Origin of the sequence: Aeromonas sp. Lyrl_2 (genome assembly GCF_051948815.1) — a bacterium.
In the GTDB taxonomy this organism is placed as follows: domain Bacteria; phylum Pseudomonadota; class Gammaproteobacteria; order Enterobacterales; family Aeromonadaceae; genus Aeromonas; species Aeromonas veronii.
Genome location: NZ_JAYJLJ010000011.1, coordinates 115,344 through 163,939, shown reverse-complemented (window position 1 = coordinate 163,939; position 48,596 = coordinate 115,344). Strand labels below are relative to the sequence as shown.

61 protein-coding genes (1 of these 61 only partly in view) are annotated in these 48,596 nt (G+C 59.0%); 14 read left to right on the top strand and 47 right to left on the bottom strand.

The genetic code is table 11. The features are described 5' to 3' along the window. Nucleotides 1-113: 113 nt before the first annotated feature. The 28 genes from rplQ to rpsJ all read right to left on the bottom strand — a co-directional run bounded on the left by rplQ (nt 114) and on the right by rpsJ (nt 13,737). Entirely contained in the window at nt 114-497 is a 384-nt protein-coding gene (rplQ, locus tag VF684_RS11990; RefSeq protein WP_005307999.1) for a 50S ribosomal protein L17, read from the bottom strand. A 43-nt stretch (nt 498-540) separates the two neighbouring features. Further along, nucleotides 541-1,530: a DNA-directed RNA polymerase subunit alpha gene (locus tag VF684_RS11985; RefSeq protein ID WP_005307997.1), complete on the bottom strand. Its 990-nt coding sequence runs from the start codon at nt 1,528-1,530 to the stop codon at nt 541-543. Nucleotides 1,531-1,555: 25 nt separating this feature from the next. After that, nucleotides 1,556-2,176, bottom strand: coding sequence for a 30S ribosomal protein S4 (gene rpsD, locus VF684_RS11980; RefSeq protein WP_005340600.1), 621 nt, complete (start codon nt 2,174-2,176; stop codon nt 1,556-1,558). Between the two features lie 39 nt (nt 2,177-2,215). Beyond that, complete coding sequence (gene rpsK, locus VF684_RS11975) at nt 2,216-2,605, bottom strand: 30S ribosomal protein S11 (RefSeq protein ID WP_005307993.1); 390 nt, start codon at nt 2,603-2,605, stop codon at nt 2,216-2,218. A 14-nt stretch (nt 2,606-2,619) separates the two neighbouring features. After that, entirely contained in the window at nt 2,620-2,976 is a 357-nt protein-coding gene (gene rpsM / locus VF684_RS11970; protein ID WP_005307991.1) for a 30S ribosomal protein S13, read from the bottom strand. 139 nt (nt 2,977-3,115) lie between these two features. Next, entirely contained in the window at nt 3,116-3,229 is a 114-nt protein-coding gene (rpmJ, locus tag VF684_RS11965; protein WP_005319705.1) for a 50S ribosomal protein L36, read from the bottom strand. Between the two features lie 27 nt (nt 3,230-3,256). Next, nucleotides 3,257-4,585 carry a preprotein translocase subunit SecY gene (secY, locus tag VF684_RS11960; RefSeq protein ID WP_005340602.1) on the bottom strand — a complete coding sequence of 443 codons (1,329 nt, stop codon included), beginning with the start codon at nt 4,583-4,585 and terminating at the stop codon, nt 3,257-3,259. 8 nt (nt 4,586-4,593) lie between these two features. Continuing rightward, entirely contained in the window at nt 4,594-5,031 is a 438-nt protein-coding gene (rplO, locus tag VF684_RS11955; protein WP_005340604.1) for a 50S ribosomal protein L15, read from the bottom strand. A gap of 2 nt (nt 5,032-5,033) precedes the next feature. Then, nucleotides 5,034-5,213 (bottom strand): 50S ribosomal protein L30, encoded by a 180-nt coding sequence (gene rpmD, locus VF684_RS11950; protein ID WP_005307985.1) that lies wholly within the window; start codon nt 5,211-5,213, stop codon nt 5,034-5,036. Between the two features lie 6 nt (nt 5,214-5,219). Beyond that, on the bottom strand, nt 5,220-5,720 hold the full coding sequence (gene rpsE, locus VF684_RS11945; protein ID WP_005340605.1) for a 30S ribosomal protein S5: 501 nt from the start codon (nt 5,718-5,720) through the stop codon (nt 5,220-5,222). A gap of 14 nt (nt 5,721-5,734) precedes the next feature. Beyond that, entirely contained in the window at nt 5,735-6,088 is a 354-nt protein-coding gene (rplR, locus tag VF684_RS11940) for a 50S ribosomal protein L18 (RefSeq protein WP_005340606.1), read from the bottom strand. Nucleotides 6,089-6,097: 9 nt separating this feature from the next. Then, on the bottom strand, nt 6,098-6,631 hold the full coding sequence (gene rplF / locus VF684_RS11935) for a 50S ribosomal protein L6 (RefSeq protein WP_005340607.1): 534 nt from the start codon (nt 6,629-6,631) through the stop codon (nt 6,098-6,100). Between the two features lie 13 nt (nt 6,632-6,644). Continuing rightward, nucleotides 6,645-7,037, bottom strand: a complete 393-nt coding sequence (rpsH, locus tag VF684_RS11930; protein ID WP_005307980.1) for a 30S ribosomal protein S8 — start codon at nt 7,035-7,037, stop codon at nt 6,645-6,647. Nucleotides 7,038-7,058: 21 nt separating this feature from the next. After that, nucleotides 7,059-7,364, bottom strand: coding sequence for a 30S ribosomal protein S14 (rpsN, locus tag VF684_RS11925; RefSeq protein WP_005340609.1), 306 nt, complete (start codon nt 7,362-7,364; stop codon nt 7,059-7,061). A gap of 10 nt (nt 7,365-7,374) precedes the next feature. Continuing rightward, nucleotides 7,375-7,914 (bottom strand): 50S ribosomal protein L5, encoded by a 540-nt coding sequence (gene rplE / locus VF684_RS11920; RefSeq protein WP_005331162.1) that lies wholly within the window; start codon nt 7,912-7,914, stop codon nt 7,375-7,377. Between the two features lie 13 nt (nt 7,915-7,927). Beyond that, nucleotides 7,928-8,245, bottom strand: coding sequence for a 50S ribosomal protein L24 (gene rplX, locus VF684_RS11915; RefSeq protein ID WP_005307977.1), 318 nt, complete (start codon nt 8,243-8,245; stop codon nt 7,928-7,930). Nucleotides 8,246-8,256: 11 nt separating this feature from the next. Next, nucleotides 8,257-8,625: a 50S ribosomal protein L14 gene (gene rplN, locus VF684_RS11910; RefSeq protein ID WP_005307975.1), complete on the bottom strand. Its 369-nt coding sequence runs from the start codon at nt 8,623-8,625 to the stop codon at nt 8,257-8,259. A 147-nt stretch (nt 8,626-8,772) separates the two neighbouring features. Continuing rightward, nucleotides 8,773-9,021: a 30S ribosomal protein S17 gene (gene rpsQ, locus VF684_RS11905; RefSeq protein WP_005307966.1), complete on the bottom strand. Its 249-nt coding sequence runs from the start codon at nt 9,019-9,021 to the stop codon at nt 8,773-8,775. Further along, complete coding sequence (gene rpmC / locus VF684_RS11900; protein WP_005307965.1) at nt 9,021-9,212, bottom strand: 50S ribosomal protein L29; 192 nt, start codon at nt 9,210-9,212, stop codon at nt 9,021-9,023. Before rpmC ends, rpsQ begins: the two co-directional genes overlap by 1 nt. Next, nucleotides 9,212-9,625: a 50S ribosomal protein L16 gene (rplP, locus tag VF684_RS11895; RefSeq protein ID WP_005340612.1), complete on the bottom strand. Its 414-nt coding sequence runs from the start codon at nt 9,623-9,625 to the stop codon at nt 9,212-9,214. The genes rpmC and rplP overlap by 1 nt, the downstream gene beginning before the upstream one ends. 13 nt (nt 9,626-9,638) lie before the next feature. Continuing rightward, nucleotides 9,639-10,352, bottom strand: a complete 714-nt coding sequence (gene rpsC, locus VF684_RS11890) for a 30S ribosomal protein S3 (RefSeq protein WP_005307962.1) — start codon at nt 10,350-10,352, stop codon at nt 9,639-9,641. A 3-nt stretch (nt 10,353-10,355) separates the two neighbouring features. Continuing rightward, nucleotides 10,356-10,700: a 50S ribosomal protein L22 gene (gene rplV, locus VF684_RS11885; protein WP_005319741.1), complete on the bottom strand. Its 345-nt coding sequence runs from the start codon at nt 10,698-10,700 to the stop codon at nt 10,356-10,358. A gap of 10 nt (nt 10,701-10,710) precedes the next feature. Continuing rightward, nucleotides 10,711-10,989, bottom strand: a complete 279-nt coding sequence (gene rpsS, locus VF684_RS11880; protein ID WP_005307960.1) for a 30S ribosomal protein S19 — start codon at nt 10,987-10,989, stop codon at nt 10,711-10,713. Nucleotides 10,990-11,011: 22 nt separating this feature from the next. Then, on the bottom strand, nt 11,012-11,833 hold the full coding sequence (gene rplB / locus VF684_RS11875; protein WP_005340614.1) for a 50S ribosomal protein L2: 822 nt from the start codon (nt 11,831-11,833) through the stop codon (nt 11,012-11,014). 15 nt (nt 11,834-11,848) lie between these two features. Then, entirely contained in the window at nt 11,849-12,151 is a 303-nt protein-coding gene (rplW, locus tag VF684_RS11870) for a 50S ribosomal protein L23 (RefSeq protein ID WP_005307955.1), read from the bottom strand. After that, nucleotides 12,148-12,753 (bottom strand): 50S ribosomal protein L4, encoded by a 606-nt coding sequence (gene rplD, locus VF684_RS11865; protein WP_005340616.1) that lies wholly within the window; start codon nt 12,751-12,753, stop codon nt 12,148-12,150. The genes rplW and rplD overlap by 4 nt, the downstream gene beginning before the upstream one ends. Before the next feature lie 17 nt (nt 12,754-12,770). Then, entirely contained in the window at nt 12,771-13,403 is a 633-nt protein-coding gene (rplC, locus tag VF684_RS11860; protein ID WP_005340620.1) for a 50S ribosomal protein L3, read from the bottom strand. Between the two features lie 22 nt (nt 13,404-13,425). Continuing rightward, nucleotides 13,426-13,737, bottom strand: coding sequence for a 30S ribosomal protein S10 (rpsJ, locus tag VF684_RS11855; RefSeq protein ID WP_005307944.1), 312 nt, complete (start codon nt 13,735-13,737; stop codon nt 13,426-13,428). Between the two features lie 356 nt (nt 13,738-14,093). Here rpsJ and VF684_RS11850 point away from each other — a divergent pair, with 356 nt between their 5' ends. Continuing rightward, on the top strand, nt 14,094-15,008 hold the full coding sequence (locus VF684_RS11850; protein ID WP_139440676.1) for a DMT family transporter: 915 nt from the start codon (nt 14,094-14,096) through the stop codon (nt 15,006-15,008). A gap of 37 nt (nt 15,009-15,045) precedes the next feature. Here VF684_RS11850 and envZ read toward each other — a convergent pair whose 3' ends face one another. Then, nucleotides 15,046-16,356: a two-component system sensor histidine kinase EnvZ gene (gene envZ / locus VF684_RS11845; RefSeq protein ID WP_139440675.1), complete on the bottom strand. Its 1,311-nt coding sequence runs from the start codon at nt 16,354-16,356 to the stop codon at nt 15,046-15,048. Beyond that, entirely contained in the window at nt 16,353-17,075 is a 723-nt protein-coding gene (gene ompR, locus VF684_RS11840) for an osmolarity response regulator transcription factor OmpR (protein ID WP_005340625.1), read from the bottom strand. Before ompR ends, envZ begins: the two co-directional genes overlap by 4 nt. A gap of 249 nt (nt 17,076-17,324) precedes the next feature. Between ompR and greB the strand changes: the two genes are divergently transcribed. Continuing rightward, nucleotides 17,325-17,798, top strand: coding sequence for a transcription elongation factor GreB (gene greB / locus VF684_RS11835; protein WP_139440674.1), 474 nt, complete (start codon nt 17,325-17,327; stop codon nt 17,796-17,798). A 191-nt stretch (nt 17,799-17,989) separates the two neighbouring features. Next, nucleotides 17,990-20,299 carry a Tex family protein gene (locus tag VF684_RS11830; protein ID WP_139440673.1) on the top strand — a complete coding sequence of 770 codons (2,310 nt, stop codon included), beginning with the start codon at nt 17,990-17,992 and terminating at the stop codon, nt 20,297-20,299. Between the two features lie 70 nt (nt 20,300-20,369). Here the strand turns inward: VF684_RS11830 and VF684_RS11825 are convergent, their stop codons facing one another. From VF684_RS11825 to bioH, 4 genes are all read right to left on the bottom strand, one after another. Further along, complete coding sequence (locus VF684_RS11825; protein ID WP_005355353.1) at nt 20,370-20,648, bottom strand: hypothetical protein; 279 nt, start codon at nt 20,646-20,648, stop codon at nt 20,370-20,372. Between the two features lie 86 nt (nt 20,649-20,734). Continuing rightward, the gene (locus tag VF684_RS11820; protein WP_139440672.1) at nt 20,735-21,502 is read right to left on the bottom strand and encodes a putative metalloprotease CJM1_0395 family protein; all 768 of its coding nucleotides are present in this window, start codon (nt 21,500-21,502) and stop codon (nt 20,735-20,737) included. A 1-nt stretch (nt 21,503) separates the two neighbouring features. Next, nucleotides 21,504-21,737 carry a flagellar basal body rod C-terminal domain-containing protein gene (locus VF684_RS11815; protein WP_005340632.1) on the bottom strand — a complete coding sequence of 78 codons (234 nt, stop codon included), beginning with the start codon at nt 21,735-21,737 and terminating at the stop codon, nt 21,504-21,506. 71 nt (nt 21,738-21,808) lie between these two features. Next, nucleotides 21,809-22,573, bottom strand: a complete 765-nt coding sequence (bioH, locus tag VF684_RS11810) for a pimeloyl-ACP methyl ester esterase BioH (RefSeq protein WP_201998621.1) — start codon at nt 22,571-22,573, stop codon at nt 21,809-21,811. Nucleotides 22,574-22,611: 38 nt separating this feature from the next. On the opposite strand from bioH, the gene VF684_RS11805 reads away from it, so the two are divergent. Continuing rightward, nucleotides 22,612-23,340 (top strand): ComF family protein, encoded by a 729-nt coding sequence (locus VF684_RS11805; protein WP_139440670.1) that lies wholly within the window; start codon nt 22,612-22,614, stop codon nt 23,338-23,340. A gap of 80 nt (nt 23,341-23,420) precedes the next feature. Then, on the top strand, nt 23,421-23,999 hold the full coding sequence (gene nfuA, locus VF684_RS11800; protein ID WP_005340636.1) for a Fe-S biogenesis protein NfuA: 579 nt from the start codon (nt 23,421-23,423) through the stop codon (nt 23,997-23,999). 69 nt (nt 24,000-24,068) lie between these two features. On the opposite strand, the gene gpsA is transcribed toward nfuA, so the two are convergent. Genes gpsA through VF684_RS11785 form a run of 3 tightly spaced genes read right to left on the bottom strand, consistent with a single transcriptional unit; the run spans nt 24,069 to nt 26,028 of the window. Further along, a complete protein-coding gene (gene gpsA / locus VF684_RS11795) occupies nt 24,069-25,073 on the bottom strand; it encodes an NAD(P)H-dependent glycerol-3-phosphate dehydrogenase (protein WP_005356865.1) in 1,005 nt (334 codons plus the stop codon). A gap of 2 nt (nt 25,074-25,075) precedes the next feature. Next, complete coding sequence (gene secB, locus VF684_RS11790; protein WP_005340639.1) at nt 25,076-25,546, bottom strand: protein-export chaperone SecB; 471 nt, start codon at nt 25,544-25,546, stop codon at nt 25,076-25,078. 50 nt (nt 25,547-25,596) lie between these two features. Then, a complete protein-coding gene (locus tag VF684_RS11785) occupies nt 25,597-26,028 on the bottom strand; it encodes a rhodanese-like domain-containing protein (RefSeq protein WP_005340640.1) in 432 nt (143 codons plus the stop codon). Between the two features lie 246 nt (nt 26,029-26,274). Here VF684_RS11785 and gpmM point away from each other — a divergent pair, with 246 nt between their 5' ends. Both gpmM and envC read left to right on the top strand, forming a co-directional pair. Then, entirely contained in the window at nt 26,275-27,804 is a 1,530-nt protein-coding gene (gene gpmM / locus VF684_RS11780) for a 2,3-bisphosphoglycerate-independent phosphoglycerate mutase (RefSeq protein WP_005356867.1), read from the top strand. Between the two features lie 9 nt (nt 27,805-27,813). Further along, on the top strand, nt 27,814-29,166 hold the full coding sequence (gene envC / locus VF684_RS11775; protein ID WP_440174254.1) for a murein hydrolase activator EnvC: 1,353 nt from the start codon (nt 27,814-27,816) through the stop codon (nt 29,164-29,166). A gap of 133 nt (nt 29,167-29,299) precedes the next feature. Here the strand turns inward: envC and VF684_RS11770 are convergent, their stop codons facing one another. Beyond that, the gene (locus VF684_RS11770; RefSeq protein WP_128834461.1) at nt 29,300-29,950 is read right to left on the bottom strand and encodes a Qnr family pentapeptide repeat protein; all 651 of its coding nucleotides are present in this window, start codon (nt 29,948-29,950) and stop codon (nt 29,300-29,302) included. 89 nt (nt 29,951-30,039) lie between these two features. Between VF684_RS11770 and VF684_RS11765 the strand changes: the two genes are divergently transcribed. Together VF684_RS11765 and VF684_RS11760 are read left to right on the top strand one after the other, a co-directional pair. Then, on the top strand, nt 30,040-31,047 hold the full coding sequence (locus tag VF684_RS11765) for a substrate-binding domain-containing protein (RefSeq protein ID WP_043821541.1): 1,008 nt from the start codon (nt 30,040-30,042) through the stop codon (nt 31,045-31,047). A gap of 114 nt (nt 31,048-31,161) precedes the next feature. After that, nucleotides 31,162-31,551 (top strand): nuclear transport factor 2 family protein, encoded by a 390-nt coding sequence (locus VF684_RS11760; protein WP_139440667.1) that lies wholly within the window; start codon nt 31,162-31,164, stop codon nt 31,549-31,551. Here the strand turns inward: VF684_RS11760 and VF684_RS11755 are convergent. The 4 genes from VF684_RS11755 to VF684_RS11740 form a co-directional block, all read right to left on the bottom strand. Then, the gene (locus tag VF684_RS11755) at nt 31,540-32,232 is read right to left on the bottom strand and encodes a helix-turn-helix domain-containing protein (RefSeq protein ID WP_139440666.1); all 693 of its coding nucleotides are present in this window, start codon (nt 32,230-32,232) and stop codon (nt 31,540-31,542) included. The two genes, VF684_RS11760 and VF684_RS11755, sit on opposite strands and share 12 nt — an antisense overlap. Nucleotides 32,233-32,371: 139 nt before the next feature. After that, the gene (locus tag VF684_RS11750) at nt 32,372-33,013 is read right to left on the bottom strand and encodes a bifunctional 4-hydroxy-2-oxoglutarate aldolase/2-dehydro-3-deoxy-phosphogluconate aldolase (protein WP_033115605.1); all 642 of its coding nucleotides are present in this window, start codon (nt 33,011-33,013) and stop codon (nt 32,372-32,374) included. Nucleotides 33,014-33,022: 9 nt separating this feature from the next. Then, a complete protein-coding gene (edd, locus tag VF684_RS11745; protein ID WP_139440665.1) occupies nt 33,023-34,819 on the bottom strand; it encodes a phosphogluconate dehydratase in 1,797 nt (598 codons plus the stop codon). After that, the gene (locus VF684_RS11740; RefSeq protein WP_005340649.1) at nt 34,816-35,325 is read right to left on the bottom strand and encodes a gluconokinase; all 510 of its coding nucleotides are present in this window, start codon (nt 35,323-35,325) and stop codon (nt 34,816-34,818) included. The genes edd and VF684_RS11740 overlap by 4 nt, the downstream gene beginning before the upstream one ends. A 245-nt stretch (nt 35,326-35,570) precedes the next feature. Between VF684_RS11740 and gntU the strand changes: the two genes are divergently transcribed. The 4 genes from gntU (at nt 35,571) to VF684_RS11720 (ending at nt 42,926) form a co-directional block, all read left to right on the top strand. Beyond that, entirely contained in the window at nt 35,571-36,911 is a 1,341-nt protein-coding gene (gntU, locus tag VF684_RS11735; protein ID WP_069527617.1) for a gluconate transporter, read from the top strand. Nucleotides 36,912-37,061: 150 nt separating this feature from the next. After that, nucleotides 37,062-38,411, top strand: a complete 1,350-nt coding sequence (gene pssA, locus VF684_RS11730; RefSeq protein WP_162516057.1) for a CDP-diacylglycerol--serine O-phosphatidyltransferase — start codon at nt 37,062-37,064, stop codon at nt 38,409-38,411. 190 nt (nt 38,412-38,601) lie between these two features. After that, complete coding sequence (gene recG, locus VF684_RS11725) at nt 38,602-40,671, top strand: ATP-dependent DNA helicase RecG (protein WP_162516056.1); 2,070 nt, start codon at nt 38,602-38,604, stop codon at nt 40,669-40,671. A gap of 143 nt (nt 40,672-40,814) precedes the next feature. Then, nucleotides 40,815-42,926: an AsmA family protein gene (locus VF684_RS11720; protein WP_201998611.1), complete on the top strand. Its 2,112-nt coding sequence runs from the start codon at nt 40,815-40,817 to the stop codon at nt 42,924-42,926. A 54-nt stretch (nt 42,927-42,980) separates the two neighbouring features. Here VF684_RS11720 and VF684_RS11715 read toward each other — a convergent pair whose 3' ends face one another. Further along, nucleotides 42,981-43,889, bottom strand: a complete 909-nt coding sequence (locus VF684_RS11715; RefSeq protein WP_139440662.1) for a bifunctional GNAT family N-acetyltransferase/hotdog fold thioesterase — start codon at nt 43,887-43,889, stop codon at nt 42,981-42,983. A 169-nt stretch (nt 43,890-44,058) separates the two neighbouring features. On the opposite strand from VF684_RS11715, the gene VF684_RS11710 reads away from it, so the two are divergent. After that, nucleotides 44,059-44,739: a spermidine synthase gene (locus VF684_RS11710; protein ID WP_162516058.1), complete on the top strand. Its 681-nt coding sequence runs from the start codon at nt 44,059-44,061 to the stop codon at nt 44,737-44,739. Here VF684_RS11710 and dtd read toward each other — a convergent pair. The 4 genes from dtd to VF684_RS11690 all read right to left on the bottom strand — a co-directional run. Next, entirely contained in the window at nt 44,728-45,165 is a 438-nt protein-coding gene (gene dtd, locus VF684_RS11705; RefSeq protein ID WP_139440660.1) for a D-aminoacyl-tRNA deacylase, read from the bottom strand. The two genes, VF684_RS11710 and dtd, sit on opposite strands and share 12 nt — an antisense overlap. Before the next feature lie 86 nt (nt 45,166-45,251). Beyond that, on the bottom strand, nt 45,252-46,124 hold the full coding sequence (locus VF684_RS11700; protein WP_139440659.1) for a virulence factor BrkB family protein: 873 nt from the start codon (nt 46,122-46,124) through the stop codon (nt 45,252-45,254). 177 nt (nt 46,125-46,301) lie between these two features. Further along, nucleotides 46,302-47,543, bottom strand: coding sequence for a malic enzyme-like NAD(P)-binding protein (locus VF684_RS11695; RefSeq protein ID WP_139440658.1), 1,242 nt, complete (start codon nt 47,541-47,543; stop codon nt 46,302-46,304). Nucleotides 47,544-47,798: 255 nt separating this feature from the next. Further along, on the bottom strand, nt 47,799-48,596 hold the 3' portion of the coding sequence (locus VF684_RS11690) for an aromatic amino acid transporter (protein WP_100652317.1). It continues 429 nt past the right edge of the window; 798 of the gene's 1,227 nt are visible here — the last part of the coding sequence; the start codon falls outside the window, past its right edge; its stop codon occupies nt 47,799-47,801.

Sequence of the window (48,596 nt, the reverse complement as noted above, 5' to 3'; positions counted from 1 at the left end):
TTGAGGCAGTTGAGGCAGTTGAGGCAGTTGAGGCAGTTGAGGCAGTTGAGGCAGTTGAGGCAGTATCAGAATTCATTAAAAGAAAAGCCGGGACAAGCCCGGCTTTTTCTTTATCACTCAGCAGCTGCTTCAGCAGCGGCCGGGCGGTCTACCAGCTCAATATAAGCCATAGGGGCGTTGTCGCCAGCACGGAAACCGCATTTAAGAATGCGAGTATAACCGCCGGCGCGCTCCAGGTAGCGCGGGCCCAGTTCATTGAACAGCTTAGCCACGATCGCGTTATCGCGAGTACGGGCAAATGCCAGGCGACGATTAGCAACGCTATCAGTCTTGGCAAGGGTGATCAGCGGTTCAACTACACGACGCAGCTCTTTTGCCTTAGGCAGAGTCGTCTTGATGATCTCATGACGAACCAGGGAGCTGGCCATGTTGCGGAACATTGCCTGACGATGGCTGCTGTTCCGGTTCAGTTGACGACCACTCAAACGATGGCGCATGACCTTATCCTTCTAACTAAATCTGTGAAACCCGTAATCTGGATTACTCGTCAGCGATGCTGGCGGGCGGCCAGTTCTCAAGGCGCATGCCAAGAGACAGACCACGGGAGGCCAACACGTCCTTGATCTCAGTCAGGGACTTCTTACCGAGGTTAGGAGTCTTAAGCAACTCAACTTCGGTACGCTGTACCAGATCACCAATATAGTGGATAGCTTCTGCCTTCAGACAGTTCGCAGAACGAACTGTCAGCTCCAAATCATCGACAGGACGTAGCAGAATCGGATCAAACTCGGGTTTCTCTTCTTTCTTCTCGGGCACGCTGACATCGCGCAGATCCACGAAGGCTTCCAGTTGCTCGGCCAAGATAGTGGCAGAACGACGGATGGCTTCTTCAGGATCCAGGGTACCATTGGTCTCCATGTCGATGACCAGCTTGTCCAAGTCGGTACGCTGTTCCACACGTGCTGCCTCAACATTGTAGGCAATACGAACGATGGGGCTGAACGCGGAGTCCAGCAGCAGGCGACCAATAGGACGCTCTTCGTCATCGTTGTGAACACGAGCAGAAGCAGGCACATAACCACGACCGCGCTGAACTTTCAGGCGCATGCTGATTTCAGCATTGGCACCAGTCAGATGGCAGATTACGTGCTCCGGGTTTACGATCTCGACTTCATCACCGTGAGTGATATCACCAGCGGTAACGGGGCCTGTTCCAGACTTGGTCAGGGACAGAGTTACCTCGTCCTTGCCTTCCAGCTTCACAGCGATACCTTTCAGGTTGAGCAGGATTTCAAGAATGTCTTCCTGTACACCTTCTTTGCTGCTGTACTCATGCAGTACCCCGTCAATTTCGACTTCAGTAACTGCACAACCGGGCATAGATGACAGCAAAATACGACGCAGGGCGTTGCCCAGCGTGTGACCAAAGCCACGCTCGAGTGGCTCAAGAGTCACTTTCGCATGAGTCGGGCTAACTTGCTCGATGTCAACTAGCCGCGGTTTAAGAAAATCTGTTACAGAACCCAGCATTGTGTCCTCTCTTTAGAAGCTAGCTTTACTTGGAGTAAAGCTCGACGATCAGCTGTTCGTTAATGTCGGCAGACAGGTCGGAACGCTCTGGCAGACGCTTGAAAGCACCTTCCATTTTAGCGGCGTCAACCTCTACCCAAGTCGGCTTCTCACGCTGACCAGCAACTTCCAGGGAAGCTTTGATACGCGCTTGCTTCTTAGCCTTCTCACGAACGCAGATCACGTCCTCAGGGGAAACCTGGAAAGAAGGAATGTTCACAACGCGACCGTTTACCATGATGGCCTTGTGGCTCACCAGCTGACGAGATTCAGCACGGGTAGCGCCGAAGCCCATACGGTAAACAACGTTGTCCAAACGACCTTCCAGCAGCTGCAACAGGTTTTCACCGGTGTTACCCTTTTGACGGGCAGCGTCGCGGTAGTAGTTGCGGAACTGTTTTTCCAATACGCCGTAGATACGACGAACTTTTTGTTTCTCGCGCAGCTGAACACCGTAGTCGGACAGACGCGCTTTACGCGCACCGTGCTGACCAGGGGCGGTGTCAATCTTGCACTTAGAATCAATCGCACGAACACCTGACTTCAGGAAGAGGTCGGTGCCCTCACGACGGCTAAGCTTAAGCTTAGGACCGATATATCTTGCCATCTTCTTTCTCCAACAATCCTAGACCAAGTAGCTACAGCGTTATACGCGGCGCTTCTTGGGAGGACGACAACCGTTGTGCGGGATCGGAGTCACATCAGTAATGTTAGTGATGCGGAAACCAGCCGCGTTCAGGGCGCGGATGGAAGACTCACGACCGGGACCCGGACCTTTGACCATGACTTCCAGGTTCTTGACGCCATATTCTTTGGCCATCTCACCAGCGCGCTCGGCAGCTACCTGAGCAGCGAACGGGGTGGACTTACGAGAACCACGGAAACCGGAACCACCAGAAGTAGCCCAAGACAGAGCATTGCCCTGACGGTCAGTAATGGTCACGATTGTGTTGTTGAAAGATGCATGAACGTGCGCAATACCGTCGCTCACTTGCTTTTTAACGCGCTTGCGAGCACGAGTCGGAGTTTTAGCCATTTTCTACCTTCCCGTTACTTCTTGATAGCCTTGCGCGGACCCTTACGGGTACGAGCGTTGGTCTTGGTACGTTGACCACGAACAGGCAGGCTACGACGGTGACGCAAACCACGGTAGCAACCCAGATCCATCAATCGCTTGATGTTCATGGAAATCTGACGACGCAGGTCACCTTCAACGGTGAATTTACCTACTTGTTCACGCAGACTCTCGATCTGAGCTTCGTCCAGGTCTTTAATTTTCACATTCTCAGCGATACCGGCTGCGGCACAGATGGCCTTGGAGCGGGTACGACCGACGCCATAAATCGCAGTCAAAGCGATGACTGCATGCTTATGGTCAGGAATGTTAATGCCAGCGATACGGGCCACTATTCACTCCTACATATAGTAGATTACGACCACCACAAAGCCCGTGAGCGGATACGTGGCGGTCAACCAATACACAACAAAAGTTGGCTGGCTATATTAGCCAGCACAACTATTTGTTGCAAGTACTAACCGTAAAAAATTAGCCTTGGCGCTGTTTATGCTTTGGCTCGCTGCAAATCACACGCACCACACCGTGACGCTTGATGATTTTGCAGTTACGGCAGATTGCCTTAACGGAAGCACGAACTTTCATTGCTTAACTCCGTAACTACGCCGACCTTTAGCGGCCGTAGCCCTTCAGGTTGGCCTTCCTCAGGACGTCGCCATATTGATGAGACATCATATGGGTTTGTACCTGAGCCATGAAGTCCATGATAACTACCACGATAATCAGCAGCGAAGTGCCACCGAAGTAGAACTGTACGTTCCAGGCAGTCATCAAGAACTGGGGTACCAGACAGATAAAGGTTATATAGAGCGCACCTGCCAATGTCAGGCGAGTCATAACCTTATCGATGTAACGTGCTGTCTGCTCGCCCGGGCGAATCCCCGGGATAAAGGCTCCACTCTTCTTCAGATTATCTGCTGTCTCGCGGGGGTTGAACACCAGCGCGGTATAGAAGAAGCAGAAGAAGATAATGGCTGCTGCATACAGCATCTCGTAAAGCGGTTGACCCGGCTGCAGGACCATAGAGACCTGTTGCAGGATATCAGCTACTTTACCCTCACCCTGACCAAACCAAGAGGTAATGGTCCCCGGGAAGAGGATGATACTGGATGCGAAAATCGCAGGAATCACACCAGCCATATTCACTTTCAACGGCAGGTGTGTGCTTTGCGCGGCAAATACCTGGCGGCCCTGTTGACGCTTGGCATAGTTAACGACGATACGACGCTGACCACGCTCCACGAACACCACAAAGTAAGTCACTGCGAAAACAATCAAGCCCAGCAACAACAACAGCAGGATGTGCAATTCCCCTTGACGTGCCTGTTCGGCCGTAGCGCCAATGGCATGCGGCAGACCAGCAACGATACCGGTGAAAATAATCAACGAGATACCATTACCAATCCCACGCTCGGTAATCTGCTCACCCAACCACATCAAAAACATGGTACCGGTGACCAGACTCACAACCGCTGTGAAATAGAAGCCCAGACCCGGATTAGTCACGAGTCCATGCATCATATTCGGCAGACCGGTTGCAATACCAATGGCCTGGAAAGTTCCCAAAACCAGCGTGCCCCAACGGGTATATTGGCTAATCTTGCGACGGCCGGATTCACCTTCTTTCTTGAGTTCAGCAAGAGCGGGGTGAACCACTGTCAGCAGCTGGATAATGATCGATGCCGAAATGTACGGCATGATCCCCAACGCAAGAATAGAAGCACGCGAGAGTGCACCACCACTGAACATGTTGAACATCTCAATGATGGTGCCCTTCTGTTGCTGGAACAACTCGGCCAGTACGGCGGCGTCAATACCAGGAATCGGCACATAAGAGCCTGCACGGAAAACGATAATCGCCCCGAGAACGAAGAGCAGACGGCTCTTCAGTTCACTCAGACCACCCTGTGCTTTAACATCCAATCCTGGTTTCTTAGCCATTGTACTGATTATTCCTCGATTTTACCGCCAGCTGCCTCGATGGCTGCGCGTGCACCTTTGGTGACGGACAGACCACGAACGGTCACAGCACGGTCAATGTTGCCTGACAGAACAACTTTAGCGAACACGATGTTCTTAGTAACAACACCGGCTTGCTTCAGAGTGCTCAGGTCGACCACATCACCTTCTACCAGGGCGATTTCGTTCAGACGCACTTCGGCAGAAACCAAAGATTTGCGAGAGAAGAAACCGAACTTCGGCAGACGGATTTTCAAAGGCATCTGGCCACCTTCGAAACCGTTGCGAACTTTGCCGCCACCGGAACGAGAGGTTTGGCCTTTAACACCACGACCACCAGTCTTGCCCAGGCCGGAGCCGATACCACGACCACGACGTTGTTTTTCAGGCTTGGAACCAGCGGCCGGAGACAGAGTGTTCAGACGCATGCTTAGCCCTCCACCTTAACCATGTAATAAACCTGGTTGATCATGCCGCGTACGCAAGGAGTATCTTCCAGCTCAACGGTGTGACCAATGCGACGCAGACCCAGACCACGCAGAGTCGCCTTGTGCTTTGGCAGACGGCCGATAGAGCTGCGAGTTTGAGTTACTTTTACAGTGTTAGCCATGTCGCATTACCCCAGAATTTCTTCAACGCGCAGACCACGCTTGGCAGCGATCTGTTCCGGTGATTGACCGTGAACCAGAGCGTCTACAGTAGCGCGAACAACGTTGATTGGGTTGGTGGAACCGTAGGTCTTGGCCAGCACGTTGTGGATACCGGCAACTTCCAGAACAGCACGCATAGCGCCGCCTGCAATGATACCAGTACCTTGGGAGGCCGGCTTCATGAACACGGTGGAGCCAGAGTGAACACCACGCACCGGGTGGTGCAGAGTGCCGTTGTTCAGCTCAACCTTGTTCAGGTTACGCTTAGCCTGTTCCATTGCTTTTTGAATAGCAGCCGGAACTTCACGGGCTTTACCATAACCGTAACCTACACGGCCGTTACCATCACCCACCACGGTCAACGCGGTGAAGGACATGATACGACCACCTTTAACAGTTTTCGAAACACGGTTTACTGCAATGAGCTTTTCTTGCAGTTCGCCGGCTTGAGATTCGACTTTAGCCATCTTCGACTCCTAGCTTAGAACTGAAGACCAGCGTCACGTGCGGCAGCTGCCAGGGCAGCGATGCGACCGTGATACTTGAAACCGGAACGATCGAAAGATACGTTCTGAACGCCTTTGGCAATAGCACGCTCAGCGATAGCCTTACCTACAGCGGTAGCAGCATCTGCGTTACCGGTGTATTTCAGAGCTTCACTGATGGCTTTCTCTACTGTGGAAGCAGAGGCCAGAACTTCGGAACCGTTGGCTGCAATAACCTGCGCATAGATATGACGCGGGGTACGGTGAACAACCAGACGGGTAGCTCCCAGTTCCTGCATCTTTTTCCGAGCACGAGTAGCACGACGGAGACGAGCTGCTTTCTTGTCCATAGTGTTACCTTACTTCTTCTTAGCTTCTTTAGTACGCACTTGCTCGTTGGCATAGCGTACACCCTTGCCCTTGTAGGGCTCCGGAGCGCGGTAAGCACGGATATCGGCGGCGACTTGGCCAACCAGCTGCTTGTCGACGCCACGCAGAACGATTTCTGTAGCAGTCGGGCACTCAGCGGTCACACCAGCCGGCAGCGCATGCTCTACCGGGTGAGAGAAGCCCAGAGCCAGCGCAACAGCATTGCCCTTGATGGAGGCTTTATAACCTACACCAACCAGCTGCAGCTTGCGCTCGAAGCCTTGGGTAACACCGATTACCATGTTGTTGACCAATGCACGGGCAGTACCGGCCTGAGCGTCAGCACCAGCGATGCTGCCGCGCGGGGCGAACTTCAGTACATTGTCTTCTTTGGTCACTTCTACACCGGCGTGAATAGAGCGAACCAGAGAACCTTTACCACCTTTGATGGTCAGTTCCTGGCCGTTCAGAGTCACCTCTACGCCAGCAGGAATAGTGACGGGTGCCTTAGCAACACGAGACATTTCCTACCTCCTATTAAGCGACGTAGCAGATGATCTCACCGCCCATGCTTGCTTTGCGAGCAGCACGGTCAGTCATCACACCTTTAGACGTGGACACGATAGCAACACCGAGACCGCCCATAACTTTCGGCAGATCAGTAGTGCGCTTGTAAATACGCAGGCCTGGACGGCTTACGCGTTGGATCAGTTCTACAACTGGCTTGCCCTGGAAATATTTCAGTTCAATTTCCAGTTCCGGCTTCACGTCACCAGCTACGGAGTAGCCAGCGATGTAACCTTCTTCTTTCAGCACTTTGGCGATAGCCACTTTCAGCTTGGAAGAAGGCATGGAAACCGCAACTTTGCTCGCCGCCTGACCGTTACGGATGCGGGTCAGCATATCCGCGATCGGATCTTGCATGCTCATAAGTCTAACTCCCGAGATTCGTTACCAAGAAGCCTTCTTCAGGCCCGGAATTTCGCCCTTCATGGCATGCTCACGCACCTTGATGCGAGACAGGCCAAACTTGCGCAGGAAACCGTGCGGACGACCAGTAATATTGCAACGGTTACGCTGGCGGGACGGACTGGAATCACGGGGCAGCTGTTGCAGTTGCAGTACAGCATCCCAACGCGCTTCTTCAGAAGCGTTCATGTCAACGATGATAGCTTTCAGCTCGGCACGCTTGGTCGCGTACTTGGCTACCAGCTTGGCACGCTTTGCTTCGCGCGCTTTCATGGATGTTTTAGCCATAACCCTAACCTTACTTGCGGAATGGGAAGTTAAAGGCAGCCAGCAGAGCACGGCCTTCTTCATCGGTATTCGCGGAAGTGGTGATGGTGATATCCAGACCACGGACGCGATCGACTTTGTCATAGTCGATTTCCGGGAAGATGATCTGCTCACGCACGCCCATGGAGTAGTTACCACGACCATCGAACGCTTTAGCGTTCAGGCCACGGAAGTCACGGATACGCGGTACGGAGATGCAGATCAGCCGTTCCAGGAACTCCCACATACGCTCGCCACGCAGGGTTACTTTACAACCTATCGGGTAGCCTTCACGAATCTTGAAGCCCGCAACAGATTTGCGAGCTTTGGTGATCAGCGGCTTCTGACCGGAAATGGCAGCCATATCGGCAGCAGCATTTTCCAGCAATTTCTTGTCAGAGATCGCTTCACCAACACCCATGTTCAGGGTGATTTTCTCGATCCGAGGGACTTGCATGATAGTCTTGTAACCGAACTGCTTGGACAGTTCATTTACTACATCGGATTTGTAGTAATCATGCAGTTTCGCCATCGTTAAACTCCAATTACTTCACAAGTTCGCCGGTGGATTTGAAGAAACGGACTTTTTTGCCGTCTTCAATCCGGAAACCAACGCGGTCAGCTTTGCCAGTGGCAGAGTTGAACAGCGCTACGTTTGATACATCGATGGGGGCTTCTTTGGTGACGATACCGCCAGCCTGACCCAGTGCGGGTACCGGCTTCTGGTGTTTCTTCACCTGGTTGATGCCTTCCACGATTACCTTACCTTTTGCAATCAGGACTTGAGTGACTTTGCCACGCTTGCCCTTGTCTTTGCCGGTAAGAACAATCACTTCGTCTTCGCGACGGATTTTAGCTGCCATCGTTCGACTCCTTACAGTACTTCGGGTGCCAGGGACACAATCTTCATGAACTTCTCATTACGCAGTTCACGGGTCACCGGGCCAAAAATACGAGTACCGATTGGCTGTTGGTTGTTGTTAAGCAACACAGCCGCATTGTTGTCGAAACGGATGACAGAGCCGTCCGGACGACGAACGCCTTTACGGGTGCGTACGACCACCGCGTTATACACATCACCTTTCTTCACTTTACCGCGAGGAATGGCTTCCTTGATGGAAACCTTGATGATGTCGCCGATGCCGGCGTAACGGCGGTGCGAGCCACCCAGAACCTTAATACACATTACACTGCGAGCGCCGGAGTTGTCGGCAACACCCAGCATACTTTGCATCTGGATCATCTTAGTGCTCCGCTTTGTTTACTTCTTATCCCTAATGGGATCTGGCTGCCTTCAAAAGGCGCGAAACTATAACACAGGATTTTCAGAAAAGGTAGCCTAAAAAACAAACGGCCCCTGAAAGGGGCCGCTTGGACTACAAAGTACCGATTAGGCCTTTTCTACAACGGCAACCAGGGTCCAGGACTTGGTCTTGGACAGCGGGCGGCATTCGCGGATTTCCACGAGGTCGCCAGCTTTGCACTCGTTGTTTTCGTCATGTACGTGCAGCTTGGTAGTGCGCTTGATGATCTTACCGTAGATCGGGTGCTTTACCTTGCGCTCGATAGCAACAGTGATGGACTTGTCCATCTTGTCGCTGATTACACGACCTTGCAGAGTACGGATCTTGTCAGTCATTACGCACCTGCCTTCTCAGTCAGTACAGTCTTGATACGTGCGACGTCACGACGCACTTGTTTCAGAGTGTGAGTCTGAGCCAGCTGGCCGGTGGACGCTTGCATGCGCATGTTGAATTGCTCACGCAGCAGGCCCAGCAGCTCCTGGTTCAGTTCTTCGACGCTCTTTTGACGCAGATCTTGGGCTTTCATCACATCACCGTCTTAATTACGAAAGTGGTCTGAACAGACAGCTTAGCTGCGGCCAGGGCAAACGCTTCACGCGCCAGAGCCTCAGGTACACCGTCCATCTCGTACAGAACCTTGCCAGGCTGGATCGGGCAAACCCAGTATTCCACGTTACCCTTACCTTTACCCATACGAACTTCGAGGGGCTTTTCGGTGATGGGCTTGTCCGGGAACACACGGATCCAGATCTTACCTTGACGCTTAACGTGACGGGTCATGGCACGACGGGCTGCTTCGATTTGACGAGCAGTCAGTTGACCACGGGATGTCGCCTTCAGGCCAAAGGTACCGAAGGATACTTCGTTACCAGAGGTGGCCAGACCGCGGTTACGACCCTTGTGGGTCTTGCGGAATTTAGTACGCTTAGGTTGCAACATTTACCGAATCTCCTTACTTAGCAGCGCGGCGCTTGTTGTCACGCTTGGGCTTTGCAGGAGCTTGCTCTTGAGCAGCGGCAGCGTTAACAGCAGCCAGACCGCCCAGAACTTCGCCCTTGAAGATCCAAACTTTAACGCCGATCACACCGTAAGTGGTGTGGGCTTCAGAAGTTGCGTAGTCGATGTCGGCACGCAGGGTGTGCAACGGCACACGACCTTCACGGTACCATTCGGTACGCGCGATTTCAGCGCCGCCCAGACGACCGGAAACTTCCACTTTGATGCCCTTGGCACCCAGGCGCATTGCGTTCTGTACGGCGCGCTTCATAGCACGACGGAACATTACACGACGCTCCAGCTGGGAAGTGATGCTGTCGGCAACGAGTTTGCCATCCAGCTCCGGCTTGCGGACTTCGGAAATGTTGATCTGAGCAGGCACGCCAGCAATAGTGGCTACAGCTTTGCGCAGCTTCTCAACGTCTTCGCCTTTCTTACCGATGACAACACCCGGACGAGCGGTGTGAATGGTCACACGGATGCTCTTGGCCGGACGCTCAATGGTGATCTTGGACAAGGACGCGTTTTTCAGTTCCTTGGTCAGGAACTGGCGTACTTGAAAATCGCTGTACAGGTTGTCAGCGAAGTCTTTGGTGTTCGCGAACCAGGTAGAATTCCAAGGCTTGGTAATACCCAGGCGAATGCCATTAGGATGTACTTTCTGACCCATTGCTTATCTCCCAGCCTTAGCGTCGGATACCACTACAGTGATGTGAGCGGTACGCTTGAGGATACGATCCGCACGACCTTTGGCACGCGGACGGATGCGCTTCATGGAGGGACCTTCGTCGACCATGATAGTAGCAACACGCAGCGCGTCGATATCGGCGCCTTCGTTGTGCTCAGCGTTTGCAATGGCAGATTCCAGCACTTTCTTAACCAGCACTGCAGCCTTTTTCGGGCTGAAGGTCAGGATATTCAGAGCCTTGTCTACGGACAGACCACGTACTTGATCGGCTACCAGACGAGCTTTCTGGGCAGAAGTACGGGCATAACGGTGTTTAGCGATAGCTTCCATCATTTATCCCTTAGCGCTTCTTAGCCTTCTTATCAGCAGCATGGCCGCGATAAGTACGAGTCGGTGCGAATTCACCCAGTTTGTGACCGATCATTTCTTCGGTAACGAAAACCGGAACGTGCTGACGACCATTATGGACAGCGATGGTCAAACCGATCATGTTCGGGATGATCATTGAACGACGGGACCAGGTTTTAACCGGCTTTTTATCCCCGCTTTCCACCGCTTTCTCTACCTTCTTCAGCAAGTGCAGGTCAATAAATGGACCCTTCTTGAGAGAACGTGGCATGGTGATTCCTCTATGTTAACAATTACTTGTTACGACGACGTACGATGTACTTGTCGGTACGCTTGTTCTTACGGGTCTTGAAGCCTTTAGCCTTCTGGCCCCATGGGGACACAGGCTGCATGCCCTTGTTACGACCCTCACCACCACCGTGCGGGTGGTCAACCGGGTTCATCGCCATACCGCGCACGGTCGGACGAATACCACGCCAGCGGTTTGCACCGGCTTTACCCAGTTGACGCAACATGTGCTCGGAGTTACCGACTTCACCGATGGTAGCGCGGCACTCGGCCAGAACTTTACGTACTTCGCCGGAACGCAGACGCAGAGTTACATAGTTACCTTCACGAGCCAGGATCTGGATGAAAGTACCAGCGGAACGAGCCAGCTGGGCACCTTTACCAGGCTTCATCTCTACAGCGTGAACGGTAGAACCAACCGGGATGTTGCGCATCGGCAGGGCGTTACCTACCTTGATGGCTGCATCAGCACCAGAAGCGATCGCGTCACCAGCTTTCAGGCCTTTCGGAGCCAGGATGTAACGACGCTCACCGTCTGCATACAACACCAGAGCGATGTTAGCGGTACGGTTCGGATCGTATTCCAGGCGCTCTACTTTAGCCGGGATACCGTCTTTGTCGCGCTTGAAGTCGACGATACGGTAGTGCTGCTTGTGACCACCACCGATATGACGGGTAGTGATACGGCCGTTGTTGTTACGACCACCGGACTTGCTTTTGCTGTCCAGCAGAGCGGCGAAGGGCTTGCCCTTGTACAGCTCTTGATTGACGATCTTGACGACGTGGCGGCGGCCCGGAGAAGTAGGCTTGCACTTAACGATTGCCATTTTTGAGAACTCCTCTTACTCGGCTGCGCCCATGAAGTCGATGTCCTGACCAGCTTTCAGGGTCACATAAGCCTTTTTCCAATCGGAACGACGGCCTACGCGTGCACCTGCGCGCTTGGTCTTACCCTTCATGTTCAGGGTACGGACGGTCTCAACTTCGACCTCGAACAGTTTCGCAACTGCAGCTTTGACTTCCGCCTTGGTAGCATCAACAGCAACTTTGAACACGATAGTGTTCTGCTTTTCTGCAACCATGGTGCTCTTTTCAGAGATGTGCGGAGCCTTCAGAACTTTCAGCAGACGCTCTTCACGGATCATGCCAGCATCTCCTCGATTTGCTTAACTGCGTCAGCAGTCATCAGAACCTTGTCGAAAGCGATCAGGCTGACCGGGTCGATACCGGCAACGTCACGCACGTCAACTTTGTACAGGTTGCGAGCAGCCAGGAACAGGTTCTCATCGACTTCAGCAGTCACGATCAGAACGTCAGTCAGTTCCATTTCTTTCAGCTTGGCGATCAGTTCTTTGGTCTTCGGAGCTTCGATGCCGAACTTCTCAACAACGATCAGGCGCTCTTGACGTACCAGCTCGGACAGAATGCTACGGATAGCGCCGCGGTACATCTTCTTGTTTACTTTCTGGCTGTGATCTTGCGGCTTAGCAGCAAAAGTCACACCACCGGAACGCCAGATGGGCGAACGGATGGAGCCAGCACGGGCACGACCAGTACCCTTCTGACGCCACGGCTTTTTGCCGCCACCAGACACTTCAGAGCGAGTCAGCTGCGCACGAGTACCCTGACGGGCACCAGCGGCATATGCAACGACGACCTGGTGAACCAGAGCTTCGTTGAATTCGCGCCCGAAGGTAGTCTCGGAAACTTCAAGAGCGCTCTTGGCGTCTTTCATTACCAATTCCATTACTATCTCCTCAGACGTTACGCTTTGACGGCAGGTTTGACGATCACGTTGCCGTTGGTTGCACCCGGTACTGCACCTTTGATGAGCAGCAGGTTGCGTTCAGCGTCAACACGAACCAGTTCCAGGTTCTGAGTCGTTACACGCTCAGCACCCATGTGACCAGCCATCTTTTTGCCCTTGAATACACGACCCGGAGTCTGGTTCTGACCGATAGAACCCGGAACGCGGTGAGACAAGGAGTTACCGTGGGTCATATCCTGGGTGCGGAAGTTGTGGCGCTTAACAGTACCAGCAAAGCCCTTACCTTTGGATGTGCCGGTAACGTCTACCAGCTTAACGTCAGCGAGAAGATCTACTTTCAGCTCGCTACCAACAGTGAAAGTTTCACCGTTGTTCAGGCGGAATTCCCACAGACCGCGACCGGCTTCTACACCAGCTTTGGCGAAGTGGCCAGCTTCCGGCTTGGTCACACGGCTGGCTTTTTTGGCGCCAGTGGTAACCTGAATAGCGTTGTAGCCGTCGGTTTCTACAGATTTGACCTGAGTTACACGGTTAGCTTCAACTTCGATAACAGTCACCGGGATAGAAACGCCATCTTCAGTGAAGATGCGAGTCATACCCACTTTGCGACCTACAAGACCGATTGTCATTGTTATCAACCTCTTTCCGTAATTAACCCAGGCTGATCTGGACGTCTACACCAGCTGCCAGATCCAGACGCATCAGGGCGTCTACGGTCTTGTCAGTCGGCTCAACGATGTCTACCAGACGCTTGTGAGTGCGGATCTCGTACTGATCACGCGCATCTTTGTTGACGTGCGGGGAGATCAGGACGGTGAAGCGCTCTTTGCGAGTCGGCAGCGGAATAGGACCGCGAACCTGCGCGCCAGTGCGCTTAGCAGTTTCAACGATTTCCGCAGTGGATTGATCAATCAGGCGATGATCAAAAGCCTTCAGGCGGATACGGATTCTTTGGTTCTGCATTGACAGAGCTCCAATAGATAAAAGAACATAAATCAACACCGCCCGACCGAGATTTCTCCCGCCAGAGGTGTGATTTTTCACGTTTCCCCCCATATCGGGAGGACTGTATGGCTGGCTCCTGTAAACAGGAAACTCAGCAGCAGACATATCATCTGGCTCACCTCATGGGTAAGCGGAGGGGATTATACGGATTTTTCAAATTTGCGCAAGGGAGAGCGAACAGATTATGCGCAGTTTTATGTGACAGATGGATCTCGCCTGCGGCAATGCACTCTGCTGCCAACACCAAAGTAACGACAATGTTACAAGCAGACTGGTAGACTGTGTGCTTGCCTCTGTCAGTGGAACGACATCCCATGCTCAAAGATCAAAAGAAAGCCTATCAGTATGGCCTTTGCGCCGTTGCCCTCTGGTCGACGGTCGCCACAGCCTTCAAGATCTCCCTCGCCTATTTCGAACCTGTGCAACTGTTGCTTGTGGCCGCCTTCATCTCGACTCTCACGCTGACAGCCGTCGTCGCCAAACAGGGCAAACTGCCGCTGCTGGGAAGCTACATCAAGGCCCGCCCTTTCTACTACCTGACTCTGGGCGTGCTGAACCCCTTTCTCTATTACCTGTTGCTATTCAAGGCCTATGACCTGTTGCCTGCCCAGCAGGCACAGACCCTCAACTACACCTGGGCCATTACTCTCAGTCTGCTGGCCGTCCCCTTCCTCGGCCAGAAGCTGCGTCGGCGTGATGGCGTCGCTATCGTGCTGGGGTATTTTGGCGCGCTGGTGATCGCCACCAGAGGGGATGTATTCGGCCTCCAGTTCGACAGCCCCCTCGGCGTGACGCTGGCGCTGGTCTCGACCCTCATCTGGGCCAGCTACTGGATCCTCAACACCCGCAATCAGGGCGATCCCATTGTCAGCCTGTTGCTCGGCTTTATGATCAGCCTGCCTTTTATTGTCGTGGCGACTTGGTTGCTCTCCGATTTTGCCATGACCGCCTGGCAGGGATGGGCTGGTGCCATCTATGTGGGACTGTTCGAAATGGGCTTCGGTTTCGTGCTCTGGCTGATGGCGCTGCGCCATGCCACCAACACGGCCCCCATCAGCAACCTCATCTTTATCTCGCCGTTTGCCTCACTGGTGCTGCTCAATCTGTTGATCGGCGAAACCATCCATCCGGCCACCCCCATCGGGTTAGCGCTCATCATTGCCGCCCTGTTGATCCAGCAGCTCAAGTACGGCAAACGCTATCGAGCATCAGTCGAAACCAAGAGCTGACCATACAGAAGGGCGTATCCACAGATACGCCCTTCTCTCAATCCATCCACTCCTGTGGCTGATGTTTCGGCAGCCGCATCTCGACCAACAAGCCGCCGAGATCCGAGCTTCCCAACCGGATAGTGCCGTGGTGCTGGGCGACTATCTTGGCCACGATGGCCAACCCCAGCCCACTACCTCCAACAGTCCGCGCCACATTACCCTGAGTAAACGGCTTGAGCACCCGGGAGTAGTCCTGCTCCGGAATCCCGGGGCCATCATCGGAGAGGCGCAAGCGCACCCAGTGCCCATCGTCCTTGAGCTCGGCATGCAAGCGGCTCGCCCCGTAACGCTGCGAGTTGCTTGAGAGGTTGTTCAACACTCGCCGGATACTGACCGGATTGCAGGCCACCCGCACCGCCTCTTGCGGCAGCGCCAGATCGACCTCCAGCCCCTGCTCCGAGTAGATCAGCAAGGTATCGTGCACCAGCTGGGTCAGGTCGATCGGCTCCAGATCCTGGCCTTCATCCGGGCGGATGTAATCGATGAACTGATCGATGATGGCATTGGACTCATCGATGTCGGCGTTGATGCTCTCCTTGAGGTACTCGTCACCGGAGGACATCATCTCGGTGGCCAGCCGGATGCGGGTCAGCGGGGTACGCAGATCGTGGGAGACCCCCGCCATCATCAGGTTACGCTCTTCGATCAGGCTCTTGATGGAGTGAGACATGTGGTTGAAGGTGCGGGTCAGTCGCCGCACTTCCCGTGATCCCAGCTCCCCCAGCGCCTCGGGGAAATGGCCCCTGGAAACAGCAACGGCACCAGCCTCGAGATCCTCGAGCGGGCGCACCAGCTGCCGGGCAAAGCGCCAGGCCGCAAACAGAGTGATCACCAGCAGCACGCTCAGATAGATGATGAGGGGTTCGATATCGTCATCTTCAATCTCGGTCAGCGGGATCCGCACCCAGATTTTGCTGGCCTGCGGCGGCTGGATCCAGATGATGTAGTGATCCTGGATCTCGACCCGCACCTTGGCCGGGCCACCCAGTTCGCGGCTGATGTTCTCCTCCAGATAGGGGTACGGCTTGGCATCGTTGAAGCCATGCTGCACCGCCTCGCTCTGGGTATAGATGTCGGTACCGGTTGTCACATAGACCAGCGCCTCGGCATCTTCACTCAGCGCCAGTTGTTCTGTGTTGACCGGAAAGATCAGCTTGACCTGATTGGCCAGCAAGTGACTGATCTGCTTGACGGTTGGCGCCAGCAGATAGTTGTAGAAGGTGACGTAGGAGACTGCTTGATAGACCACCAGAACGGCAGCCAGAAACCAGAGCATGCGCGAGAACATGCTGCCGACCTTTTTCATGCACCGTCACCATCTGGCACGAACACATACCCCAGACCCCAGACGGTCTGCAGGTAGCGGGGCTGGGCCGGGTCCTGCTCCAGCAGACGGCGCAGGCGAGAGACCTGCACGTCGATGCTGCGCTCGGTGGCGGTGTATTCGCGGCCACGGGCCAGATTCATCAGCTTGTCGCGGGAGAGCGGCTCGCGCGGATGGCTGACCAGCACTTTGAGCACCGCAAATTCACCGCTGGTGAGCGCCATCGGCTCACCATCCCGGCTCAGCTCGCGGGTCGCCAGATTGAGCTGGAAGGCACCGAAGTTGACCACCTTCTCTGCAGCCGAGGGAGCCCCCGGCAGCTCGACGGTATGGCGGCGCAGCACGGCACGGATCCGCGCCAGCAGTTCGCGGGGATTAAACGGCTTGGGCAGATAGTCATCAGCCCCCATCTCGAGCCCGACGATGCGATCCACTTCATCCCCCTTGGCAGTGAGCATCAGCACCGGGATCTGATTGCCCGCTTCCCGCAGACGGCGGCAGATGGAGAGTCCATCTTCCCCCGGCAACATCAGGTCGAGCACCATCAGACTGAAGTTTTCACGAGTCAGCAAGCGATCGGCCTGCTCGCCATTGGCCACGCCGCGTACTACGAATCCCTGCTCGGTGAGATAGCGTTCCAACAGGGAACGTAATTTCAGGTCATCGTCCACGACCAGGACCTTGTATTGCTGCTGACTCATTGCTTTGCCTCTTCATTCTTTAGCTGCCCCCAATACTAGGGGGGGATATAGCGGGAGCAAAGCACAAATATGTTACCGGTTATTACCCGTCCCGAGAGCGTGACGGCCATCAAGTCACTGAGCTGGCCAGCTACTCCCTGAATGGCGCCAGCTGAGCCATCACGATTTCCCTCGACAGCAAGAGGACAAAAGCTAATATTCCCGAGCAGTTAGCGATGAATCCCCCTCTTTGACCAGGTCCGCATCACCATGAAGACAAAGCTGATCACCCGCGAAGGCTACAACAAGCTGAAAGAAGAGCTCGATTTCCTCTGGCGTCAGGAGCGCCCCGAGGTAACCAGAAAGGTGGCATGGGCCGCCAGTCTGGGGGATCGCAGCGAAAATGCCGACTACCAGTACAACAAGAAGCGGTTGCGGGAGATCGATCGGCGGGTGCGTTACCTGCGCAAGTGCCTCGAAGAGCTGGGGATCGTCGACTATGCCCCCGCGCAGGAGGGCAAGGTCTTCTTCGGCGCCTGGGTCGAGGTGGAAAACGATCAGGGCGAGACCAAGCGCTTTCGCATCGTCGGCTATGACGAGATCTTCGAGCGCAAGGATTACATCTCCATCGACTCCCCCATGGCCCGTGCCCTGCTCAAGAAAGAGGTCGGCGATGAGGCCATCGTCCGTACGCCAGTTGGTGACGTCTGCTGGTATATCAACGAGATCAGCTACCCCAAATAGCCGGACTGCTTGCCACAGGCACATCCTGAGTCACAGGTGCAATGGCAAGATAAACGCCCTCCCCTGCGACTTTATCAGTCTGACGGGTGCAGACCCCGGCGCAGGGTGGCATCCCGCAACACGACCCCATATAGTGCTCACACTTGGCGCCTGATGGCGCGGACTCGACCACAGAGGCCCTCAACAACATCATGATGCAAACCATAGAGAGACAGATTGCCGGTGAGCTCAATGCTCGCCCCGAGCAGGTACAGGCCGCAGTGCGCCTGCTGGATGAAGGCTCGACCGTGCCCTTTATCGCCCGTTACCGTAAAGAGGTGACCGGCGGTCTGGACGATAGCCAGCTACGTACTCTGGAGAGCCGCCTCGGCTATCTGCGTGAACTGGAAGATCGCCGTCAGGTGATCATTCGCTCCATCGAAGAGCAGGGCAAACTGACCCCCGAGCTGATGCGCGAATTGAATGGCGCCGACAGCAAGACCCGGCTGGAAGATCTCTACCTCCCCTACAAGCCCAAACGCCGTACCAAGGGGCAGATGGCGATCGAAGCCGGGTTGGAGCCGCTGGCCAATCTGCTACTCAGCGACCCGATGCAGGATCCCGAGCAAGCGGCCGCCACCTTCCTCAATCCCGAACAGGGCATTGCCGACAGCAAGGCTGTCCTCGACGGCGCCCGCTATATCCTGATGGAGCGCTTTGCCGAGCAGGCCGACTTGCTGGAGAAGCTGCGTGACTACCTGTGGCAAAATGCCACCCTGCGCGCCCGCGTGGTGGCAGGCAAGGAGCAGGAAGGGGCCAAGTTCAAGGACTATTTCGAACACGACGAACCCCTGCACAAGGCCCCCTCCCACCGGGTGCTGGCCATGCTGCGTGGCCGCAATGAAGGGATCCTCAATCTGGCGCTGGTAACCGGTGACGATGAGAGTGCCAGCCCCTGCGAAGGGATCATTGCCCACCACCTCAAGCTCAATCTGCAGAACCGCCCGGCCGACAAATGGCTGCAAGGGGTGGTGAGCTGGACCTGGAAGATCAAGTTGTCGCTTCAGATGGAGACCGAGCTGATCGGCCGTATCCGCGAATCGGCAGAGGAGGAGGCGATCAAGGTGTTCGCCATGAACCTCAAGGATCTGCTGATGGCGGCCCCGGCGGGCATGCGCTGCACCATGGGGCTGGATCCGGGCATCCGCACCGGGGTCAAGGTTGCCGTGGTGGATGCCACCGGCAAACTGGTCGATCACGCCACCATCTATCCGTTCGAACCAAAACGCCAGATTGATCAAAGCCTCAAGACCCTGAGCGAGTTGTGCCAGAAGCACAAGGTCGAGCTCATCAGCATCGGCAACGGCACCGCCTCGCGGGAGACCGACCGGCTGGTCAGCGACCTGTTCGAGCGCTACCCCGCCGCCAAGGCGCAGAAGATAGTCGTGAGCGAAGCGGGAGCCTCTGTCTACTCCGCCTCCGAGCTTGCCTCTCAGGAGTTCCCGGATCTCGACGTCTCGATCCGTGGCGCCGTCTCCATCGCCCGCCGCCTGCAAGACCCGCTGGCCGAACTGGTCAAAATCGATCCCAAGAGTATCGGGGTCGGCCAGTATCAGCACGACGTCGGCCAGAGCCAGCTGGCCCGCCGGCTGGATGCCGTGGTTGAGGATTGCGTGAACGCGGTCGGGGTCGATGTGAACACCGCCTCGGTCGCCCTGCTCAACCGAGTTTCCGGCCTCTCCCAGACGTTGGCCCAGAACATCGTCGCCTACCGGGATGAGCACGGCGCATTCAAGAGCCGTCAGCAATTGCTGAAAGTAAGCCGACTCGGCCCCAAAGCCTTCGAACAGTGCGCCGGCTTCCTGCGCATTCGCGGCGGCAGCAATCCCCTCGACAGCTCAGCGGTGCACCCAGAGTCTTATCCGGTTGTGGAGCGGATCCTCGCCAAGCTGGAGCAGACAGTGGAGAGCCTGCTCGGCAACAGCAGCCTGCTGCGCAGCCTGAAACCGGCCGATTACACCGATGAGCAATTCGGCGTACCTACCGTCACCGACATCATCGGCGAGCTGGACAAGCCGGGCCGCGACCCGCGCCCCGAGTTCAAAACCGCGACCTTCAAGGAAGGTGTGGAGCAGATCAGCGACCTGGTGCCAGAGATGGTACTGGAAGGGGTGGTCACCAACGTCACCAACTTCGGCGCCTTCGTCGATATCGGTGTTCATCAGGACGGTCTGGTGCACATCTCCTCCCTGACCGACCGTTTCGTCAAGGATCCCCGTGAGGTGGTCAAGGCGGGCGACATTGTGCGGGTCAAGGTGCTGGAAGTGGACGCCCCGCGCAAGCGGATCAGTCTGACCATGCGTCTCGACGAAAAGGCAGGGCAACCCGCCCGCAAGCCGGCTGAAGCGCGCAACAGCAGTGCTGGCAACACCAAACCAAGAAATGAGCCGCGCCAAAGCCCCCCTATTGGTGGTGCCATGGGCAACGCTTTCGCGGCAGCGCTCTCCAAAGCGAAAAAGTAGCGACACCTTCCAGAACACCTCTGAATGCAAAAAGCCCCACAAGGGGCTTTTTTACACGCGAAGCTCAGGATCACTGCGTCAGGGCAGCAAGTATGCTCTCGGGCTCTCCATGCTGGGCCAGCACCTCCCGCAGTCGATTGAATGCCTTGCAGGCCTCTTGCGGATACTTGCCGTAAGAGACGACGCCGGTGTGGCTCCAGCCGGCCGCCAGCATCACTTTCTTCTTGAAACTGGTTCCTTCAGTTCCCCCTCCTCCAAGCTGCATCAGAAACTGCTCCATCTGCAGGTGGGGGGGCGGTACACGGGAGAAGGTGGTGAAATCTTCCGCTTTGACTTCATCGAAATGCATGACAGCTCCTGTGAAATTGGAATGGGCCTGATCTTCAGGTTAGTTGCAAAACAGGCAAAGGAGCTGAAAGTTTGGTGAGGGGGGATTCAGATATGCAGACTGAGGGACTGGGTCGAGGCCGGGCTGACAGCCTGTTGATAGTGGCCCGCGATAACGCGGTTGCGCTTGTCCATATAGGCACTCAGCACACCGCCCGATTTCGCGCTCTGCTCGGCCATCAGCTCTTTGCGTGCCTTGGCTTCACTGGCGGCAGCGCTGCGTGCAACGGCCAAGTCCTGCGCGGAAGGCTCGGCAGGCGCCAGCGCAGCAGCGCGGATCTGCTGCATCTTGGCGATGGTAGCGGCAGGGTCACCGGGTACGACACTGGTATCGATCTGGACTTCGCCACCCGTAGCATAACGCTTGCCATCCGGCCCTTGCGTAAACTGATAGGTGGGCGAGCTGGCGTACTCTCCACCCGCAGACTGGTGCGCCTGCTCGTGAGTGCGCACCTCCTTGTCACGCTCGACAAGATCCTGAACCTGCTGCTCTTGCCGCTGTTGCTGCTCCTGCTGTTTGGGATCTTGCTGCTTGCGCTGCCCATCCTCACCGGTTGCCTCGACAAAGCGATTGTCTGGCAGTGTCGTCGGCACTAATTGCCCGGTTTCACGGCTGTTCTGGGAGGTCTGATTGCTGGAGGCCTGAGCGGCTTTGGATTTCTCTTTTTGGGAGCCGACTTCGGATTCGGCAACGGAGGCTTGACCCGCTCGGGCCTGCGGGATCAGTTCTGCCCGGCGATTATCCGTCCTTGCCGCTTCCACCTGGGGTTGCAGCTGTGTCGGGATAAGGGGAGGCAGACTGACATTGATGTTCATCTCACACCCGGATGTCGATCAGGGTTCCCATCATATCGCTGGCAGTCTGCACTACCTTGGCGGAAGCGCCAGCCTGTTGCTCGGCCACCTTGAGATTGACAAGCTCATCGGTCACTTGCACCTGATCCCCGCTGGGGGTGTTGAGGCGGGCGATCTGATTGGATGCCTTGTCGGCAATCTGCTCGGCTCGCTGAAATCCCTGAACCCCGCTGTTGAAAGCAGAATCAATACGCATGGTGTTACTCCTCTGGTCACAGCTTAATTATCCGCCAGACCAGAGGATTAATGAAGCTTGCAGGCTGTTTTTTAGCCAACAAAATCTCGAACGATTTCAATGAATTCGTCAGGGTGGGAGATAAAAGGTGCGTGTGAGGCCTTATTGAGGGTCACGCTGCGGCTGGCATGGTAGAGATCATCCAGCAGGGGAATGGCCGCCTTGGGCACCAATGAATCCAGTCGGCCATAGATCCGCAACCAGGGCAGATCCAGCTCCCGCAGCGGTTCGCGCAGATCAATCTCGGCCAACAGCGTCAGTCCGGCCTCGAGTGCGGCAAACTCGGGCGCCGGCCGCTCGGCCAGCCAGTGGCGCAACTGACGGATATCGTCCCGGGCATGTTCGCTGCCCATGGCCTGGATCGCCAGAAAGCGCTCTATGGTCTGGCGAAAATCCCCCGCCAGCATCTGGTTGAAGCTGGTCAGTACCTTGGGGGCGATCCCCGGCCACTCATCACGGGCCATGAAACAGGGGGAGCTGGCCACCGTGATCAGGGAGTGCAGCCGATCGGGATACGTCAGCGCCAACTGGCTTGCCACCAGACCGCCGAGCGACCAGCCAAGCAGATGGCACTTCTGCGGCAAGATGGCGGCCACCTGCTCGGCAAGCCAGGGCAGGCTGTAATCCACCTCGTCTGCCAGCGGGCTGTTGCCAAAGCCGGGCAAATCCACCAGATGAACCCGATAGTGGGACGACAACTGTTGGGCAACACCATGCCAAACCGCACCGTTCATCCCCCACCCGTGCAACAGCACCAGATCGGGCCCCTGGCCAAACTGCTCTACCGATATGCTCATCTAGACTCAAGATCCCTGTTCATGCTCTTGGGGTCAGCATGTTAAAGCGACTGCTCGCTAAAGCAAGCCCGCTGCTCGGCAGCCACGGTGACTGGCAAGGGAGTTGCCTGCTCTGCCATCAGCCTTGCGACAACGCTCCCCTGCTCTGCAGCTGGTGTCGGCAGGCGCTGCACCAGTCACAGCCAAGATGCCGCCTCTGCGCCGCACCGCTGGCTGACTATATAGAAGAGAGCATACCGGTCTGTGGTCGCTGCCAGCGCAGACCTCCCCCCTGGGAGCGGTTGCAGGTGATCGGCGACTACCAGGCTCCCTACCCCATGCTGATCCCCCGGCTTAAATATTCCGGCCAGATCCTGCTGGCGCCGCTACTGGCACGCCTCTTGGCCGATCATCTGGATGGCCGCGAGCCGCCGGAGGCGATCATTCCAGTTCCCCTGCACTGGTGGCGGCAGTGGCGGCGCGGGTTCAATCAGGCGGAGGAGATCGCGCAAGCCCTTGGCGAGTTCACCGACATTCCCTGCGACAACACTCTGTTGCAGCGCATCAAGGCGACCCCACAACAAACAACCCTGAGCGCCGGGCAGCGGCGGCGCAATCTGCGCGGGGCATTCCGGATCCGCTCCCACCAATACCATCATGTCGCCCTGCTCGATGACGTCGTGACCACAGGCGCCACCGCCGGTCAGCTCAGCCGTTTGCTCCATGAGAGCGGCATCACAAAGGTAGAAGTGTGGGCAATCTGTCGTACCCTGCGGCACAGCAAGTAGCCATCGGCATGCTACCCAAGTATTAATAACCGCGTTATCATGAATACCCTAGTCGTACACTCAGGTTTATGAGGATAGTGATGATCAGCATTTCCGACGCCGCCCAGGCCCATTTCCGTAAACTGCTGGAAAAACAGCCTGATGGCACCAATATCCGGGTGTTTGTGGTCAATCCGGGAACCCAGAATGCCGAGTGTGGCGTATCGTATTGCCCGCCCGATGCCGTGGACCCGGAAGATCAACACCTGCCCTTCAGCGGCTTTGACTGCATGGTCGATCCCCTGAGCGCCCCCTTCCTGGTGGATGCCACCATCGACTTCGTGACCGATCAGATGGGCTCCCAGCTCACCCTGAAAGCACCGAACGCCAAGATGCGTAAAGTGGCCGACGACGCGCCGCTGATCGAGCGCATCGAGTACGTGTTGATGTCCGAAGTGAACCCCATGCTGGCCGGTCACGGTGGCAAGGTCACCCTGGTCGAGCTGACTGAAGACAAACTGGCCATCCTGCAGTTTGGCGGTGGTTGCAACGGTTGCTCCATGGTCGATTACACCCTGAAAGAGGGGATCGAGAAGCAGCTGCTGGAGAAGTTCCCGGGTGAGCTCAACGGTGTGAAAGATGCCACCGAGCACCAGCGCGGCGACCACTCTTACTACTGATTTGCAGCCCTTGCAGCAAAGAAAAGGCCCCGCCATCTGGCGGGGCCTTTTGCATGGGCAATCGGCAGATTACTCGTCCTTCTTGTCTCGCGACAGCAGGGCGATGGCCGCCTCTTTCGGGTTCTTACCCTCGTAGAGCACCTTGAAGATCTGCTCGCAGATGGGCATCTCGACGCCACAGCGGGCCGCCAGCAGATGCACCTCTTTGGTGTTGCGATACCCCTCCACCACCTGACCGATCTCGGTCATGGCGGTGTTCACATCCTTGCCAGCCCCGAGGGCCAGCCCGAAGCGACGGTTGCGCGACTGGTTGTCGGTACATGTGAGCACCAGATCCCCGAGCCCCGCCATCCCCATAAAGGTTTTGGCATCGGCACCCAGCGCCGCACCCAGACGCTGCATCTCCACCAGACCCCGGGTGATGAGCGCGGTTCTGGCATTGGCGCCAAACCCGAGCCCGTCGGAGAGGCCGGCACCGATGGCGATGACGTTCTTCACCGCCCCACCCAGCTGCAGACCGACGAAATCCGGATTGGTATAGACCCGGAACGAGCGGCCACAGTGCAGCAGGTGGGAGAGATCGTCGGCGAACTCGTCGTGAGTCGAGGCGACCGAGATGGCGGTCGGCAGACCGGCAGCCAGCTCCTTGGCGAAGGTGGGGCCGGAGATGACCGCCAGCGGTATCTCGTCACCCAGCACTTCGCGGGCCACATCCTGCAGCAGACGGCCACTGTCCGGCTCCAGACCCTTGGTGGCCCAGGCGATACGGGTATCGGGGCGCAGGAAGGGTTTGATCCGGGTCAGCACATCGCCAAATACATGGCTCGGCACGACCAGCAGCAGCACGGGGGCAGCTTGTACCGCACGTTGCAGATCCGCAGTCAGCTGCAGATCGGCAGGAAAAGGAACATCAGGCAAAAATGCCTTGTTGCAGCGGTCTTGTTCCAGCTCGGCGACATGAGCGGGGTCGTGACCCCACAGCAGGGTCGGATGACCGTTGCGCGCCAGAGAAATGGCAAGGGCGGAGCCATAAGACCCCGCCCCCAAGACCGAGATAGCGATCTGGTCAGCCATTATCAGGCTTCCGCAGTCGCCTGCTGGGCCTGTGCTTGCGCCATGTGCTGGGCAAACAGGGCATCGAAGTTGACCGGTGCCAGGTTCAACTGCGGGAAGGAACCCTTGCTCACCATGTTGGCCACGGCTTCGCGGGCATACGGGAACAGGATGTTCGGGCAGAAGGCAGCCAGGCAGTGAGCCAGTTGCGGCTCCGGCAGGTTACCGATGGTGAAGATACCGGCTTGCTGTACTTCGCACAGGAAGGCGGTTTCGGTTTCCAGTTTGCAAGTTACGGTCAGGGTCAGGACAACCTCGTACACGTTCTCAGCCAGGATGTTGGTCTTGGTATCCATATCCAGCTTGACGTCCGGCTGCCACTCTTTCTGGAAGATGTGCGGGGTGTTCGGCGCTTCGAAAGAGACATCCTTGGTGTAAACACGCTGGATGTGGAATTCCGGTTGTACTTCCTGGTTGTTGATCTCGTCAGCCATTTCGTTTGATTCCTTGTTATATGGATAAGTGGGCTCAGGCCCTGCTTAAATCAGCGTTTCTTGGTTACCGGCAGATTTTCTGCACGCCATTGGGCCATGCCACCGCCGAGCACATAAACCTGCTTGAAGCCAGCTTTGCTCAGCTGACGGCCCGCGCCGCCCGCAGTCATTCCCGACTCGCACACCACTATGATGGGGGCATCTTTATGCTTTTCAACCGGGCCCAGATTATTGCTCTGGATCTGGGTCAGCGGCAGGTGCTGGGCACCGGCCAGATGGCCCTTGGCGTACTCTTCCTGACTGCGAATATCCACCACGGTGGCATTCTCGCGGTTGATCAGCAGGGTCGCGGTGTGATTGTTGACGGTTTTTACCGGAGACAAACGGGCACGCACAGTGGTGTAAACCAGGGTGCCAGCCAGACCCAACCAGGCTGCGGTCAGCAGCGGGTTGCGGGCCGCAAAATCCAAATACTCTTGCATCTTCTACTATCCAGGGACCAAGACAAGGGCCCGAGTATACATGGGGGTATTGATAAGATCAGCCATCTTGGCGGCAAAGCGCGAGCAGGCTCCCATCATCATTGGGCTGCGAGCATGGCAGGAAGGGCATGGCTTGCGGGGCCGCGGGAGCGCCCCTTGGCTATCAGGTGACTATTTCGGCAGATGTAGTAATATTACGCTAGTTTCATTTCCCGCATTTTTTCCAATCCGAGAGGACATAGTCTTATGTCAACAGCTAAGAAACCTTTGGTTCTGGTCATCATGGACGGTTGGGGCTACAGCACCAAGCAAGAGCACAACGCCGTCGCTGCCGCCAAGACTCCCAACCTCGATCGTCTGGCCCGTGACTACACCAGCACCCTGATCTCCGGCTCCGGTCTGGATGTCGGTCTGCCGGATGGCCAGATGGGCAACTCTGAAGTAGGCCACGTCAACATCGGTGCCGGTCGCATCGTCTATCAGGAGCTGACCCGCATCTCCAAAGACATCCAGGATGGCGAATTCTTCCAGAACGTCGAGCTGGCCAAGGCTGTTGACGCTGCCGTGACCAACGGCAAAGCAGTTCACATCATGGGCCTGATGTCTCCGGGTGGCGTACACAGCCACGAAGAGCACATCATGGGCATGATCGAAATGGCTGCCAAGCGTGGCGCAGAGAAGATCTACCTGCACGCCTTCCTGGATGGCCGCGACGTTCCGCCGCGCTCCGCCCAGTCCTCCATCGAGCTGTTCGATGCCCTGTTCGCCAAGCTGGGCAAGGGTCGTTTCGCCTCCATGATCGGCCGTTACTTCGCCATGGACCGTGACAACCGCTGGGATCGCGTGCAGCAAGCCTATGACCTGATGACCCAGGGCAAGGGCGAGTTCACCGCCGAGAGCGCCACCGAAGCACTGGCTGCCGCTTATGCTCGCGACGAGAACGACGAGTTCGTCAAAGCCACCCGCATCGGCGAAGCTGCCCCGATGGAAGATGGCGATGCGCTGATTTTCATGAACTTCCGTGCCGACCGTGCCCGTGAAATCACCCGCGCCTTCGTTGACACCGACTTCACCGGCTTCGCCCGTGCAGTCGAGCCGAAGCTGAACTTCGTGATGCTGACCGAATACGCGGCCGACATCAAAACCGCCTGTGCCTACCCGCCGACCGCTCTGGTCAACACCCTGGGTGAGTGGCTGGCCAAGCAGGGCAAGACCCAGCTGCGCATCTCCGAAACCGAGAAGTATGCTCACGTCACCTTCTTCTTCAACGGTGGCGAAGAGTCCTGCTTCACCGGCGAAGATCGCGAGATCGTGGCCAGCCCGAAAGTTGCAACTTATGACCTGCAGCCGGAGATGAGCTCCGAAGAGCTGACCGACAAGCTGGTTGCGGCCATCAAGAGCGGCAAGTACGACGTCATCATCTGTAACTACCCGAATGGCGACATGGTTGGTCACACCGGTGTGTTCGATGCCGCCGTCAAAGCGTGTGAAGCCGTTGACCACTGCATCGGTCGCGTCACCGACGCCCTGGCCGAAGTGGGTGGCGAGTGCCTGATCACTGCCGACCACGGCAACGCCGAGAAGATGCTGGACGAAGAGACTGGTCAGGCCCACACCGCCCACACCAATCTGCCGGTTCCGCTCATCTATTTCGGTCGCAAAGCCGAGGTAGTTGAAGGTGGCAAACTGTCCGATCTGGCCCCCACCATGCTGACCCTGATGGGTCTGCCGGTGCCGCCGGAAATGACTGGCAAGCCCCTGATGATTCTGAAATAATCCTTCCCCATGCGGGGATGCGAAGTTATTTCACAGAAAACCAGTCGCGTCGGCCTGTTGGCCGGCGCGCTGTTTTTTTGCCTGTCGTTTGGCGCCAGCAAACCGGCTTTGGCCGCCAATCAGCAGCTGGGCACCATGCAGTCCCAGATCAAAGAGCAACAGAAGACCATCAAGCTCAGCAAGCAGGAGCTTGCCAAGCTCAATACCCAGCTCAAGGCTGACGAGCAGGCCATCTCGGCCGCCGCCGCCAAACTCAACCAGACCAGGCAGCAGTTGAAGCAGAACCAGCAGACGCTGGCGACCCTGCAAAAAGACAAGCTGGCGCTGGAAGTTCAAGCCAAACATCAGAAGCAGTTGCTGGCCAAACAGGCGGAGAGCGCCTTTCAAGCGGGCAACCACGACTACCTCAAACTGCTGCTCAATCAGCAGGATCCGGCCAAACTGAGCCGCTCACTCGACTACTACGACTACCTCAACAAGGCCCGCACCGAGGCCATCGACGCCCTGCGCGCCACCCGCGACAAGCTGGCGAAAAACCAGCAGGCAACCAAAGAGACCGAAACCAGACTGCAGACCCTGCTTGCCGAACAGCAGGAGCATCACCAGACCCTGCTGGCCAGCCAGCAGAGCCGGGCCAAGGTGCGCAACCAGTTGCAGCAGTCGGTACAGGATGACGAGCAGAAGCTCACCAAGCTGGTCAAGGCGGAGAAAGCGCTGAAAGCCCGGCTGGAAGAGCTGCGTCGCAAGCGGGAAGAGCAGGAGCGCCGTGAACGGGCCGAGCGCGAACGGCTGGCCAAGCTGAAAGCGGAGCAGGAGCGTCAGCGCAAGCTGGCCGAACAGCGCCGCGCCGAGCAACAACGACTCGCCGCCCAGCAGAATAAAACCGTCAAACCGGCAGAACCTGCCGAAGAGGTGGCCAGCAGCAAACCGGAGCGCGGCTCGGGCATCAGCAGTGCCGGTCACTATAGCGGCCTCAAGACCAATGGCAGCCTGCGCTGGCCGGTGCAGGGACCGATCCTCATCTCTTATGGCTCGCCCCGTACCGCCCAGCTCAAGTGGAAAGGCACCCTGATCGGCGCCAGCGAAGGAACCCAGGTCAAGGCGGTTGCACCGGGACAAGTGGTCTACGCCGACTGGCTCGACGGCTTCGGTATGCTGCTGGTGATCGACCACGGTAAAGGCTATATGAGCCTCTACGGTCATAATCAGTCGCTGCTGCGTCAGGTTGGCCAGAACGTGGAACAGGGTGAACCGGTGGCGCTGGTCGGTGACAGTGGCGGTCAGGACAGACCGGGCCTCTACTTCGAAATTCGCTATCAGGGCGAGGCGATCAACCCGACCAAATGGCTGGCCAAGGGTTGAGTCAACCCGGCCGACAAACGCATCACACGCTCACTAGCAAAAGCCTGCATCACGCAGGCTTTTGTCATTTCAGAAGCATCGCCCCTCAATGTCGCACCCATTTGATGAAAAATTACCTAATTTTTCGCTCGGCTCAGGGGAAGACAACCAGACCGATCTGCTCCAGCAATACCTGCTGCTGATCCTCGTTAATTTGCACCCCTTGCAGATCGACCCGCCGCAGATCCAGCCCCGGCAGATCGCACTGGCGCAGATCGCAGCCCTGCAGCTTGAAGCTGGTCCAGTCGATCTGGCCAAACTCGGAGCCGCTGAGATCGGAACCCGCCAGCGAGGCACCAAACAGGTTGGCTCCCAGCCAGCGGTTGCCGGTCAGCTCGCACTTCTCCAGCAGACAACCCTCGAAGCTGGCATAGCTGAAGTTGTTGCCGGTCAGATGGGCCTCGCAGAAGTAGCTTTTGACGGTGATCTGGTTGGCGAAGCTGGCATGGCCGAAGTTGATACCGACCGCCTGACAGTCGCGCAGCTCCAACCCCAGACACTGGCTGCGGCTGCAATCGGCCATGGTGAGATCACAGCGCAGGAAGCTGGCCTCGCGCAGATCGCAACCCTGCAACAGGCAGCCCCGTTCACTCTCCCGATCGTAGAAGCTGCAGTCGATGAAGCGGCTATCGCTCAAATCCAGCCAGGAGAAGTTGCAGCCGATAAAGCGGCACTCCGAGAACTGCTCCCCCTCCACATCCTGTTGCTCGAACCGGACATCCACGAACTGCTTGCCTCTGATCATCGGAAAACTCCTGCAAAAACGGCTTCATATGCTGACTTTATCCGCCAAAAACGGTAATGTTACATGTAACATCCACGCTGGACACCCCTATGAGCCCCACCCGCAAGCGCCGCCCCACCCTGCAAGATATCGCCGACCAGACCGGCGTGACCAAAATGACTGTCAGCCGCTATCTGCGCGACCCGCAGACCGTAGCGGAGGGGACCCGCGAGCGGATCGCAGCTGTAGTGGAAGAGCTGGGTTATATCCCCAATCGGGCGCCGGATATTCTCTCCAACGCGACCAGCAAGGCGATCGGCATCCTGATCCCCTCCCTCTCCAACCAGGTATTCTCGGCGGTGATCCACGGCATCGAGTCGGTGACCCGACCGGCCGGTTACCAGACCCTGCTGGCCCACTACGGCTATAGTCCGGAGCGGGAGGAGGAGCAGGTCGCGTCCCTGCTCTCCTATCACGTGGATGGGCTGATCCTCTCCGACAGCCAGCACACCGAACGCACCCGCAAAATGATCGCCACCGCCGGCATTCCGGTGGTGGAGACCATGGACCTGCCGCAAACCCCCATCGACATGGTGGTCGGCATGGATCATAGAGCCGCGGCCCGGGCCATGGTAACAGAGATGCTGCGCCGGGGCCGACGCAAGGTGGTCTATCTGGGGGCGCGGCTCGACGTGCGCACCCAGCTGCGGATGGAGGGTTACTATCAGGCGATGACCGACTTCGGCCTCACCGGCCAGCATCTGCTGACCGAACAATCCTCCAGCTTCACTCTGGGGGGCGAGCTGCTGGATCAGGCGCTGGTACGCTATCCCGACCTCGACGGCCTGTTCTGCACCAACGATGACCTGGCGGTGGGCGCCCTGTTGCAGTGTCAGGCCAAGTGGATCCCGGTGCCCCAGCAGATCGCCATCGCCGGTTGCAACGCTCTCGATATCGGCCACGCCATGACCCCCAAGCTGGCCAGTATCGCCACCCCGCGGGAAGCGATCGGTCGGGAGGCGGCCACCATGCTGCTGGCTCGTCTCAGCGGCCAATCCCAACCCGACACCCGCAAGGATATCGGCTTCTCCCTCTATGTCGGGGAGAGTCTGGGCTAACCCCCCAGCCATCATGGCGTGTTTACCCGCAATGATGGCGCATACTGCAACCTCTTATCACCATCCTCTGCTCTATGCTGGCCCGGCATTACAGCCACATTTCAGGAGCAGAAAATGAACAACACCGAACGATTGCGAGCCTGCCTGCAGCGCGTTGTCTGCGATCCTCGTTTTACCCTGGCCGAGCTCGACCAGTGGTTCACCCCGGACTACTGCCAGCAGGTGAATGGCGAGCAGCTCGACTACATTGCCTTTTGCCAGCACATTGTGGCGCTGAGAGCTCATCTGGCCGAAGCCACTATCGAGTTCGTCGCCACAATCGCGCAAGGGGACAGGGTGCACTCGACCCATGTGGTGCGATCTACCCGCCACGATGGCGCCCCGCTGGTCTGCAAGGTGAGCGGTCTCTTCACCTTTCGCGACGGCAAGATCTGCCAGACCGACGAGGTGACCTGCCTGCTGAGCGGCAGCAAGCAGGATGCCGACATAGGTTCACGACGCTGAGCCACGCCGGGCGAAGCGCTGGAGCGCGCGGGAGAAGGCGGCGGGATCTTCGTAACCGAGCAGGTCGGCAATCTGCACCGATGTGAACCCCTGATACTGCAACTGACGGGCCCGCCCCATCACCACCTGCTCGCGCCACTGGCGGAAGGTACAACCCAGCTGCTGGAGGAAAAGCCGGTTGAGGGTGCGCAACGAAGCGCCGCAATCCATGGCCAGCTCGGCAAGCGTGGTGTTGATGGAGGGTGCCTGACAGAAACGCTCCAGCACCCGCAGCAGGCGCGGGTCGAGGTTGGCCGCCAGCGCAGGCTGGGCCGCTTGCGGGGCAGCTCGCGCCAACTCGTGGCCAATCACCGTTAGATAGGCCTCCCGCTCGGCCCCCTCCTCCAAATCGATCAGGCGGGCAAAAAGCCCTGCCAGCAGCGGCGTTACCTGCCGCAGACCAAAAGGGGCTGATGCGGACGAATCGGTATAGATAAGCGACAGGCGAGAGTGGCGCAGCACGCGAAACTCGTGCTCCCAGCCCGCCGGAAAAAAGCAGAGCTGGCCGGCAACCAGCAGCTCGCTGGCAGCACCGCCGGTGATAACGCCGCCACCTTCTTGCATGTAGCAATACTGGGCCTGCGGATGGCAGTGCAGCGGAGTGAAGTGCCCTTGCGGGCAGGAGCGATGGAGAAAGGACATATCGGCCAGCCGGATAAGAAACCGACCACGACCATAAGGGAGCAGACGGCACCCTGTAAATGGCTTTTCCGCCGTCAGAATGGCCAAAAGAAGCAGGCCACCCGAGGGTGGCCTGTTTGGTTTTCTGCACAACTGATGCTTAGCGTTTAACCAGTTCAACCGCTTCGCGGGAGAGGCGGGTTACCTCTTCCCAGTTGCCGCTCTTGACCGCATCGGCCGGCAGCATCCAGGAGCCGCCGACGGTGGCCACGCACTTGAGTGCCAGATAGTCGGCCACGTTTTTCGGGCCGATACCGCCGGTCGGGCAGAACTTCACCTGGGGCAGCGGCGCGGCAATGGCGGAGAGCGCCTTGGTGCCGCCGTTCGCTTCGGCCGGGAAGAACTTCAGGTGGTCATAGCCCGCTTCCAGCGCCTGCATCACTTCAGACGGAGTTGCCACACCCGGGATCAGCGGCGCGGTGCTCTTGGCCGCGTGGGCCAGCAGGGCCGGGGTCATCCCCGGGGAGATGACGAAGCGGGCACCGGCGGCAACGGCTGCGTCAAACTGCGCGCAGTTGAGCACGGTACCGGCACCGACCATGGCATCCGGCATCGCCTTGGCGATGAGGGCGATGGCATCAAGCGCCACCGGGGTGCGCAGGGTGATTTCGAAGACAGAGATGCCGCCGTCGAGCAGCGCCTTGGCCATCGGCAGGGCCTGATCCAGCTCGTTGATAACCATCACGGGTACCAGCGGGGAGGCGGCAAACACCTCGGCCGGGGTCACTTTCCAGTTCTGCATAGCTCTTCCTTAGTCAAAGATGGTAGCGCCACACTCGGCGCTCGATACCGCGCGACGCATCACGCTGAACAGTTCACGGCCCCACCCCTCTTGTTCCAGAGTGAGGTCAATCTCGGCCTGGGTACGGCCACTCAAATCGGTCAGGCAGTCGAGGCTGCCGTTTACCGCATCAACCCGCAGCAGGTCGCCGTCAGCAAGCAGGCCGATGGCCCCGCCGTGCAGCGCTTCCGGGGTGACGTGGATGGCGGCCGGGATCTTGCCGGAGGCACCGGAGAGGCGGCCATCGGTGACCAGCGCCACCTTGTAACCCGCCTTCTGCAGGTTGCCGAGCACCGGCATCAGCTTGTGCAGCTCCGGCATGCCGTTGGCGGCCGGGCCATTGTGGCGCACCACGATCACGGCGTCCTGATTGAGATCACCCGCCTTGTAGGCCGCTTCCACCGCATGCTGGGAGGAGAAGACCCGCGCTGGCGCTTCAATCACCCGATACTCGGGAGCCACGGCAGAGACCTTGACCACGGCACGGCCCAGATTGCCCGCCAGCAGCTTGGTGCCGCCGGTGGCCTGGAATACGCTGCCGGAAGGTGAAAGCACGCTCGCATCGCCGCTCTCGCCCACCGGCTGCCACACCAGCTGGCCATCGACCAATGCCGGACGGCTGAGGTAATCCTGCATCTCGCCAAAGACCGGAGTGGCATCCATGTGGATCAGCCCCTCTTGCGCCAGACGGCGCATCAGGCCGGGCACGCCGCCTGCCTGCTCGAAGGCGTTTACATCGGCCGGGCCGTTCGGGTACATGCGAACCAAGAGCGGCACCACGTCGGAGAGATCGCTGATGTCATCCCAGGTCAGTACCAGACCGGCGGCGCGGGCCAGCGCCACCATGTGGATGCTGTGGTTGGTACTGCCGCCGGAGGCGAGCAGGGCCACCAGTCCGTTGACCAGCGAGCGCTCGTCCAGCACCTCGCTCAGCGGGCGATAGGCCGGGGAACCCGGGATCATGGCGCTGATGCGGCGGGCCGCTTCGGCGGTCAGGGCGCGGCGCAGCTCGCTATGCGGATGCACAAAGGCTGAGCCCGGCAGCATCAGGCCCATGGCCTCGAACACCAGCTGGTTGGTGTTGGCGGTGCCGTAGAAGGTGCAGGTACCTGCCGCGTGGTAGGCGCCGCACTCCATCTCCAGCAGGGCATCACGGCCCACTTCACCGGCGGCGTACTTCTGACGCACCTTCACCTTCTCGTCATTGCTGATGCCGCTCGCCATCGGGCCGGCAGGAACAAATGCCGTCGGCAGGTGAGCGTGGGAGAGGGCCCCCATGATCTGACCCGGAGCGATCTTGTCGCAGATGCCGAGCAGCAGGGTGGCATCGAAGGTGTTGTGAGAGAGCGACAGCGCGGTCGCCTGGGCGATCAGGTCGCGGGAGAAGAGGGACATGTCCATTCCCGGCTGACCCTGAGTCACGCCGTCGCACATGGCGGGCACGCCGCCAGCGACCTGGGCACTGTGGCCCAGCTCGGCCAGCACCGCCTTGATCTGATCCGGATAGCCCTGATAGGGCTGATGGGCGCTCAACATATCGTTGTAGGCGGTGACGATGCCGACGTTGGCGCGGGTCATATCGAGAATGCGACCCTTCTCGTCACTGCTGCAGGCGGCCACGGCGTGGGCCAGGTTGCCGCAGGCCAGCGCGGCGCGGGTCTTGCCCTGCTCTGCCTGACGCTGGATGCGGGCCAGAAATGCCTGACGACGGACGACACTGCGCTCGCGGATGCGGGCGGTGACGTCGGAAATTACCTGATGAATCATTGGGCTTGCTCCAATGCAGTGACGGCGCGGTCAACCACCTGTTCGAAGGTGCCGTCTATATCAATGTGGAATACACCGGCTTCGCCATCCGGGCGCTCCAGAGTATCGAACTGACTTTGTACCATGCTTTCACGCATGAAGTGGCCCTTGCGGGCACGCATCCGCTCGAGGATCAGCGGCTGGCTGCCATCGAGGAAAATGAAGCTGACCGACTCGTTGCCTTCGCGGATCTGGTCGCGGTACTTCTTTTTGAGGGCGGAACAGACAATGATGCCGGTCTCGTTCTTCTGCTCGAGACTGTAGGCGGCGTCGCGGATCCGCTCCAGCCAGGGGGCACGATCCTCATCGTTGAGGGGGTTGCCGCCAGCCATCTTCTGGATGTTGGCCTTGGGGTGCAGGTCATCACCATCGATGAACTTGGCGCCCAGCGCTTCGGCCACTTTCAGACCCACGCTGGATTTGCCGCTACCACACACACCCATCACGATAATGCACTTACCCGCCATAATTTGACCTCTGTCCCACTTTTCAAAAAACCAGCTGTTGATGGGTTCTAATCTAACACGTTACCGGTAACATGTTACCGGTAACGATTAAAAATGTGAAGTCTGCCACAGACTGAGCAAACCCATAGTCACCTGGGCATATGATGTTGAGCCCTTGCCATAAATCTAAATAAATCATAAAGATATGGTTTGCCGACGGATCGGCAAGGTGTCACGACTGAACTTGGAAAAAGGAACGCATAACAATGTCTGACCTCTCCCTGATCATGACAGCCGCCGGCTCGATTGTGCTGCTGCTCTTCCTGGTGATGAAGGCCCGGCTCCACGCCGTGGTAGCCCTGATCCTGGTCTCCATGGTGGCGGGTCTCGCCGCTGGCATGAACCCGGCCGATATTGCTGCCACCATCCAGAAAGGGATGGGTGGCACCCTCGGTTTCGTCGCCGTGGTGGTGGCGCTGGGCGCCATGTTCGGCAAGGTGATGGAAGTGACCGGTGCCCTCGACCGGGTGGCTCACACTCTACTCGGCAAGTTCGGCGTCAAGCGCGCCAACTGGGCCATGGCCCTGACCGGCTTTGTCTGCGCCCTGCCGCTCTTCTTTGACGTGGCCGTGGTGCTGCTGATCGGTGTCGCCTTCGCCATCGTCCGTCGTGGCGGCGGCAGCGTGGTGAAGATCGGTATCGCTCTGCTGGCGGGTATCGCCACTTGCCAGGCCTTCCTTATCCCGGCGCCGGGCCCGATCCTGGTGGCATCCCAGCTGGGTGCCGACTTCGGCTACATGATCCTGTTCGGCCTGATCGCCGCCGTACCGGCACTGATCCTGGCGGGCCCGCTGTTCGGTGACTTCATCAGCAAGATCGTCGATGTACCGCTGCCTGCCGATGCCCAGAACAGCGTTCACGATGACAGCAAATCCCTGCCCTCCTTCGGGCTGGCCATGGGCCTCATCGGTTTGCCGCTGCTGCTGATCGGCCTCAAGACCATCGTCGGTCGCTTCGTCGAGGCGGGCTCCACCCTGCACAACTGGCTGGAGTTCATCGGCCACCCCTTCACCGCCATCATGGTCGCCTGTCTGGCCGCCTTCTATCTGCTGGGTATTCGCCGCGGCATGTCCCGTGACGAGGTGATGAGCGTCTGCAACAGCGCCATCCAGCCCGCCGGTGTCATCATCCTGGTGACCGGTGCCGGTGGCGTGTTCAAACAGGTACTGGTTGATTCCGGCGTAGGCGCCGCGCTGGGCAACATGCTGGCCGACTCCGGTCTGCCCATCGTCGCGCTGGCCTTCATTCTGGCCGCTGCGGTACGGGTGATTCAGGGCTCTGCCACCGTCGCCATGCTGACCGCCTGCGGTCTGGTGCTGCCGATGCTGGAGCCGCTCGGCCTGAACGGTGCCCAGCTGGCTGCCGTCACCATCGCCATCGGCGGCGGTGCCATCGTGCTCTCCCACGTCAACGACTCCGGTTTCTGGCTGGCCAACCGCTACCTCGGCCTGACCGAGAAGCAAACCCTGCAGACCTGGACCGTGATGGAAACCATCATCGGCACCACCGGCGGCGTGATGGCGATGATCATCTATAGCTTCCTCTGACAAGGGCGAAATGCTGACAAAAAGGCCTCACTCGTGAGGCCTTTTTCATCTTTCTGATGATTCTTTCTTTGGCTGAGAGGGCGAGATTGCTAGAATCGCCTATTCATCGCTCCGAGTGGAACGCTTAACCCCGTGATTTCAGGTTTATCTATGCATTCATCGGCCCATTATCGACAACTGCTGGCGCGCCTGCCCCAGATCGCCGTCGCTGCGGATCAGTTTGAAGTGCTCTACAGCGCCCAGGATTTCAAACGCCGCATTCTTGCGCTTATCGCCAGTGCCACCCGGCGCATCTATCTGGTCGCGCTCTATCTGCAGGATGACGAAGCGGGCCGGGAGATCCTCTCCGCCCTCTACGCCGCCAAGCAGCGCAATCCGGCCCTCGACATCAAACTGTTCGTCGACTTCCACCGTGCCCAGCGCGGCCTGATCGGCAAAGGCAAGCAGGGCGGCAACCACCTGATGTATCAGGCCATGGCTGCCGAACACGAGCACCAGATCGAAATCTACGGTGTGCCGGTCAAAGGGCGCGAGCTGCTCGGCGTGCTCCACCTCAAGGGCTTCATCTTTGATGATGTGGTGCTCTACTCCGGTGCCAGCCTCAACGACATCTACCTGCACCAGCAGGATCGCTACCGCTTCGATCGCTATCACCAGATCACCAGCCCGGAGCTGGCCCGCAGCATGGTCAACTATGTGGATGACCTGTTCGTGAAGAGCGACGCGGTGCAGCGACTGGATCACAGCGATATCCCCAGCGCCAAACAGCTGAAGGGGCCGATCCGCCGCTTCAAGCAGAACCTGCGCCAGAGCCATTACCGTTTCAGCACCATGCCGGTCAACACCCAGGAGGTGGCCGTCACCCCCATGGTGGGTCTGGGCAAGCGCAACAATCAGCTCAACCTGATGATCCGCAATCTGGTGCGCGCCACCGAGCGGGAGATCTTCATCTGCACCCCTTACTTCAACCCGCCCAAGGAGTTGAGCAAGGATATCGAGGATCTGCTGCAGCGCGGTTGCAAGGTGACCATCGTAGTGGGCGACAAGACCGCCAACGACTTCTTCATTCCGCCGGAAGAGAAGTTCTCCACCATCGGTGGCCTGCCCTATCTCTACGAGACCAACCTGCGCAAGTTTGCCGAGCGCAACCAGCGCCACATCGACGACGGTCGCCTCAACCTGATGCTCTGGTGTTGCGAGCGCAACTCCTACCATCTCAAGGGGATCTTCGTGGATGACGAGTGGGCCCTGCTCACCGGCAACAACCTCAACCCCCGCGCCTGGGCACTGGATCTGGAGAACGGCCTGCTGGTACACGATCGTCGCCACCTGCTGCGCCCCCAGTTCAACGCTGAGCGGGAGAACATCCTGACCAACACCAAGCGGATCAGTCACTTCGATCAGGTGGAGCAGATCCAGGACTACCCGGAACAGGTGCGCAAGCTGCTGGGACGGATCCACAGGGTCAAGGCCCATCTGCTGCTCAAACGCATCATCTGACCCTGGGCGCCATGCGCCCGCACCTTGCCTGTTGGCAACCACACAAAGGCCTCCCGTTTTCGGCAGGCCTTTGTTATATCCGCCGTTTCCCCCGCCTTGGCGGCCCTGCCAGCAGCAACTCGGCTTGCATCGGCCCCTCAACAACCCCTATCATCTGGACATATTTACAGTGTTTTCGGGCATCTAATTGATGAAATTGGATAAAATTCCTCTCGATAGCCTCAAGGGTGTCGGCAGCAAGATGCTGGAGAAGCTCGAGCGGCTGGGGCTGGCCACGGTACAGGATCTGCTGTTCCACCTCCCCCTGCGCTACGAGGACCGTACCCAGGTGTGGCCCATCGGCGATCTGCCGCCCGGCCTGCACGGCGCCGTCGAGGGCGAAATCCAGGACACTCAGCTGGTGATGGGGCGCCGCCGCATGATGGTCTGTCGCATCAGCGATGGCACCGGCACCCTCACCTTGCGCTTCTTCAACTTCACCGCCGCCCAGAAAAACAGTCTGGCGGCGGGCCGTCTGATCCGCTGCTTTGGCGAGGTGCGCCCCGGCAAATACGGGCTGGAGATGGCCCACCCCGAGTACAAGCTGCTCGGCGAAGAGCAGGCCGGTCAGACCGAAGAGGCGCTCACCCCCGTCTACCCGACTACCGAAGGACTGCGCCAGCTCACCCTGCGCAACCTCACCGATCAGGCGCTGGCCCAGCTCGACCTCTATGGCGTCGAGGAGCTGCTGCCCGCCGGCCTCTATCCCCACCAGATTGAGCTGGCCGCCGCTCTGAAATTGCTGCATCGCCCGCCTCCCTCGGTGGCGCTGCCGCTGCTGGAAAGCGGCCAACATCCGGCCCAGCAGCGACTGGTACTGGAGGAGCTGCTGGCGCACAACCTCTCGGTCCTCAAGGTGCGCGCTCAGGCACAAACCCAGCTGGCCCGCGCCCTCAAACCGGCGCCCGAGCTGGTCGAACAGCTGCTCGGCGCCCTGCCGTTCAAGCCCACCGGCGCCCAGAGCCGGGTGGTGGCCGAGATAAGTAAGGATCTGCAACAGAGCCACCCCATGATGCGGCTGGTGCAGGGGGATGTGGGCTCCGGCAAGACCCTGGTCGCGGCGCTGGCCGCCCTGCAGGCTATCGGCAACGGCTGTCAGGTGGGGCTGATGGCGCCGACCGAGCTGCTGGCGGAACAGCACGCCATCAACTTCGCCAAGTGGCTGGAGCCGCTCGGCATCGGAGTCGGCTGGCTGGCGGGCAAGCAGAAAGGAAAGGCGCGGGAGGAGGCGCTGGCCGCCATCGCCGATGGCAGCGTCAAGATGGTGGTGGGTACCCACGCCATCTTTCAGGAGCAGGTGGTGTTCCAGCGTCTGGCGCTGGTCATCATCGATGAACAGCACAGATTCGGGGTGCATCAGCGCCTCGCCCTGCGCGAGAAAGGGGAGCGGGAAGGGGTACATCCCCATCAGCTCATCATGACCGCCACCCCCATCCCCCGCACCCTGGCGATGACCGCCTATGCCGATCTCGACACCTCGGTCATCGACGAGCTGCCGCCGGGCCGAACCCCCATCACCACAGTCGCGCTGCCCGACAGCCGTCGCGGCGATGTGATCGAGCGGGTCAAGCTCGCCTGCACCGAGGGCAAGCAGGCCTACTGGGTCTGCACCCTGATCGAGGAGTCGGAGGTGCTGGAGTGTCAGGCTGCCGAGGATACCGCCGCCGAGCTGCAAAACCTGCTGCCGGGGCTGCATATCGGGCTGGTGCACGGCCGAATGCGGCCGGTGGAGAAACAGCGGGTGATGGAGGAGTTCAAGGCAGGCATACTGCAACTGCTGGTCGCCACCACCGTCATCGAGGTGGGGGTGGATGTGCCCAACGCCAGCCTGATGATCATCGAGAACCCGGAGCGACTGGGACTGGCGCAGTTGCACCAGCTGCGCGGCCGGGTTGGCCGGGGTGCGGTGGCCTCGCACTGCGTGCTGCTCTATCATGCCCCCTTGTCCAAGACGGCCCAGAGCCGGCTCGGGGTGCTGCGGGAGACCAACGACGGCTTCCTCATCGCCCAGCGCGATCTGGAACTGCGCGGCCCGGGGGAACTGCTCGGCACCCGCCAGACAGGTCTGGCCGATCTCAAGATCGCCGATCTGGTGCGGGATCAGCCGCTTATTCCGCAGGTGCAAAAAATGGCGCGCTTCCTTATGGATAGGCACCCGAGTCATGTCGAACCCTTGATACGACGCTGGCTCGGCTTACGGGATCACTATTCCAATGCCTGATCGAAATAGATGCAGAAGATGGGCACATCTCCTTATGGATAGGCATCCGAGTCATGTCGAACCCTTGATACGGCGTTGGCTCGGTCTGCGAGACCACTACTCAAACGCCTGACAACACACCCCAAAACAGGAGGAAAGCAACCATGAATTCCTGGCTACGCGGCCTGCTCTACACCTTCGCCTTCCTGCTGCTGTTTGTCTGGGTTGCCCTCGGCCTGTTCGACGCCGAGCGCGCCAAAGGCCCCATCGCCAGCTGGATCAGCCAGCAGACCGGCGTGCCGGTCACCATAGGGCGACTGGTGTTCAACCCGCTCCACCCTTACACCCTGCTGGCAGAGCAGGTACGCTACGGCGATGCAGTCTCCCTCGACAAGATCTATCTGGAGATCGAGAGCATCGACTGGCTGAGCCGCGACGTGCGCATCGCCCATCTCGATCTCATTCGTCCCGCCATCAAGCTGCCGCTGCCTCAATCGTTATCCAATCTGCTACCGAGCCTGCCGGTGCACTCCCTCACCATCAGTGACAGCACTATCGATCGCCTCAGTCTGGAGAGCCCCGAGCTGACCCTGCGCGGTCTCAACGCCACCCTGAGCGACTGGGAGCTGATCGATCCGAAACGGCAGCCACAGGCCAACCTGAGCCTCAATATCGGCCAGCTGGAGACCCCGCAATTAACCTTCGCCCGTCTCAACCTGCAAGGACGGCTGGAGGGGGAAGTGCTGCGCAGCGACAAGCTGGTGACCAACCTGTTCGACGGTCTGCTGGAGACCGGCATGGTCCTGGACTGGCCCGCCCGCACCCTGCAACTGCACGATCTCAAGGCGCGCGGCATGCGGGTAGAGCTGGGTGACCTGACACAGCAAGGCTTTCCGCAGCGCTTCCCGTTGCAAAGAGTGTCGCTGGATCGCGGTCAGCTGGACGGCGTCAGCCTCAACGACATCAATCAGGAGCTCTCCTTCAACAACTTCAGCGGCCAGCTCACCGCCTTCAACTGGCAGGCGGGCAACCAGCCCACCGGCTATCTGAGCGGCACCCTGGGCGACATGGGCCGTGGTCTGTTCCAGCTGGAGGAGATCAAGGGCAAGCTCGCCTTCTCGCCCCAGCAGATCGACGGCGAACTGCAGGGCAAGGCCTATGAAGGGGCGTTCAATGTCGAGCTCTCCCTCGATACCCAGCAGCAGAAGCTGACCCTGAAAGACGTGGCGCTAAGCGGCATGGATATCAGCCTGCCACAGGGGTGGTGGCAGGATTGGCAGGGCTGGCTCCCGCAGCAGGTCGATATCCGCAAGCTGGCGTTCGACAAGCTTAAGGTGCTCTCCTTCGACGATTCCATCCCTCTGTCGCTGACCGGCTGGCAGCTCTATCTGAGCGATCTCGCCCTGCGCGATAACCAACCCGGCCCGCTGCTCGGCCGTGCCCGTATCGAGAGCAAGTGGTTCGAGCTGGTGTGGGATGGCCTCAGCGCCCGCAACGGCGAGCTGGATGGGGAGCTGACCCCCAGCTCCTGGCAACTGGGCAAGCTCACCAGCTCGCTGCCGGATGAGGGCAGCCTCAGCATGAGCGGCCAGTGGGGCCGCGAACCAGGCCAGAGCAGCCGCCTCCAACTGCAGGCGACCAAGCTGGATCTGCAGCAATGGGGCAAGATACTCCACTCCCCGGTCTCCTTCGCTGGCAAGGCGGACGTGAGCGCCGACCTGCAAGCCGAACACGGCAAGACAGCTGGCGAGTGGCGCCAGACCCTGCAGGGCAGCTTTGCCCTCGATGCCGACGAGCCGTTCTGGGACAAGGTGAAGATCGACCCGCTGCTCGATGAGTGGTTCAAGGGGTCGACCCCGCCCACCCTGACGCCGGATCAGCTGTGGCAGGCGATGCAGGAGGGTGACACCCCCTTCTACCGCATCAAGCTGCAGGGCAAGATCGACAAGGGGCAACTACAAGTCGAGCAGGCTGGCGCCTCCACCATCACCCATCTGCTGGCGCTGCAAGGGGGGATCGATCTGGTCAACGAGCAGTGGCAGCTGGATCTGGGGATCCTCAACGGCAACCGCTGCGCCGAGCTGCTCGGCCAGTGGCGCGGGCCGCTGACGGAACCCACGCTGGCCTGGAGCTTCCCGCAGAAGCAGGACGCCTGCGGCTGGGAGGTGGGGGTACGCTATCCACCACAAGGCAACAGCGCCCCGCTCTGGCGACCGGCTCCCGCAACGAAAGCCCAAGCCCAAGCCGAGCAGGCGACCAACAGCCCGCAAGGGTAAAAACAGACAAGGCCTCATGATGAGGCCTTGTTGTTTGATGGGGAAACGACGCGGTTACTGACCCGGGCGGCGGGGCGGCTGCACCACATAGTGACCGCAAAACTCCGCCGCCAGCTTGCCGCCGCTGAACAGCTGGATCTTGAGGCTGAAGGTGGCAGGCTCCCCCCGTTTGAGCGGCTGCAGCACGGCGGGCATCCCCTCGCGGGCCACTCGCGCCTCGGGCTCCTCATCGACCGGGCCATGATATTTGATGGTGCTCTCGGCCAGCACCGGCTCGCCCACCAGCCCCTCCTCTTTAAGCTGCAGCCAGATCAACCCCCAGCCCGCCAGCACACACTGGCTGTAGACACTGCCGGCGAACATGCTGCCATGCACGTTGAAGTTGGCCGCCAGATTGGCCTTGAGGTGGAAAGTCTGGCCATCGTAGTGGCTGATGTGCATCCCCATCTTCTCGCTGATGGGCACCCCGCGCGACCAGCGGGTGGTGAGATCCTGACACCACTCCGGCCGATACTGGATGGTCTGCAACGGGCTCAGGGATTTGATCATCTGACGATGGGGAATGCGGCCAAAGGAGACGGGGCCGCCCCCCACTTCGAGAAAACCGCACTTGCGATAGAACTCCACCGCCTCCTGACGGGCGTTCATCACCAGCCGTTTCACCTTCTCGCTGCGGGCCAGCTGCTCGAGATCCTCCACCATTCGGGCGCCCAGCCCCTGGCCGCGATATTCGGGACGCAGCGCCATAAAGCGGATCTGCGCCTCGTCGCCGCCGATAAAGAGGCGCCCCACCGCGATGGGGGTGCCGTCGGGTGCCAGCATCAGCCGGTGAATGGCAACAGTGTCGTATTCGTCCCGCTCGGAACCGACGGGCAGATTGAAGGGTTTACGCAGAAGCTCCCAGCGTAACTGGTAATAGGCATCCAGCTCGGCGGCTGTCTGAGGGGTGACTACCCGATACATAGTTTCATCCTTGAGTTTGCGCCGACTGGCAGATGGAAGGGCTTACACAGACGTTTCCAGCGCAGCTTGCAGTAAGTACCCGGCTCGGCGCCGTTTGGGGGGTGACCACCCGGTACATAGATCGATCCTTGAGTTACACTGGTCGGAAACCATCTTGCCGTGCAAATTCATGGACTTCAATCTGCAAGCGTACCAAGCCGATCACTTGTTGCACCTCAGCGTCAAACCCCAGCGCCGCCTCACGGTACAGGAAAATGACCAGCACCGCTGGCTGGAGATAGACGGCGTGGTGCAATCCGCCATGTCGCTCGCCGACCCCGCGACCCTCTGTCTGCCCCATCAGCGGGTCATCGCCTGCCTGCTGCCGGAGCGGGCTGAGCAGATCCTCGAACTGGGGTTGGGTGGTGGTGATCTCACCCGCCATCTGAGTCAGCGTTGGCCCGATGCCCGCCACGAGTGCGTTGACCTCGACGAAGAGGTGCTGACCGTTTATCAGCAGTTTTTCCAGCATCAGGAGAGCGATGAACGCGCAGCTCCAGCACTCCATCAGGCCGATGCCCTCGCCTTTCTCGAGCAGAGCGAGCAGCAGTACGACCTCATCCTGCTCGATCTCTTCAGTCAGGATGGCAACCCGCTGCTGCTGTTTCAGGAGCGGCTCTACCGGGCGCTGGCTCCCCGCCTCTGCGGCACTCTGGTGATCAACCTGCTGCCGCGCACTGCACTGGAGCTAACCCACGCCCTGACACTGATAGAACAGTGGATTGGCCCCGCCACCCCCTATCCGGTTGCGGGGCTTATCAACGTGATCGTCCACGTCACACCGCGGGACGAAACATCCTCAGACCTGTAGCCAGAAGGTCGTTGGCCCCTCGTTGACCAGCGCCACCTTCATGTCGGCGGCAAAACGGCCGGTTTCGGTCGGGATGCCGCTGGCGGCGGCCTTGGCCACGATGTAGTCATAGAGCCGCTCGGCCTCACTCGGGTGAGCACCGCAGGAGAAGCTGGGGCGCATCCCTCGCTTGGTATCCGCCGCCAGGGTGAATTGGGAGACAACCAGCAGACTGCCGCCGATCTGGCTGACATTCAGGTTCATCTTGCCCTCCTGATCCGGAAAGATGCGATAACCACTGACCCGATGCAGCAACTTGTCGGCCTTGGCCTCATCATCCCCCTGCTCCACCCCGAGCAGCACCAGCAATCCCTGACCGATGGCGCCGGTCACCTCCCCCTCGACAGTCACGCTGGCCTCGCTGACCCGCTGAATCAATGCAATCACATCCCTCTCCTTTGAAAACAGAACGACCGCCCCCTCGTAGGGGCGGTCGTCGATGCTACCAATAAACCGGTGGGCAAGGCGATGGCTTAGCCAAGCTCCTCACTCGCCGGTTTCTCATATTCACCGAGGCAGGCCGTGGTTTCAGCCCCCAGCAGCACCACCAGCCAGCTGAGATAGACCCAGACAAACAGGATCGGGATGGTGGCCAGCGCGCCGTAGATGGCCTGATAGGAGGGGAAGTTGGTGATGTAGATGGCAAAACCGCGCTTGGCCAGCTCGAACAGGGTCGCCGCTACCAGCGCACCGATAAAGGCGTGGATCAGCCGCACCTTGCAGTTGGGTACCACGGTATAGACCAGCAGGAAGGTGAGCACCGAGAAGAGGAACGGCAAACCGCGCAACAGCAGATAACCGATACCGAACAGGCTCTCGGCGCCAAACAGTCGCAGCGAGAAGATGTAGGAGGAGATGGCGATACTGGCCCCGATAAGCACGGGCCCCAGGGTGAGGATCATCCAGTACATGGCAAACGCCTGTGCCAGCGGGCGGCCCTGGGTCGAGCGCCAGATGTAGTTGAGGTTCTTGTCGATGGCGGAGATCAGCATCAGCGCCACCACCACCAGCGCCCCAATCCCCACTGCCGTGGTGTTGGTGGCATTGGCGACGAAGCCGTCGATGTACTCCTTGAGCATGTCTCCCGCAGTCGGCACGAAGTTGTGGTAGACGAACTGCTCTATCGCCTGCTTGAGGCTCTGGAACACCGGGAAGGCGGACATCATGCCAAAGACCACGGCGATCATCGGCACCAGTGAAAGCAGGGTGACATAGGCCAGATAACCGGCGGTAACCGTCAATCTGTCCTGCTGGAAACGGCCCCAGACAAACTGGGCAAAGTGGCGACCATCATGGCGCAAGAAGGAGAGGGCGTGGGCCAAACGGCCACTGACAGGCTGCTGCATCTTGATTCTCGTTAGCGTCATAGTGGCAATATTGTGTCAGAGGAGAGAGCTGTTTGACCACCTTTGAACCCGATTTGCCTCCATATGCCCCAACCTGTTACCCGGCTGGCGTCTCTGGCTGTCGCCAGAAGCAGAGATAAAAACGGCCCCGCTATGGGGGCCGTTTGCAACGCCGGATTACAGCATGTAGTCCGCAGGCAGCTCGATGCGGGCGACGCCGGAGGCCACCGCCGCCAGCGCCACGGCGCGGGCAACCCGTGGCAGCAGACGGGCATCCATCGGCTTGGGAATGACGTAATCCTTGCCGAAGGCGAGCTCGTTCACCCCGGCGGCGGTCAGCACCTCGGCCGGCACCGGCTCCTTGGCCAGCGCGCGGATCGCCTCGACCGCAGCAATCTTCATGGCATCGTTGATGCGGCTGGCGCGGGCGTCGAGGGCACCACGGAAGATGAAGGGGAAGCAGAGCACGTTATTGATCTGGTTCGGGTAGTCGGAGCGGCCAGTGCCCATGATGAGGTCGCTGCGTACGGCGTGGGCCAGCGCAGGCTTGATCTCCGGATCCGGGTTGGAGCAGGCGAAGATCACCGGATTGGGCGCCATCAGGGCGACCGCTTCGGCGGGCAACACGTCGGGGCCGGAGACACCAACAAACACATCCGCCCCTTCGATGACATCCATCAGGGTGCGCAGCGGGGTCTCGTTGGCGAAGCGCTGCTTGTACTTGTTGAGATCGCTGCGGCCGGTGTGGATGACACCCTGACGATCCAGCATGAAGATATTGTGCGCCCTGGCGCCACACTTGATCAGCAGATCCATACAGGCGGTGGCAGCAGCCCCCGCCCCCATGCAGACGATGCGGCTGTCACTGATCTGCTTGCCCTGCACTTCCAGCGCGTTGAGCAGACCGGCTGCGGTAACGATGGCGGTACCGTGCTGGTCATCGTGGAACACCGGAATATCGCAGCGCGCGATCAGCGCCTGCTCGATCTCGAAACACTCAGGCGCCTTGATATCTTCCAGATTGATGCCACCGAAGGTATCGGCGATAGCCGCCACCGTGTCGATAAACTGCTGGCTGGTCTCGTGCTTCACCTCGATGTCGATGGCGTCGATGCCGGCGAAGCGCTTGAACAGCAGGGCCTTGCCCTCCATCACCGGCTTGGAGGCCAGCGGTCCCAGATTGCCCAGACCCAGAATGGCGGTGCCGTTGGAGATGACGGCCACCAGATTGCCCTTGCCGGTATAGCGGTAGGCATCGGCCGGGTTGGCGGCGATCTCGCGCACCGGCTCGGCAACACCAGGGCTGTAGGCCAGCGCCAGATCGCGGGCGGTTTCGGCAGGCTTGGTCAGGGCGATGGCAATTTTGCCCGGTACGGGCAGGGCGTGGTAATCGAGTGCTTCTTGACGCAGATCGGACATGGGGGACCCCGATGTGGTTGGTGCAAATGAGGTGCCGACAGGGGGCACGCAGAAGGGCGGGGATCATAAAAGAAAGCGGTGGGCATGCCCAGCAGATCATGCTGTCACCAGCCAGATCAGACCAGTTATTTCAGCACCTTACCCCACCCACACCTACCACTTTAGTTATAGATCCTGCTGTATGGGGGTAAAAATGGTGCAAAAAGGGCGGCAAGTTGGCCTTGCCGCCCTTTCTGTCAGAGTTGTAGACCTGACTCAGTTGCCCAGATAGACCGGCAACAGATTTGCCATCGACAGGAAGTGGAACAGCGCGGTCGCCAACCCGAACAGGATCAGCAGCCAGGCCATCAGCTTGCCGCCGGGGGTAACGAAATGGGGAGTCACTTCGCCCCGCTCGGCCCGCGCCCGGGTGCGCAGCACCAGCAGTGCCGGGATGATGCAGGTCCAGATGGTGGCGGCGGCACCGGCATAGCCGATGGCCAGCAGGAAGCCGAACGGGAAGAGCAGGGAGAGCAGCAGCGGCGGCAGGAAGGTGACCGCCCAGGTCTTGCAGCGACCGGCGCGGCTGTTGTCGAACTTGAACAGATCAGCCAGATAGTCGAACACCCCGAGCCCCACCCCGATAAAGGAGGAGAGGATGGCCGCCATGGAGAAACCGTTGATGGCACTGGCCACCTTCTCCGATTCGATCACCCCTGAAAGCGCGGAGAGCAGCACACTCACATCGCCCCCCTTGGCAATCACCGGAGCAAAATCCTGACGGGGCAGGTTGCCGAAGATCCCCAACAGCCAGAGCACGTAGAGCGCCAGCGCGATCAGGGTTCCTCCCAGAATGGCCCATCTGGCCTGCTGCTCGTTCTGGTAGTAGGCACGCAGGGAGGCCACCGAGTGGTGATAGCCGAACGAGGTGAGCGCCACCGGCAGCATCGCCATAGCATAGGGAGCGTAGCGGCTCTCGCTGCCCGCCAGATCGAGCAGGGTCGGCAGCTTGATACTGCCGAGCAGACCGGCCACACCGAGGGCGAAACTGAGGATCATGAAGGCGATCAGCAC

What these genes read in the sequence shown, in the direction of transcription:
- rplQ (WP_005307999.1), bottom strand. Translation starts at nt 497, where the DNA reads ATGCGCCATCGTTTGAGTGGTCGTCAACTGAACCGGAACAGCAGCCAT.
- VF684_RS11985 (WP_005307997.1), bottom strand. Translation starts at nt 1,530, where the DNA reads ATGCTGGGTTCTGTAACAGATTTTCTTAAACCGCGGCTAGTTGACATC.
- rpsD (WP_005340600.1), bottom strand. Translation starts at nt 2,176, where the DNA reads ATGGCAAGATATATCGGTCCTAAGCTTAAGCTTAGCCGTCGTGAGGGC.
- rpsK (WP_005307993.1), bottom strand. Translation starts at nt 2,605, where the DNA reads ATGGCTAAAACTCCGACTCGTGCTCGCAAGCGCGTTAAAAAGCAAGTG.
- rpmJ (WP_005319705.1), bottom strand. Translation starts at nt 3,229, where the DNA reads ATGAAAGTTCGTGCTTCCGTTAAGGCAATCTGCCGTAACTGCAAAATC.
- secY (WP_005340602.1), bottom strand. Translation starts at nt 4,585, where the DNA reads ATGGCTAAGAAACCAGGATTGGATGTTAAAGCACAGGGTGGTCTGAGT.
- rplO (WP_005340604.1), bottom strand. Translation starts at nt 5,031, where the DNA reads ATGCGTCTGAACACTCTGTCTCCGGCCGCTGGTTCCAAGCCTGAAAAA.
- rpmD (WP_005307985.1), bottom strand. Translation starts at nt 5,213, where the DNA reads ATGGCTAACACTGTAAAAGTAACTCAAACTCGCAGCTCTATCGGCCGT.
- rpsE (WP_005340605.1), bottom strand. Translation starts at nt 5,720, where the DNA reads ATGGCTAAAGTCGAATCTCAAGCCGGCGAACTGCAAGAAAAGCTCATT.
- rplR (WP_005340606.1), bottom strand. Translation starts at nt 6,088, where the DNA reads ATGGACAAGAAAGCAGCTCGTCTCCGTCGTGCTACTCGTGCTCGGAAA.
- rplF (WP_005340607.1), bottom strand. Translation starts at nt 6,631, where the DNA reads ATGTCTCGTGTTGCTAAGGCACCCGTCACTATTCCTGCTGGCGTAGAG.
- rpsH (WP_005307980.1), bottom strand. Translation starts at nt 7,037, where the DNA reads ATGAGCATGCAAGATCCGATCGCGGATATGCTGACCCGCATCCGTAAC.
- rpsN (WP_005340609.1), bottom strand. Translation starts at nt 7,364, where the DNA reads ATGGCTAAAACATCCATGAAAGCGCGCGAAGCAAAGCGTGCCAAGCTG.
- rplE (WP_005331162.1), bottom strand. Translation starts at nt 7,914, where the DNA reads ATGGCGAAACTGCATGATTACTACAAATCCGATGTAGTAAATGAACTG.
- rplX (WP_005307977.1), bottom strand. Translation starts at nt 8,245, where the DNA reads ATGGCAGCTAAAATCCGTCGCGAAGACGAAGTGATTGTTCTTACCGGC.
- rplN (WP_005307975.1), bottom strand. Translation starts at nt 8,625, where the DNA reads ATGATCCAGATGCAAAGTATGCTGGGTGTTGCCGACAACTCCGGCGCT.
- rpsQ (WP_005307966.1), bottom strand. Translation starts at nt 9,021, where the DNA reads ATGACTGACAAGATCCGTACTCTGCAAGGTCGTGTAATCAGCGACAAG.
- rpmC (WP_005307965.1), bottom strand. Translation starts at nt 9,212, where the DNA reads ATGAAAGCCCAAGATCTGCGTCAAAAGAGCGTCGAAGAACTGAACCAG.
- rplP (WP_005340612.1), bottom strand. Translation starts at nt 9,625, where the DNA reads ATGTTGCAACCTAAGCGTACTAAATTCCGCAAGACCCACAAGGGTCGT.
- rpsC (WP_005307962.1), bottom strand. Translation starts at nt 10,352, where the DNA reads ATGGGTCAGAAAGTACATCCTAATGGCATTCGCCTGGGTATTACCAAG.
- rplV (WP_005319741.1), bottom strand. Translation starts at nt 10,700, where the DNA reads ATGGAAGCTATCGCTAAACACCGTTATGCCCGTACTTCTGCCCAGAAA.
- rpsS (WP_005307960.1), bottom strand. Translation starts at nt 10,989, where the DNA reads ATGCCACGTTCTCTCAAGAAGGGTCCATTTATTGACCTGCACTTGCTG.
- rplB (WP_005340614.1), bottom strand. Translation starts at nt 11,833, where the DNA reads ATGGCAATCGTTAAGTGCAAGCCTACTTCTCCGGGCCGCCGCCACGTC.
- rplW (WP_005307955.1), bottom strand. Translation starts at nt 12,151, where the DNA reads ATGATCCGTGAAGAGCGTCTGCTGAAAGTTCTGAAGGCTCCGCACATC.
- rplD (WP_005340616.1), bottom strand. Translation starts at nt 12,753, where the DNA reads ATGGAATTGGTAATGAAAGACGCCAAGAGCGCTCTTGAAGTTTCCGAG.
- rplC (WP_005340620.1), bottom strand. Translation starts at nt 13,403, where the DNA reads ATGACAATCGGTCTTGTAGGTCGCAAAGTGGGTATGACTCGCATCTTC.
- rpsJ (WP_005307944.1), bottom strand. Translation starts at nt 13,737, where the DNA reads ATGCAGAACCAAAGAATCCGTATCCGCCTGAAGGCTTTTGATCATCGC.
- VF684_RS11850 (WP_139440676.1), top strand. Translation starts at nt 14,094, where the DNA reads ATGCTCAAAGATCAAAAGAAAGCCTATCAGTATGGCCTTTGCGCCGTT.
- envZ (WP_139440675.1), bottom strand. Translation starts at nt 16,356, where the DNA reads ATGAAAAAGGTCGGCAGCATGTTCTCGCGCATGCTCTGGTTTCTGGCT.
- ompR (WP_005340625.1), bottom strand. Translation starts at nt 17,075, where the DNA reads ATGAGTCAGCAGCAATACAAGGTCCTGGTCGTGGACGATGACCTGAAA.
- greB (WP_139440674.1), top strand. Translation starts at nt 17,325, where the DNA reads ATGAAGACAAAGCTGATCACCCGCGAAGGCTACAACAAGCTGAAAGAA.
- VF684_RS11830 (WP_139440673.1), top strand. Translation starts at nt 17,990, where the DNA reads ATGATGCAAACCATAGAGAGACAGATTGCCGGTGAGCTCAATGCTCGC.
- VF684_RS11825 (WP_005355353.1), bottom strand. Translation starts at nt 20,648, where the DNA reads ATGCATTTCGATGAAGTCAAAGCGGAAGATTTCACCACCTTCTCCCGT.
- VF684_RS11820 (WP_139440672.1), bottom strand. Translation starts at nt 21,502, where the DNA reads ATGAACATCAATGTCAGTCTGCCTCCCCTTATCCCGACACAGCTGCAA.
- VF684_RS11815 (WP_005340632.1), bottom strand. Translation starts at nt 21,737, where the DNA reads ATGCGTATTGATTCTGCTTTCAACAGCGGGGTTCAGGGATTTCAGCGA.
- bioH (WP_201998621.1), bottom strand. Translation starts at nt 22,573, where the DNA reads ATGAGCATATCGGTAGAGCAGTTTGGCCAGGGGCCCGATCTGGTGCTG.
- VF684_RS11805 (WP_139440670.1), top strand. Translation starts at nt 22,612, where the DNA reads ATGTTAAAGCGACTGCTCGCTAAAGCAAGCCCGCTGCTCGGCAGCCAC.
- nfuA (WP_005340636.1), top strand. Translation starts at nt 23,421, where the DNA reads ATGATCAGCATTTCCGACGCCGCCCAGGCCCATTTCCGTAAACTGCTG.
- gpsA (WP_005356865.1), bottom strand. Translation starts at nt 25,073, where the DNA reads ATGGCTGACCAGATCGCTATCTCGGTCTTGGGGGCGGGGTCTTATGGC.
- secB (WP_005340639.1), bottom strand. Translation starts at nt 25,546, where the DNA reads ATGGCTGACGAGATCAACAACCAGGAAGTACAACCGGAATTCCACATC.
- VF684_RS11785 (WP_005340640.1), bottom strand. Translation starts at nt 26,028, where the DNA reads ATGCAAGAGTATTTGGATTTTGCGGCCCGCAACCCGCTGCTGACCGCA.
- gpmM (WP_005356867.1), top strand. Translation starts at nt 26,275, where the DNA reads ATGTCAACAGCTAAGAAACCTTTGGTTCTGGTCATCATGGACGGTTGG.
- envC (WP_440174254.1), top strand. Translation starts at nt 27,814, where the DNA reads ATGCGGGGATGCGAAGTTATTTCACAGAAAACCAGTCGCGTCGGCCTG.
- VF684_RS11770 (WP_128834461.1), bottom strand. Translation starts at nt 29,950, where the DNA reads ATGATCAGAGGCAAGCAGTTCGTGGATGTCCGGTTCGAGCAACAGGAT.
- VF684_RS11765 (WP_043821541.1), top strand. Translation starts at nt 30,040, where the DNA reads ATGAGCCCCACCCGCAAGCGCCGCCCCACCCTGCAAGATATCGCCGAC.
- VF684_RS11760 (WP_139440667.1), top strand. Translation starts at nt 31,162, where the DNA reads ATGAACAACACCGAACGATTGCGAGCCTGCCTGCAGCGCGTTGTCTGC.
- VF684_RS11755 (WP_139440666.1), bottom strand. Translation starts at nt 32,232, where the DNA reads ATGTCCTTTCTCCATCGCTCCTGCCCGCAAGGGCACTTCACTCCGCTG.
- VF684_RS11750 (WP_033115605.1), bottom strand. Translation starts at nt 33,013, where the DNA reads ATGCAGAACTGGAAAGTGACCCCGGCCGAGGTGTTTGCCGCCTCCCCG.
- edd (WP_139440665.1), bottom strand. Translation starts at nt 34,819, where the DNA reads ATGATTCATCAGGTAATTTCCGACGTCACCGCCCGCATCCGCGAGCGC.
- VF684_RS11740 (WP_005340649.1), bottom strand. Translation starts at nt 35,325, where the DNA reads ATGGCGGGTAAGTGCATTATCGTGATGGGTGTGTGTGGTAGCGGCAAA.
- gntU (WP_069527617.1), top strand. Translation starts at nt 35,571, where the DNA reads ATGTCTGACCTCTCCCTGATCATGACAGCCGCCGGCTCGATTGTGCTG.
- pssA (WP_162516057.1), top strand. Translation starts at nt 37,062, where the DNA reads ATGCATTCATCGGCCCATTATCGACAACTGCTGGCGCGCCTGCCCCAG.
- recG (WP_162516056.1), top strand. Translation starts at nt 38,602, where the DNA reads ATGAAATTGGATAAAATTCCTCTCGATAGCCTCAAGGGTGTCGGCAGC.
- VF684_RS11720 (WP_201998611.1), top strand. Translation starts at nt 40,815, where the DNA reads ATGAATTCCTGGCTACGCGGCCTGCTCTACACCTTCGCCTTCCTGCTG.
- VF684_RS11715 (WP_139440662.1), bottom strand. Translation starts at nt 43,889, where the DNA reads ATGTATCGGGTAGTCACCCCTCAGACAGCCGCCGAGCTGGATGCCTAT.
- VF684_RS11710 (WP_162516058.1), top strand. Translation starts at nt 44,059, where the DNA reads ATGGACTTCAATCTGCAAGCGTACCAAGCCGATCACTTGTTGCACCTC.
- VF684_RS11700 (WP_139440659.1), bottom strand. Translation starts at nt 46,124, where the DNA reads ATGCAGCAGCCTGTCAGTGGCCGTTTGGCCCACGCCCTCTCCTTCTTG.
- VF684_RS11695 (WP_139440658.1), bottom strand. Translation starts at nt 47,543, where the DNA reads ATGTCCGATCTGCGTCAAGAAGCACTCGATTACCACGCCCTGCCCGTA.